The 46,074-nt window shown below is 44.3% G+C and carries 50 protein-coding genes and 1 tRNA gene; 3 read left to right on the top strand and 48 right to left on the bottom strand.

The features are described from left to right. Positions 1–8: 8 nt before the first annotated feature. Genes Q7P41_RS11415 through Q7P41_RS11350 form a run of 14 tightly spaced genes read right to left on the bottom strand, consistent with a single transcriptional unit; the run spans position 9 to position 12,542 of the window. Entirely contained in the window at positions 9–1,133 is a 1,125-nt protein-coding gene (locus Q7P41_RS11415; protein WP_303884364.1) for a PIN/TRAM domain-containing protein, read from the bottom strand. 17 nt (positions 1,134–1,150) lie between these two features. After that, entirely contained in the window at positions 1,151–1,768 is a 618-nt protein-coding gene (gene recR / locus Q7P41_RS11410) for a recombination mediator RecR (RefSeq protein ID WP_303884362.1), read from the bottom strand. A gap of 44 nt (positions 1,769–1,812) precedes the next feature. Then, positions 1,813–2,121 carry a YbaB/EbfC family nucleoid-associated protein gene (locus Q7P41_RS11405; RefSeq protein WP_303884361.1) on the bottom strand — a complete coding sequence of 103 codons (309 nt, stop codon included), beginning with the start codon at positions 2,119–2,121 and terminating at the stop codon, positions 1,813–1,815. A 5-nt stretch (positions 2,122–2,126) separates the two neighbouring features. Further along, positions 2,127–2,753 carry a V-type ATP synthase subunit D gene (locus Q7P41_RS11400; RefSeq protein ID WP_303884359.1) on the bottom strand — a complete coding sequence of 209 codons (627 nt, stop codon included), beginning with the start codon at positions 2,751–2,753 and terminating at the stop codon, positions 2,127–2,129. After that, positions 2,731–4,149 (bottom strand): V-type ATP synthase subunit B, encoded by a 1,419-nt coding sequence (locus Q7P41_RS11395; protein ID WP_303884357.1) that lies wholly within the window; start codon positions 4,147–4,149, stop codon positions 2,731–2,733. Before Q7P41_RS11395 ends, Q7P41_RS11400 begins: the two co-directional genes overlap by 23 nt. 6 nt (positions 4,150–4,155) lie before the next feature. Beyond that, positions 4,156–5,916: a V-type ATP synthase subunit A gene (locus tag Q7P41_RS11390; RefSeq protein WP_303884356.1), complete on the bottom strand. Its 1,761-nt coding sequence runs from the start codon at positions 5,914–5,916 to the stop codon at positions 4,156–4,158. Next, a complete protein-coding gene (locus Q7P41_RS11385) occupies positions 5,906–6,193 on the bottom strand; it encodes a V-type ATP synthase subunit F (protein WP_303884355.1) in 288 nt (95 codons plus the stop codon). The genes Q7P41_RS11390 and Q7P41_RS11385 overlap by 11 nt, the downstream gene beginning before the upstream one ends. A 19-nt stretch (positions 6,194–6,212) precedes the next feature. Next, a complete protein-coding gene (locus Q7P41_RS11380; protein WP_303884354.1) occupies positions 6,213–7,250 on the bottom strand; it encodes a V-type ATPase subunit in 1,038 nt (345 codons plus the stop codon). Then, on the bottom strand, positions 7,237–7,848 hold the full coding sequence (locus tag Q7P41_RS11375) for a hypothetical protein (RefSeq protein WP_303884353.1): 612 nt from the start codon (positions 7,846–7,848) through the stop codon (positions 7,237–7,239). The genes Q7P41_RS11380 and Q7P41_RS11375 overlap by 14 nt, the downstream gene beginning before the upstream one ends. A 20-nt stretch (positions 7,849–7,868) precedes the next feature. After that, complete coding sequence (locus Q7P41_RS11370) at positions 7,869–8,087, bottom strand: ATPase (RefSeq protein WP_303884352.1); 219 nt, start codon at positions 8,085–8,087, stop codon at positions 7,869–7,871. Next, positions 8,072–9,991, bottom strand: a complete 1,920-nt coding sequence (locus Q7P41_RS11365; protein WP_303884351.1) for a V-type ATP synthase subunit I — start codon at positions 9,989–9,991, stop codon at positions 8,072–8,074. The genes Q7P41_RS11370 and Q7P41_RS11365 overlap by 16 nt, the downstream gene beginning before the upstream one ends. Before the next feature lie 28 nt (positions 9,992–10,019). Next, a complete protein-coding gene (locus tag Q7P41_RS11360) occupies positions 10,020–10,373 on the bottom strand; it encodes a hypothetical protein (protein WP_303884350.1) in 354 nt (117 codons plus the stop codon). Next, positions 10,366–10,830: a CBS domain-containing protein gene (locus Q7P41_RS11355; protein ID WP_303884348.1), complete on the bottom strand. Its 465-nt coding sequence runs from the start codon at positions 10,828–10,830 to the stop codon at positions 10,366–10,368. Before Q7P41_RS11355 ends, Q7P41_RS11360 begins: the two co-directional genes overlap by 8 nt. Then, on the bottom strand, positions 10,830–12,542 hold the full coding sequence (locus Q7P41_RS11350; protein ID WP_303884347.1) for a WecB/TagA/CpsF family glycosyltransferase: 1,713 nt from the start codon (positions 12,540–12,542) through the stop codon (positions 10,830–10,832). The genes Q7P41_RS11355 and Q7P41_RS11350 overlap by 1 nt, the downstream gene beginning before the upstream one ends. A gap of 64 nt (positions 12,543–12,606) precedes the next feature. On the opposite strand from Q7P41_RS11350, the gene Q7P41_RS11345 reads away from it, so the two are divergent. Further along, the gene (locus Q7P41_RS11345; protein ID WP_303884346.1) at positions 12,607–13,437 is read left to right on the top strand and encodes a DUF2993 domain-containing protein; all 831 of its coding nucleotides are present in this window, start codon (positions 12,607–12,609) and stop codon (positions 13,435–13,437) included. Here the strand turns inward: Q7P41_RS11345 and serS are convergent. The 6 genes from serS to Q7P41_RS11315 are packed head-to-tail and all read right to left on the bottom strand — an operon-like array spanning position 13,373 to position 19,636. After that, a complete protein-coding gene (gene serS, locus Q7P41_RS11340) occupies positions 13,373–14,653 on the bottom strand; it encodes a serine--tRNA ligase (RefSeq protein ID WP_303884343.1) in 1,281 nt (426 codons plus the stop codon). The two genes, Q7P41_RS11345 and serS, sit on opposite strands and share 65 nt — an antisense overlap. Continuing rightward, a complete protein-coding gene (gene ribE, locus Q7P41_RS11335) occupies positions 14,646–15,137 on the bottom strand; it encodes a 6,7-dimethyl-8-ribityllumazine synthase (RefSeq protein WP_303884341.1) in 492 nt (163 codons plus the stop codon). Before ribE ends, serS begins: the two co-directional genes overlap by 8 nt. 50 nt (positions 15,138–15,187) lie before the next feature. Then, on the bottom strand, positions 15,188–16,405 hold the full coding sequence (locus Q7P41_RS11330; protein ID WP_303884340.1) for a bifunctional 3,4-dihydroxy-2-butanone-4-phosphate synthase/GTP cyclohydrolase II: 1,218 nt from the start codon (positions 16,403–16,405) through the stop codon (positions 15,188–15,190). A gap of 27 nt (positions 16,406–16,432) precedes the next feature. Then, positions 16,433–17,089 carry a riboflavin synthase gene (locus Q7P41_RS11325; RefSeq protein WP_303884366.1) on the bottom strand — a complete coding sequence of 219 codons (657 nt, stop codon included), beginning with the start codon at positions 17,087–17,089 and terminating at the stop codon, positions 16,433–16,435. Continuing rightward, entirely contained in the window at positions 17,089–18,180 is a 1,092-nt protein-coding gene (gene ribD, locus Q7P41_RS11320; protein ID WP_303884339.1) for a bifunctional diaminohydroxyphosphoribosylaminopyrimidine deaminase/5-amino-6-(5-phosphoribosylamino)uracil reductase RibD, read from the bottom strand. The genes Q7P41_RS11325 and ribD overlap by 1 nt, the downstream gene beginning before the upstream one ends. Next, positions 18,152–19,636 carry an excinuclease ABC subunit UvrC gene (locus Q7P41_RS11315; protein ID WP_303884338.1) on the bottom strand — a complete coding sequence of 495 codons (1,485 nt, stop codon included), beginning with the start codon at positions 19,634–19,636 and terminating at the stop codon, positions 18,152–18,154. The genes ribD and Q7P41_RS11315 overlap by 29 nt, the downstream gene beginning before the upstream one ends. Before the next feature lie 127 nt (positions 19,637–19,763). Here Q7P41_RS11315 and cysS point away from each other — a divergent pair, with 127 nt between their 5' ends. Continuing rightward, on the top strand, positions 19,764–21,185 hold the full coding sequence (gene cysS, locus Q7P41_RS11310) for a cysteine--tRNA ligase (RefSeq protein ID WP_303884337.1): 1,422 nt from the start codon (positions 19,764–19,766) through the stop codon (positions 21,183–21,185). Between the two features lie 23 nt (positions 21,186–21,208). On the opposite strand, the gene Q7P41_RS11305 is transcribed toward cysS, so the two are convergent. From Q7P41_RS11305 to Q7P41_RS11295, 3 genes are all read right to left on the bottom strand, one after another. Beyond that, positions 21,209–21,898, bottom strand: a complete 690-nt coding sequence (locus Q7P41_RS11305) for a response regulator transcription factor (RefSeq protein WP_303884335.1) — start codon at positions 21,896–21,898, stop codon at positions 21,209–21,211. Between the two features lie 13 nt (positions 21,899–21,911). After that, a tRNA-Sec gene (locus tag Q7P41_RS11300) sits at positions 21,912–22,009 on the bottom strand. A gap of 21 nt (positions 22,010–22,030) precedes the next feature. Further along, the gene (locus Q7P41_RS11295; protein ID WP_303884334.1) at positions 22,031–22,516 is read right to left on the bottom strand and encodes a sigma-70 family RNA polymerase sigma factor; all 486 of its coding nucleotides are present in this window, start codon (positions 22,514–22,516) and stop codon (positions 22,031–22,033) included. Between the two features lie 43 nt (positions 22,517–22,559). On the opposite strand from Q7P41_RS11295, the gene Q7P41_RS11290 reads away from it, so the two are divergent. Beyond that, on the top strand, positions 22,560–23,396 hold the full coding sequence (locus Q7P41_RS11290; protein WP_303884333.1) for a HesA/MoeB/ThiF family protein: 837 nt from the start codon (positions 22,560–22,562) through the stop codon (positions 23,394–23,396). 25 nt (positions 23,397–23,421) lie between these two features. On the opposite strand, the gene Q7P41_RS11285 is transcribed toward Q7P41_RS11290, so the two are convergent. The 25 genes from Q7P41_RS11285 to efp form a co-directional block, all read right to left on the bottom strand. After that, positions 23,422–24,249 carry a purine-nucleoside phosphorylase gene (locus Q7P41_RS11285; RefSeq protein WP_303884332.1) on the bottom strand — a complete coding sequence of 276 codons (828 nt, stop codon included), beginning with the start codon at positions 24,247–24,249 and terminating at the stop codon, positions 23,422–23,424. Positions 24,250–24,291: 42 nt separating this feature from the next. Next, the gene (locus Q7P41_RS11280; RefSeq protein WP_303884331.1) at positions 24,292–25,458 is read right to left on the bottom strand and encodes a phosphopentomutase; all 1,167 of its coding nucleotides are present in this window, start codon (positions 25,456–25,458) and stop codon (positions 24,292–24,294) included. Between the two features lie 22 nt (positions 25,459–25,480). Then, positions 25,481–26,371: a tyrosine-type recombinase/integrase gene (locus tag Q7P41_RS11275; RefSeq protein ID WP_303884330.1), complete on the bottom strand. Its 891-nt coding sequence runs from the start codon at positions 26,369–26,371 to the stop codon at positions 25,481–25,483. A gap of 152 nt (positions 26,372–26,523) precedes the next feature. Then, entirely contained in the window at positions 26,524–27,066 is a 543-nt protein-coding gene (locus tag Q7P41_RS11270) for an NUDIX hydrolase (protein ID WP_303884329.1), read from the bottom strand. Positions 27,067–27,081: 15 nt separating this feature from the next. Next, positions 27,082–27,642, bottom strand: a complete 561-nt coding sequence (locus Q7P41_RS11265) for a 2-oxoacid:acceptor oxidoreductase family protein (RefSeq protein WP_303884328.1) — start codon at positions 27,640–27,642, stop codon at positions 27,082–27,084. A 14-nt stretch (positions 27,643–27,656) separates the two neighbouring features. Continuing rightward, entirely contained in the window at positions 27,657–28,400 is a 744-nt protein-coding gene (locus Q7P41_RS11260) for a thiamine pyrophosphate-dependent enzyme (RefSeq protein ID WP_303884327.1), read from the bottom strand. Positions 28,401–28,418: 18 nt separating this feature from the next. Further along, positions 28,419–29,480: a 3-methyl-2-oxobutanoate dehydrogenase subunit VorB gene (gene vorB / locus Q7P41_RS11255; RefSeq protein WP_303884326.1), complete on the bottom strand. Its 1,062-nt coding sequence runs from the start codon at positions 29,478–29,480 to the stop codon at positions 28,419–28,421. 19 nt (positions 29,481–29,499) lie between these two features. After that, the gene (locus tag Q7P41_RS11250; RefSeq protein WP_303884325.1) at positions 29,500–29,715 is read right to left on the bottom strand and encodes a ferredoxin family protein; all 216 of its coding nucleotides are present in this window, start codon (positions 29,713–29,715) and stop codon (positions 29,500–29,502) included. Further along, the gene (locus Q7P41_RS11245) at positions 29,716–30,438 is read right to left on the bottom strand and encodes a hypothetical protein (RefSeq protein WP_303884324.1); all 723 of its coding nucleotides are present in this window, start codon (positions 30,436–30,438) and stop codon (positions 29,716–29,718) included. It abuts the gene before it with no gap. Then, positions 30,435–31,370: a methionyl-tRNA formyltransferase gene (gene fmt / locus Q7P41_RS11240; protein ID WP_303884323.1), complete on the bottom strand. Its 936-nt coding sequence runs from the start codon at positions 31,368–31,370 to the stop codon at positions 30,435–30,437. Before fmt ends, Q7P41_RS11245 begins: the two co-directional genes overlap by 4 nt. Further along, entirely contained in the window at positions 31,367–31,897 is a 531-nt protein-coding gene (gene def / locus Q7P41_RS11235) for a peptide deformylase (RefSeq protein ID WP_303884322.1), read from the bottom strand. The genes fmt and def overlap by 4 nt, the downstream gene beginning before the upstream one ends. Positions 31,898–31,979: 82 nt before the next feature. Beyond that, entirely contained in the window at positions 31,980–33,536 is a 1,557-nt protein-coding gene (rpsA, locus tag Q7P41_RS11230; protein ID WP_303884321.1) for a 30S ribosomal protein S1, read from the bottom strand. 20 nt (positions 33,537–33,556) lie between these two features. Next, positions 33,557–34,390: a 4-hydroxy-3-methylbut-2-enyl diphosphate reductase gene (ispH, locus tag Q7P41_RS11225; RefSeq protein ID WP_303884320.1), complete on the bottom strand. Its 834-nt coding sequence runs from the start codon at positions 34,388–34,390 to the stop codon at positions 33,557–33,559. Between the two features lie 6 nt (positions 34,391–34,396). Then, positions 34,397–35,353 carry a tRNA (adenosine(37)-N6)-dimethylallyltransferase MiaA gene (gene miaA / locus Q7P41_RS11220; protein WP_303884319.1) on the bottom strand — a complete coding sequence of 319 codons (957 nt, stop codon included), beginning with the start codon at positions 35,351–35,353 and terminating at the stop codon, positions 34,397–34,399. Between the two features lie 65 nt (positions 35,354–35,418). After that, positions 35,419–35,853 carry a Holliday junction resolvase RuvX gene (ruvX, locus tag Q7P41_RS11215; RefSeq protein ID WP_303884318.1) on the bottom strand — a complete coding sequence of 145 codons (435 nt, stop codon included), beginning with the start codon at positions 35,851–35,853 and terminating at the stop codon, positions 35,419–35,421. Between the two features lie 3 nt (positions 35,854–35,856). Continuing rightward, on the bottom strand, positions 35,857–38,499 hold the full coding sequence (alaS, locus tag Q7P41_RS11210; protein WP_303884317.1) for an alanine--tRNA ligase: 2,643 nt from the start codon (positions 38,497–38,499) through the stop codon (positions 35,857–35,859). A 63-nt stretch (positions 38,500–38,562) separates the two neighbouring features. Further along, positions 38,563–39,897 (bottom strand): amidohydrolase, encoded by a 1,335-nt coding sequence (locus Q7P41_RS11205; protein WP_303884316.1) that lies wholly within the window; start codon positions 39,895–39,897, stop codon positions 38,563–38,565. After that, complete coding sequence (locus Q7P41_RS11200; protein ID WP_303884315.1) at positions 39,894–41,138, bottom strand: adenosylhomocysteinase; 1,245 nt, start codon at positions 41,136–41,138, stop codon at positions 39,894–39,896. The genes Q7P41_RS11205 and Q7P41_RS11200 overlap by 4 nt, the downstream gene beginning before the upstream one ends. Positions 41,139–41,178: 40 nt before the next feature. After that, positions 41,179–42,273 carry an S-methyl-5-thioribose-1-phosphate isomerase gene (gene mtnA, locus Q7P41_RS11195; protein WP_303884314.1) on the bottom strand — a complete coding sequence of 365 codons (1,095 nt, stop codon included), beginning with the start codon at positions 42,271–42,273 and terminating at the stop codon, positions 41,179–41,181. Positions 42,274–42,304: 31 nt separating this feature from the next. Further along, positions 42,305–43,549, bottom strand: coding sequence for an exodeoxyribonuclease VII large subunit (xseA, locus tag Q7P41_RS11190; protein WP_303884313.1), 1,245 nt, complete (start codon positions 43,547–43,549; stop codon positions 42,305–42,307). Further along, positions 43,524–43,979, bottom strand: coding sequence for a transcription antitermination factor NusB (gene nusB, locus Q7P41_RS11185; protein ID WP_303884312.1), 456 nt, complete (start codon positions 43,977–43,979; stop codon positions 43,524–43,526). The genes xseA and nusB overlap by 26 nt, the downstream gene beginning before the upstream one ends. Positions 43,980–43,996: 17 nt before the next feature. Then, positions 43,997–44,473, bottom strand: a complete 477-nt coding sequence (locus tag Q7P41_RS11180) for a hypothetical protein (protein WP_303884310.1) — start codon at positions 44,471–44,473, stop codon at positions 43,997–43,999. A gap of 54 nt (positions 44,474–44,527) precedes the next feature. Continuing rightward, positions 44,528–45,010 (bottom strand): Asp23/Gls24 family envelope stress response protein, encoded by a 483-nt coding sequence (locus tag Q7P41_RS11175; RefSeq protein ID WP_303884309.1) that lies wholly within the window; start codon positions 45,008–45,010, stop codon positions 44,528–44,530. 2 nt (positions 45,011–45,012) lie between these two features. Further along, entirely contained in the window at positions 45,013–45,435 is a 423-nt protein-coding gene (locus tag Q7P41_RS11170; protein ID WP_303884308.1) for a hypothetical protein, read from the bottom strand. 3 nt (positions 45,436–45,438) lie between these two features. Continuing rightward, on the bottom strand, positions 45,439–46,020 hold the full coding sequence (efp, locus tag Q7P41_RS11165) for an elongation factor P (RefSeq protein ID WP_303884306.1): 582 nt from the start codon (positions 46,018–46,020) through the stop codon (positions 45,439–45,441). Positions 46,021–46,074 lie beyond the last annotated feature (54 nt).

The raw sequence follows: 46,074 nt of genomic DNA, 5'->3' as shown, positions 1-46,074 counted from the left end.
AAAGGTCATCAATTTGCCTCACGCTTCACTCTGCCGAATATTAACCTCCCAGCTGAGGTTTGCAGTAGGGAAGTTATCACCACTTCGACCCTTTTCCCAATGTACTTCTCTCCATCTTCGATGACCAACATCGTTCCGTCTGTAAGATATGCCACTCCTTGGTTTGGTTCCTTTCCCTCTTTAATTACATCAACCTCCAAGGTTTCTCCCGGTATCAATACAGGTTTTAAGGCATTGGCAAGATCGTTTACGTTCAAGACGTGTAATCCTTGAATGCTTGCTATTTTATTAAGATTATAATCAGTAGTGATTATTTTTGCCTTTAATCTCTTGGCGAGCTCTATTAAACCTTCATCGACCGTGTCTGCCTTCAACTCTTTTAAAGAGTGTTCCAATATCTCAACCTTTACGTCGGGCAGTTTTTGGAGCTCTTCCACCACTTCCATGCCTCTTCGTCCTTTCGCCCTTCTGAGAGGATCGGTTGAGTCAGCAATCGCTTGTAACTCCAGCAATACGAATCCCGGAATACAAATAGAACCTTCTATAAAGCCAACTTTAGCGATATCTAAAATTCTGGCGTCAATAAGTGCGCTTGTATCGAGCAACTTGAAGCTTTCTTGCGTGTCCTCTTCGCGCACTTTTTTACCCTTCAGATGAAATTTATCTCGCAGGGTTTCAAAAGAGGACCACATACCTACTATTTCGTCCTTTCTTTTTAAAAAAAGGATTAGGCCAATATATCCCAAGACAATGTTTAACAAAATTGCTAAGTAAAAACCTAAGTTCGGTATAGACGACAAAGGCATGGCCAATAAATTTGCCACTATTAAGCCTACAATTAAACCTAAAATAGCGACGAACAAATCTTGCCATGAAAAACTTTGTAGTGATTTTTCAAATATCTGACCGATGCGTGCAATCCCCTTGATGAACAAAGGAGCTATTAGGTAGCCAGCGAGGGCAGGAATCGCAATAATGACCCCCCACATCGCAAGATCCCATATTAAGGCATCCTTTGGCCACCAGGAAGTTCCCGATAAATATTGTGCTAATTGATATCCGGCTATTGCGCCTAATATGCTTAAAAGGGTTCTTATTATTATGTTGACAAGTCGTCCCATGCCATCTTGCATATAAGTATACCTCCTGTTTATTGTCTGCTTTTACCTCTTTTTAAGCATGTCCTAGCTTCAAATGCGGCGTGTAAGGTCGTTCTGTCAGCGAAGCTCACACTGCCACCAACGGGAAGGCCATAAGACAATCTGCTTATTGTTACAGGCAGAGATTCCAGCGCCGAAGAGATCAAATTCATCGTCAACTCTCCTTCTACCTTTGGACTAAACGCCAATATTACCTCCTTTATATCGCTTTGCGACACCCTTTCAATCAGGTGCTCAATAACTTGGGTAGGCACTTCTTTCTCATCTAAGGGAGAATACAATACACCGAGTACGAAATAAAGCCCGTTGTATATGCCTGCCTGCTCCAGTGTGATGAGGTCTTCTACGGATTCTACGACACATATGGTAGACCTGTCCCTAAAGGGATCATTGCAAATAGAGCAAGGATCTTCGTCGGTAATGTTGCCGCAAAGACTGCATGGAAAAAGGGAAAAACTACACTTATGTATAGCTTCGACTAAGGCCTCAGAAAAACTTTTTGGTTGTTGCAACAAAAACAAAACCATTCTACGGGCGCTCTTCTCCCCTATGCCAGGAAATTTCTCAAGCAAACGTATTAAATCATCTAAAGACTTCGCTAAAGCCAACTATTCCACCTGCTTTATTGATTTTTTACAATTGCACCTTGTTGCTATATGAGCCCGGGCAAACCAAAGCCAGCTCCTAATTTGCTCAATCTTTCGTTCGCCAAATCCTTGCTTTTTCTTTGGGCTTCATTTATGGCTGCCAATATTAAGTCTTCTAGCATTTCGACGTCATCTGAGTTTACCACCTCCGGATCTATCGAGATAGAGATAAAATCCCCCTGTCCGTTGCATTTTACTTTGACTACTCCTCCCCCACTTTCGCCTTCTACGGTTTCATTGGCGAGTTCCTCTTGAATTTTTAGCATTTGTTCCTGCATCTTTTGAGCTTGTCTCATTAGCTTGTCCATTTTCATCTTCACTACCTCCCAGTAGGTCTTTTTTTCTTCAACCAACTCTTTGTGATAAATTGCTCTTGTCTTTCCCTTTCGCTTAAATGTAGAGCAATTTGGCGTCTTTCTTCTTCTAGCTTAGGCAAGATAGATTGTTCCATTGTATTAATCCGAAGAAGCGTTTTTCTTAGCTCTCCTTCCAATGCCTTTAATTTTACATGTAAATTTATATACTCCCAAAGTGATTTCCTTGCCTCCGCCAGATCATGTATTAACATGTCTACATGAAGTGAAAAAAGCATGGGATCGTAGAGTTCTGTTGATGAGGGGAAATCCTCGATGGGAAAGAAAGAAGGATATTTACACCCCATCGCTTGATTAAGCCTTCTCGAAACCCTACTGGGAGGTATACTAACCCCCAAAAGCGATATCGACGCTTCTCCATCGTGTAGTCGTGTCAGTGTATATGATGAATATATCTTTGTACAGCTCTGTAAGAATGCACTTTTTACATCTTTAAAACCTTTCCTGTCGTTTTCTATTAATTGCAAGAGGACGTCCCTCTTTTTTTCCAAGATCTCCTTGCCTTGTTCAAAAGAATATATGTTTCGTTTAAGTTCTAGAAGTTGATTTCTAGTCGGTGGTCTGCGAATCATGGTTTAGCTCCTTCTTGGTAATCAATTCATCGATGAGTTGCGATGGCAGACGATGCAATTCTTCCACTGGGAGCGTTGCCAGACAGTCCCAGGCATATTTAAGTGATTCATCGAAGGGACGACGTCTATCTCCCTGGTTTACGAAATGAGTCTCAAATTTTTCGCCAAAGTCTAAAAAGGATAACTCCGTGGTTGTCAATCCCTCTTCGCCAACTATGGCCTTAAGCCTAGTTATATCTTTAAAACGCCCATAAGCGGCGTATAGTTGATCAGATAGGAGGCGATGTTCTGGTACTGTAGATCCCTCGCCGATTCCTTTATTCATTAGCCTGCTTAAACTTGAGAGGATGTCGATAGGAGGATATATTCTCCTACCGTGAAGTTTTCTATCCATCACTATCTGACCCTCGGTTATGTATCCTGTTAGGTCGGGGACGGGGTGGGTCAAATCATCGTCCGGCATCGTTACGATCGGAATTTGGGTAACGCTTCCTTCAATTCCGGAAATGCAACCAGCTCGCTCATAAATGCTGGCTAGATCCGAGTACATGTAAGAAGGAAAACCCCTTCGCCCGGGGATTTCTTCTCGGGCCGAGCTTATTTCTCTCAGCGCTTCGCAGTAATGTAACATGTCAGTGAGTATTACAAGGACATCGTATCCCTTCTCGAAGGCAAAATATTCGGCCACGGTCAAGGCCATCCTGGGAGTCAGGATCCTTTCTATGGTCGGATCTTTGGCCAAATTGAAGAAAAATACCCCTCGGTAAATAGATCCGTCCTGCTCGAAGACTCGTTTAAAGAAAGACGCTTCCCCTTGGGTTATGCCGATAGCGGCGAACACAACCAGGAAAGGTGGCGCATTGTCCGAAGATGTAAAAGTCCTTGCATATTTTGCTATTTGCGCTGCCAACTTGTTGGCTGGGAGTCCACTTCCGGTGAAGATGGGAAGTTTTTGTCCTTTTACCAGAGTATTCATAAAATCAATTGTTGATATGCCTGTTTCAATAAATTCATGGGGGCTTCTACGCCTCCAGGGGTTTATTATATGACCTTGAATTGGTGCCCATTTTTCTACACAGAATATGGGCCCTCCTCCGTCCATTGGAACGGCTCGACCGTTTAGTATACGCCCTTGAAGTGATATGCCCAAGGGGACTTTTATCACGTCTCTTTCTAGCCATACGACAGTGTTGTTCGGTGCAAGTCCCATTGTTTCTCCGAAGACCTGTATTAGACAAAGATCGTCAGTAATCTGAAGTATTTGACCGTAATCTTCCCCAAAACTCGATGTTATCCTAACGATTTCGCCGATGCCCGCGCTTGCTACTTTGTTGATGAAAATCAACGGGCCCGTTATTTTTTCGATCGTCTTGTAGCCTTCTTTTAGTAATCTCATCTTTATCTACACCGCCAAAAAATTAGACAGATTATTCTTTAGCTCTGTTATATAGGAATTTAAAGATTCCTCATAAGCTTCATTTTCCTTTATTCGTAGATCCATGAGATCTCGAGCAAAGGACAACTTGGAGTCTATTTGTTCAAACAATACGCCACTATATAGTGCCCTTTTGACCTCTTCATCCAATATCTTTAAAGTTTTTAGCATCATGAATTGCCTGGTAGGATCGCAATAAGCATCTATGATGTCGAAGGCGTTTTGTTGGAGATAAAATATATCAAATAACTCTGCCAGCTTAAGGGTCCATTTTTCTTCTTCCGTTATACCGTCTCTCCCAACAATTTGGACTGTCTCTTGCAATGTTTTGCCTTCATGCAACACCCCAAGGGCGAATTCTCTCAAGGGTATCCATTCTTCAGAAATGTGTTGCCCAAAATAATCGTCCAGAGTTTCGATGTATAGCGAATAGCTTTGTGCCCAATTAACGGATGGAAAATGTCTTTTTCTGGCAAGAGCTTTATCCAGTGCCCAAAAACACCCAGAAAGGCGCAAACCCGCTTGGGTGACAGGTTCTGAAAAGTCACCACCTGGCGGTGATATAGCATTAATTACCGATATGGATCCGGTACGCTCAGGGCTTCCAAGTGGGATAACGTTTCCCGAACGTTCATAGTAACCTGCGAGCCTAGATGCTAAATAAGCTGGATAACCTTCCTCACCAGGCATTTCCTCGAGTCGTCCAGAGATTTCCCTTAACGCTTCCGCCCATCTGCTGATGGAGTCAGCGATTATCGCAACATTATATCCCATATCGCGATAATACTCAGCTATGGTCATGCCTAGGTATATGCTCGCTTCTCTTGCTGCTACGGGCATATTAGATGTATTAGCGATGAGTATCATTCTATCTATGAGGAGAATTCCCTTACGAATGTCCTTTAGTGTGGGGAATTCCTCTAAAACCTCGGTCATTTCATTCCCACGTTCTCCGCAACCAATGTAAATGACAATGTCGACATCGGCCCATCTCGCTATGGATTGTTGTGTTACGGTTTTGCCCGTGCCGAATCCACCAGGAATTACGGCAGTGCCTCCCAGAGCAAGCGGAAAAAAGACATCCAATACTCGGGTTCCGGTTATCAGAGGCCTGTTTAAATCTAACTTTTTGCCAGCCTTCCTTGGAATCCGTACGTTCCACTTCTGATGCATCTTAACAGCTCGCCCGTTTATTTCACATATTGTATCGCCACTTGAATACTCTCCGGAAGGCGCTATCCATGCAATCTCCTGTTGACTCTTAGCATTGGCACTTAAAGGGACCATGATCATGTGTGTTAGGCCCTTTTCTTTTACTTCTCCTAATATGTCACCGGGCCCAACATGATCTCCTTTATGGCGGCGGGGCTTAAAAGACCATATTTCATCACCAATTGTATCGATATGAATGCCCTTTGATACATAAGGAGAAATCTTTCCGAGCTTCCCAAGAGGCCTTCCAATGCCGTCTAAAACCTGTCCTAACAAGCCAGGTCCAAGCTTAACGGACAAGAGTTCACCCGTAAATGTCACCGGGTCGCCGACCCGAAGGCCAGTCGTGTCTTCGTAAACCTGAATATCTGCCATGTCCTTCCTGAGGCGCACCACTTCTCCAAGCAATCTTTCGTTGCCCACGCGAGCGACTTCGTAAATTGACGTGTTAGGAAAACACCTCGACGTTACAACTGATCCCGATATACCCTTGATTTGTCCTTCATTATTTTGCAACTATGTTCTCTCCTTCTAATGATAGTGTGGGAAATTGCACCCATGTGGGGGTAACGGATCGCTCTGCCAGTAGGCGCAGTCTCAGGGGCATCTCGGAAAACCAGTTATCTTCAACTATTATCACTGCAACGTTTTCTGAAATGAGCTCCTTCCAAATTGCATACACATTATTGGGGTCTTCACATATCACTGCTTTAAAACCAAATAATCTCCAGAGGTCTGTAAATATCTCTCTCCCTAAGACGATTACTTCCAGCTCGACAGCCAAGTTTTTCATAAAGTAGTCCTCCTAATGATCATTTGATTGGGATTAACCTATCTGTGATTTTTTTAGGATGTGACCCAAAAGCGATTCCTACGGCTATGATATTCAAGTTGCTCCACTCCACCAACACCTTTGCTATATATCCGAAGGGCACCTCAAAACCCAATGGGTCTTTGCGAAAAAGAGATACCTGCCACGTCCAAAACTCGCTTTGAAGGTGCCATTGAAATTCTTGAAATGACTTAAATCCACCTTTTCTAACGGCCTTACGCCAAGGGGTGCCGTGGACAGCCTCGGTTATGACTTTGGCTTTGGCCAAAACTTCAGGATTAATCCACGCTCCTCCTGGAAGATATCTTAATCCCTCTTCTTTGCTTACTATATTGGCCCTCTCTCTAAGCCATAAATTTATGTTCCATAGATCGACAAGCCTGCCGAGGAATTCTCGGACTAACGCCCCATTCTTATTTTGGTATTTTGAAACGATGCCTTCATGATAATTTATGTAGCTTAGGATTAAATCCCGCTCAGCTTTGATCAAGTTTCCTGTGTTTTGCAAGACCATCAAGGCCTTATCCAATATCATCCCGTGAGGGTCGTCAAAAAGATAAATCTCCTCCCTTGCCGCAGGTATGTTATTGGAATCCCATATGTTCTTGTAGAACTTCCTGGGAAGATTCCCGTACAAATGCCACAAGTATTCTTCAGTTTGAATGCGATGATTGCTGGCGAACCGTCGAAGAATTACGCGAAAGTTGTGAAGATCTCCCCTGCTTAAAACTACTGACATTAAGTCATAAGGCTCCCCTTCGGCTTTTGAGTGAGCGGTTCTTAAGCGTTTTGTGACCTCAAACATGATCGACAGTTCAATTTTGCGCAAGGGTGAAGACAGAGCTGACAATATCTGCGAACGATAGCTTTCGCGGTATCGTCCCTCAAGAAATTCGGATTCCAACGCCTTAAAATCACCACGAGCCAAAGCGCATAATTCTTCCCACTTATAAAATCTGGCCGCCCTTCCTTTTAGGGCGGCGCATAAGTAGCTGTAGTTTTCTTTATGCCCTATCAATCTCCTCCAAAAGCGGAGATAGGACTTTCCCAATCCTTTGCTGGATGAGGGGAGCGAGTTTTTCAAATCGCCCTTTAATTGTGTTTTCGACAATCCTTTCCCCTTCTTCGTCTGTGACTATGGGTCCTCCCCATGATTCAAGGTTTTCGATGATCGAAAGGCTGAATCCCTTTGGTATGGAAGCAAGCAAGTCCTTATCATCGGGAGGGAGCCAAATGATGCCACTTTCGCTAGATAATGCCTTAACAGCTTCTTTAATAAGCTCGTTTAGCATTCTGCTATAATTTGCTGGATTTACCTTAGCATTGCATGTTATTTGTTTGGCTGTATTTTCGATATCGAGAAAAAGTGTGTTTGCTTCATTGATTATTATGTCTTTACCTGATTTTACTGCCTTCAACTTCAAAAAGTCCAAGCGTTCTTGTAAGGTTTTAGAACGACTCTTTCTGATCTCTTCCATTTTCCTTTCAAGTTCCAGCATCTTAGAGGCTGCGATTTCTGCCAATTCTTCCTCTATTTTTTGCTCATATTCCCTGACGCGCTTTTCGTATTCGCCTTTTAAAATAACTTTGAACTTTTCTAGCTCTTGCGAATCCATCGATGACCACTCGGTTAATTTTAAGCAAACTGTAAAATAAGCATTATAGCCACAACGAAGCCCAATATTACCATAGTTTCCGGTAGGGCCTCAAGTATTATCATCATTGCGGCCGTTTCTGGTTTTTCCGCAATCGTGGCAGCACCAGCACTTCCTATTTTCGCTTGGGCATAAGCGGTAGCTAAAGCTGGAATGCCCACGGCTAAAGCAGCACCTAATCCTATTAAGGCTTTTTCCAAGCGGTTCCCCTCCTTCTTTTAAGCGGTTTGTACTTGTTTCCCACCCCTTCATAGAATTTACCAAAAAACTCCACATAATGTAAACGAGCAGAGTGTAATACAGAACCTGCGATAGCTATAATCAAATTGAGCAAATGGATCGAGAAGGCAAGCAATATCCCGAAAAAAGAAACCCCTAAAACGTCGACGAATTTTGTTGCGACCATAGCCAGGATGGCCGATGATAAACCTATCGCTGCAATACGGATGTAGCTAAGTATGTTTCCGATAGATCCTATTGTTTCAATTAGGCCCGCAAGATTTCTTCCCTTTATCAAAAATGCTAATCCAAAGACAAGAAAAACCAATGCCGCCCACATGAAATTGAGGTTGACCAAGTCCATGTGATTTACGATGAAAAGCAAGATGCCAAGTAATGTGAAAAGAGTTCCTAATCGTTCATAAACATGTCGTTTTTTATTATGCCTGACACCTTCGTATGCTCCTAACGCTAGCCCCAATAATATGTGAGCCATTCCTAAGGCGATGGTGAAAGCCATCACCGGAATGATTCCTTCTGTTCTTTCAACCCACAGTGGTTTGAGGTGAATTAGTCTATGGCCTAAATCACCGAAGAACTCGCCATACAAGAAACCCCATAAAATGCTCAAAATGGCTATGTTCATGAGTATTTGAGAGACATTCATCATAATGGCGCTTCTATTGCGATATTTTTTAAACATCCATAAACCAATAAGTCCAAACACAATACCATATCCTATGTCTCCTATCATGCAGCCAGCGAAAAATGGGAAAAATATGGCTATTAAGGCTGTAGGATCTATGCTTTTGTAGCCTGGCATAGGAAGTAGCTTTAAAAATAGCTCAAAGGGCTTCGCCCATTTAGAGTTTTTAAGCAAAATTGGAACCTTAGGCCATTCTTGGGGTTCGGGAGCTCGCCATGTCGCGAGTATCCTCTCGCCAAATCGGTGCTTTAAAGACGAAACCGTGTCTTCGAGCGCTGAAAGCGGGACCCAACCGTTTAAAGTAAAAAGTTCCCCACCTCCTGAGAACTTTTTTTCTAAGACAAGCAATTCTAGTTCCTCATCTAATATAACGTAAAGAGCAGCCAATCGGGGCCCCCACTCTCTTTTGGCTGCATCCAGTGTTGTTTTTGCTTGCGCTAACTTCTTTGGCAGCCATTTAAGCTCCATTTGAGACGCATTCGGTGACTCAAGAGCCAACTCGTCCATGGCGGTTTTGGGGACCAGATAGGATATACAACCGAATTCTTCCATGAGTTTCGAAACTGCCGAGGAGCTTTCAGGATTGACGCTCAATGCTAAAACAAGGAAATTTTCTCCCTGAGAAATTGCCTTGTGGTTCAGGTAAGGTCTTTCTACCACTGGAGTAAGGGAGCGAATCGTTCTTTCCAACCCCTTTAGCAAGTTATCCAGTTTGCTCGAGTCAACCAACCATAATGAAACGACTTTTTCATTCTTTTTTTCTTCCGAGAAAAAAGAATGAAAGTGAGTAGCAATGTAATGAACTTGCTTAAGGGCAACCGTGGACTCTTCTAGAGCTCGTACTTCATCTGTCATTTCACTCAGACGTTCTTTAAATTCCATCAAGCTTTTTTCGATTTCTTCCAAGACTGCTATATCATTAAGCGGTACAATTTCGCGCAGCGATTCGGCTAGACCCCAATCCGGATTATCTAAGTCCTTCCAACCCAGATCTTCCAGTAAGCCTAAAACGCCAGCTCGTAAAAAACGCATTTTTTCGATCAACGGTTCCTCGGTAACCTGGTAATACTCCTTTTCTTCTTCAATGTGAAGGACACCAAGATCGCGTATGTGTTCTAATAAATCCTTGCCATCGCTTTTTAACCCTATTATTTTTAGATTAACCATATCGGTAATCAAAACTTATCCAAGCCCTCCTTCTGTAATTTTAAGTTTTTTGTTTAGTCGCGCTGCCAAGGTTTGGCCATAAATCTCCCGAAATGTCATGGAGTATCGATTCTATCAGCTTGGATTTATTTATTTCCTTGACAAGATCTTCTGCCATGATCTTGTATCTTTTTTCCAGCTCTTCAGCTTGGAGCAAAGCCCTTTTTTCTTCCTCTTTGAGCTCCTCTTGGAAGGATTCCATTTTCTTGGCGCACATCTCTTGGATTTGCCTCAAAATTTCCTCTCGCTTTTTATCGATCTCGGCAATCCTGCGTTCGTACTCTTGATCCAGCGAATCTTTAAAGGACTCTATTTCTTCCGTGAAATCTCCATTTTCGCTAACTTGCTCATTCACTCAAAACCCCTCTTTCCATGAGAAACTCACAGAAAGCGCATCTGTCTATCATTCCCACGAACCTTCCATTTTCAACCACAGGAAGCCTTTTGACCCGCTTTCGCATCATTAGGTCCACAACGCTTATCAGGCTTGTCGTTGGATCAACGTAAATGACTTCTTTCGTCATGAACTCCTCTACCCTTTTAAGCCCGATGTCATGGATTTTATCGAAAAAAATTAATTCTCCTTCTTTGCTCAAAAAAGCGGATGAGGTTATGGCCTCAAGATAGGTAGGAAGTGTGGCTTTTAAAATATCGCTTTCTGAAATAAAGCCAACCAGGTGCCAATCCCCCTCTATTACAGGCACGCCGGTGACCTTGTGAATGTAAAACATTTTTACTGCATCAATTACCAAATCATCCTTCAATAAAACAGTGAGGTCTTTTTGCATTAGATCTTGTGCAACTATGTCCATTAACTTATCCTCCTGCTATAAAGTCCTAACCTGGTAAGAAGGATCAGCACCACAAATAAAGGCAATCTGACTGTACGTTTTAATCTCCATGGTTCCTGAATGGTTCGATATAACCACTCCAATCCCATGTTTTGCCACACCTTGGGTGCCCTTTTTAGGCGGCCAGAGATGACATCGAAGCTACCCCCGACTCCTATAGCAACAACACCTTTAAGCCTTTCCAAATTGCGTTTTATCCATATTTCCTGCTTGGGCACGCCCAGTCCAACAAAAAGGATTTTTGCACCACTTTCGTTGATCTTTTCGCATATCTCTTCGTCATTTTCTTCTGTGAAATAGCCGTGATGAAAACCGGCTACCTTTAAACCCGGATATTCGTCCATTAGGCGCTCGGAAGCTTTTTCGACTACATCATCAGTGCTGCCCAGCAAGAATATGGGTAATTCCCTATATCTTGCTATTTCACATAAATTTTTCATGAAGTCTATGCCGGTAATTCGCTCCTGGATTTTAATTCCCAACAACCTAAATCCCCATATGAGTCCTGTTCCGTCAGGTAACGAGAGATCGGCGGATTTTATAGCTTCTCTTAGCTCTCTATCGTATCTTGATCTTTCGGCCACCAAGGCATTGGGTGTCACTATCATGTAATTTTGATCGTTTTCCTGATTCGTCCAAAAGATCACCTTGTTTAGCACGTAGTCCAAGGATACGTTATCCACGAAAATGCCCCATAAAGCTGGTCTGCGTTGATCTTCATGAGCCGTATTCCTTGAAATGTAGGCTAAAAAAGCTACTATGCCTCCCGCCAGGACGATAAGGGAAATTCTTAATCCCCATGGAGGAGGAATAAGTTGAAAAAGAGCGACAGAGGTTCCCAAGGTCATGCAAAAGGCGGCAACCAATCTTACAGATTGAGGATGATCTATGCCCATTGACACCAGTTTTTCGTAGAGGGAAATGTTCCATTGCGCATTATCGGTGAAGGCTTTACTTGCGAATCCGAGCGAGGCTTCCATGATCGGAAGGGCAAATAAGGATAAAGGCAATAATATTGTTGCAAAGGTGACGCCTTTGCTGACACCTATGAGTGATGTGCCAGCAATGAGGGTAGACCAAAAATAGACAAGAGGATTGCCCAACCTTCGATAAGTATGACCTATCCTACTCCAAAAGATTAGGCAAAGAAGTATACCGGTAAAGGAAATCCACATTGCATCCTTCAGGTCTTGCCCTAAAAAGAAGCTGACCCCCCATAAAAGAACCCACGTTATGGCCATTAAATGGCCGGACAGGCCTGAAATTTCGTCCACTTCCCGCAAGAAAGCCTGGCACAATAACAACCATGTAGCCGTAGCCATGATGGCTACTTTCGAGGATAGGTAATAAAAGCTATCCCTTCCTAAGCTCAAAAAGTTTATTTGCGGTCCATTAAAAGCGAAAGCTAACGCCAGCGCTATTTTTAAAAAAGGCCAGAATGTTGAAGGATACAGCCTTTCTCCCATGGCAGCGACAGCAAAAACGATTCCATAAGCAACTATAATAGAAGAAACACGACTACCAATGCTTATGGAAAGCAAGGATACACTGGCCACCATGAGCACATCTCTTGTATAATCCCATTGGGCTGTGGAGAGTCGTTTTTTTGTTGCTTTTTCAAAGATCAAACAACCCAATGCCGTTAGAACGATCAAAAGATAAGCCTCTCCCATTTTGGGATCTCTCCCCTCAAGATGGTCTGTTCATAATTTTATCATGAAAGGGCTGATGTATTACATGAAGTTTAAAAGAAATATTTTCACTTCACTGCTTATTAAACATTGGATAGTTTTTTTACTGATCATATTTATGTCCCTTCCTGCCGGAGCCTGCACCATTCCGATAGAGGTACTGGGCAGTCACTTCGTAGAGGAACTTTCTCCGGAACAAGCCTTGGTCATCGTAGACAGCCTTCCAACCTGTGACGGATATGTATCTCATTTATACATGAAACTGCAGGGAGCGGTTGTAGAGGGCTTGCGCATTGACGAAATAGCCATCGAAGCAAGAGACGTTTATTTTAATCCGCCTGTCGAGTGGAAAGAAAAGTTACGCCCAAAAGAAGTCTCAACCGTTCTGTTTGAAGCAAGATTGCTTGAAGAAGATGTAAATAATGCATTAAAAAAATATGAATTAAAAGATAAAAGATGGAGCAATTTCAAGTTCGACTTAAGGAATGGCAAAGTTGTTGCTATTGCCGTTTATGAACAACCACTGCTGCTATTTAAGCTTAACATATTGGCCAAACTTATCGGCGAACTTGAAGTCGTAGGCGGAAATAAAATATATCTAAAAAACTGTAAATTATACGCCGATGGATTTCGCCTTCCAGAACATGCAACTCAGGAATTGATTGAAAAAGTTCAACCGCTCCTCGATTTTGACAAGTTTATATTTCCCGTACAGCTAGATTCCGTCAGCAACGATGACAAGTCTATACTTATTTTTACTAAAGATAAGCCGGAGCCCTTTGAAAGTTCCTTTACATGGACTTATTCTTCTTTTAGCGAAAATGCCGTATCTCAGTCAGCCCATTCATGTAGGGAACCAATACATCCGGAATCTTGATTGATCCGTCTTCTTGTTGGTAGTTTTCCATGATTGCTATGAGACATCTGCCTACGGCTATTCCTGAGCCGTTGAGTGTATGGACGAAGCGCGTCCCCTTTGCTCCGCGGGGCCTGTATCTTGTGTTCATACGTCGAGCTTGGAAGTCTTCGCAATTGCTGCAGGAGCTAATTTCTCTGTAAGTATTTTGCGATGGGAGCCATACTTCTAAATCGTAAGTTTTGCTGGCGGCAAAGCCAAGGTCTCCCGTGCAAAGAGATACGACGCGGTAGGGAAGTTCCAGTCTTTTTAAGACCTCCTCGGCGTTTTGTGTGAGCTTTTCTAATTCTTCGTAGCTGGCTTCGGGAGTGCATATCTTGACAAGCTCTACCTTATCAAACTGGTGTTGCCTTAACATACCTCTCACGTCTCGCCCGTGACTTCCAGCCTCTCTCCTAAAGCAAGGCGTATAAGCGGTATAGTAAAGAGGCAATACATCTTCTTCCAATATTTCCTCCGCATGCATGTTAGTGAGTGGAACCTCTGCAGTTGGTATCAGCCATAGGTCATCGCTTTCGCAGTGATATAGGTCATTTGCAAACTTGGGCAACTGTCCGGTACCTTCCATGGTCTTGGAGTTAACGAGGAAGGGCGGCTCGAACTCAAGATAACTATGTTCTCGTGTATGCAGGTCTAGCATAAAGTTGATGAGAGACCTTGCCAAACGTGACCCATGTCCCCTTAAAACGGTAAACCTGCTGCCTGCCAACTTTATGCCTGCTTCAAAGTCCAATATTCCCAAATTTTCCCCCAACTCCCAGTGCGGCTTGGGCTCAAAGTCGAACTCTGGGATTTCCCCGACGTGGCGAATCGTCAAATTGTACTCCTCGGATTTGCCAACTGGCACTGTCTCGTGGGGTTTATTGGGGATCAGAAGCAGCAGATCTCTTAGCCGCGTTTCAATTTCCTGGACTTCTTGATCCAGTGTCTTGATCGTTTCGTTTATCCCTCGGATTTCTTCCACTAAATCAGAAGGATCTTTTCCCTCCGATTTTAGTCTAGCCACTTCCTTGGAGCCTTCGTTTCTTTTGGCCTTAAGGCTTTCTACTTCGATCAGCTTTTCTCTGCGTAAGGTGTCCAGTTTCAACAATTCGTCTAGAGGGTAGTCATAGCCTCTATTCTCGAGCATTCTCTTTACTTCATCTGTATTTTCCCTGATCCATTTGATATCAAGCAATTTGAGTACCACCTTTCTGATTTCGTATTTGAGCAAGTAAATTAATCATTTCAATGGCGGCCATGGCTGCTTCTGCGCCCTTGTTGCCCGATTTGCTTCCGGCACGCAGTAACGCCTGTTCAAGATTGTCGCAAGTGAGTACGCCAAAGACTACGGGAACACGATGATCTATGGCGATTTTGGCCAACCCCTTTGCAACCTCGGAAGCCACGTAATCGAAATGGGGCGTATCACCCCGAATGATGGCTCCTAAAGGAATAACAGCGTCGTATTTACCGGACAATGTTACCTCTTGAGCTACCAAGGGCAATTCCCAAGCACCGGGCACCCAATACAAATCTATGTCTTGTTGTCTAACCCCATGTCTAAATAATACGTCCTTGGCTCCTTCTATCAACTTACTAGTAATAAGCTCGTTAAAGCGGGATGCCACCAAAGCAATTTTTTGTCCTTCTCCCATGAGGTTGCCCTGAAGAATGCGCATAATATTTGCCCTCCTTTTGAAATTTTTTAATCATGTTGGGAATGCCCGTTTTAATGAAACAGATGACCCATCTTTTCTTTCTTGGTCTTCAAGTAATTAAAATTATAGGGATTTGGTTTTATTTCTATGGGAACCCTCTCGACGACCTTCAAACCATATCCCTCGAGGCCTATAACTTTTTTGGGATTGTTGGTCATTAAGCGCAGCTTTCTCACACCGAGGTCAAAGAGTATTTGAGCTCCTATCCCATAATCCCTCAAATCGGGACTGACCCCAAGTTTTAGGTTGGCTTCCACAGTGTCCATTCCCCTTTCCTGAAGCTCGTAGGCCTTAAGTTTTTTGTACAATCCAATGCCTCTGCCCTCTTGGCGCATGTAAAGCACGATGCCCCTCCCCTCGTGTTCTATCATTTGCATAGCTTTGCGAAGTTGAGCACCACAATCGCACCTGAGAGATCCAAAAACGTCACCTGTAAGGCACTCTGAGTGCACTCTTACCAGCACTTCGTCACCTTCATTAATTTCCCCTTTGACTAATGCAATGTGCAAACGATCGAGAACATCATCCAATATCCAACGATAAGCGTGGGCAACGAAATTGCCATACTCGGTTGGAAGGGCAACCATTGAAACCCTTTCAACGAGCTTTTCTCTCCTGTGCCTATAGCGTATTAAATCCTTTATAGTCGTTATCTTGAGGTCAAACTTTTTTGCGAACTCGATCAGTTGAGGGAGCCTGGCCATGGTGCCGTCATCGTTCATTATCTCACATATCACACCAACCGGTTCCAGGCCTGCAAGTCTTGCTAAATCGACGGCAGCTTCCGTATGACCGGCTCGTTTTAATACGCCCCCCTTTTTTGCTATCAGCGGAAAGATGTGACCTGGGCGTCTAAAGTCTGAAGCCTTGGCGTTGCAATCCGCAAGCAAACGAGCCGTAATGGCTCTATCTTCAGCCGATATACCTGTGGTGGTGCCTTCCTTGGCGTCAACTGAAATGGTAAAGGCGGTGCCATGGGGATCTGTGCTGTGAAGTACCATTGGTTTCAGTTCTAACTGCCTCGCCTTTTCCTCTGTAAGCGGAACACATACCAATCCCCTGCCATACTTAGTCATGAAATTTATCGCCTCGGGCGTCACCTTCGACGCGGCCATCAGTAAATCTCCTTCGTTTTCTCTGTCTTCGTCATCGACGACGATGATCATCTTGCCCTCTTTTATTAGGTTTACGGTTTCCTCGGGCGATGCGAAAACCTCGTCTAAGGCCATTTTCTACTCATTCCTCCCTCTTGCCTATCACTGCCATCCGTATTTAGCTAGCTTTTCCCAAGTTAGATTGCTTGATCTATCTTTCTCGTTACTGGATGAGCATTTTAAAAATCGCTCTATGTACTTACCTATTATATCCGTTTCTAGATTTACCAGTTCTCCAGCCTTCAAGCCGCCAAGTGTCGTTAATTTTAAGGTGCTGGGGATTATGCCGACGGTAAAATCAGTTTCTGTGACGTCGATGACCGTTAAACTCACTCCATCCACCGCTATAGAGCCCTTTGGCACGATGTAGTGCATGATAGAAGCATCCGCATTTATCCTTACGGTACTCGTTTGTGTCTTTTTTGATATTTCGCTTACGACGCCAATGCCTTCAACATGCCCCAAGACTATATGGCCGCCCAGTCGATCGCCAACTTTTAAAGCGCGCTCCAAATTTACCTTATCGGGAGGTTTCAGCATTCCAAGTTTCGTTACGGCGACAGTCTCCCCCATCATCTCCGCGATGAAGCTGGTATGCCCCGCTTTAACGACGCTCAGGCAAGCTCCTGATACGGAGATGGATTCGTTTTCGGAAAGTTCGGGAGATATTTCAGGAGCTTCTATTATTAGGTTCGTAACGTCGCCACGCCTGTCTATGGACAACACAGTCCCTATGGTCTCTATCAAACCAGTAAACATCACAGATCGACCTCCATCAAGAGATCGTCGTCCAGCCTTTTTGTGCTTCTTATTTTCCCCTTAGGAATTTCAATCATATCCTTTAATAGAATTTGCGGAAATATTCTTTTTCCCTGACCTATAATCTTGGGCGCATAAAACAATGCCATTTCGTCACAAAGGTCTGCCTCAAAAAAAGAAGACAGAACCCTTGGCCCACCTTCTACCAACAGGTAGTGGATGCCCATCGATGGCAGCTTAAAGACCATTTCTTTGATGTTTAATTTTCCGCTGAAATCCGTCGGGACTTGAAGTACATCTATTCCTTTGGAGATCAACTCTTCCATCTTTTGCGGGGACGAATTTTTCGACGTTACTATTAGCGTTTTCCCCTCATTGAACAACTTGGCATCGAGCGGGATTCTTAAATATGTGTCTAAAGCTATTTTAAGGGGATTTTTGCCGTCGATCAATCTAACCGTTAACTCAGGATTGTCCTTCAGGACAGTACCTATTCCAACAAGTATGGCGTCTGTTTCGGCTCGAAGCAAGTGCGATCGCTTAAGGGAGCTTTGTCCCGTAATCCATCGACTGCTTCCATCTATAAGGGCTACATTGCCATCCAAGCTTGTGGCCACTTTCAGTGTAATCCATGGCCTTCCCTCTTTGAAGGCCATAAAAAAGCCCCGATTTAACCATCTTGCCTCCTCTTCCAATATGCCGACGATTACTTCTATTCCACTTGAGCGAAGATATTCTATCCCCTTGCCTTGAACTTTGTCGAAGGGGTCCTCGACAGCTATGCAAACAGTTTTTACTCCACTTTGAGCGATTAAAGGACAACACGGAGGTGTGCGTCCATAGTGGGTACATGGTTCCAAGTTGACATAAAGAGTAGAGTCTTTCGCCAGTTCTTTTGCCATCGAAAGCGCTCCTACTTCGGCATGAGGGGCTCCGGGGTGCCGATGGAAGTCCATGCCTACTATTACACCATCTTTGACTATCACACATCCGACCTTAGGATTTGGACTTGTAGCGCCCGTTCCCCTTCTGGCTAGACTCATTGCCATTCGCATGTAATGTTCATGAACTCTTTTTTCTGAAATCTTCATCTTCAGATTCACCTTTTAAAAATTTAAGAATTTGCCTTGCCATTTTAGGTCCAATGTTATTGACCTTTTCTAACTCCTCCGGAGTTTTTGTCGCAATGTGAGCTACGCTACCGAAATGGGCCAAAAGGGCTGCCGCCCTTCTTTTTCCTACTCCAGGGATGTCCTCTAGAGCGGAACGTTTGTACCGTTTGTTAAACTTGCTATTATGGGACGAGAGGGCAAACCTGTGAGCCTCGTCCCTTACCCTCCTCAGCAAATTGAGCCCGGGATCGTCCAAAGGAAGTTTAATCGGTAGGCTAGAGTTTGGAATGTAGAGATCTTCTTCTTTTTCAGCAAGTGCTACAACGGCAATGTCATTGATGTTAAGCTCCGCTAAGGCGTGCATAGCAAAGGAAAGTTGTTGAGCGCCACCATCTATGAGGAGAAGCTGAGGAAGGGGTTGATTTCTTTTCAACGAGGAAGAATAATGTCTTTTAACGATCTCCTCGATGGAGCGAAAATCGTCTATCCCTTTTACCGTTTTAATATTATATCTTCTGTATAATGAGGGATTCGGCAAGCCTTGCTCGAAAACCACGATCACTCCATATGCCTCTTTTCCACTTAAATGGGAAATATCGCAGCCTTCAATGCGCCAAAGGGGCGAGGACAGGCCTAAGAGGTCCTGCAAACTCTCTATTGCCTCCCAAATTTCTTTATCAATTGGATCTTTGAGAGTAAACGAGACTTGCTGTCTGCTTAAACGCCATATAGCCTTTATGGCGTCTCGGTAAAGGGCTGCTTTCTCAAAGGCCAGTGACGATGCCGCTTCGTCCATTTTTTTTCTGAGACTTTCGACCAATGCGCTGGCTTGTCCTCTCAAAAGCAAGATGACGTCGTCCACCAGTTCTTGGTATTCTTTGGGTGTGCAAAGGCCTGCGCAGGGAGCTAGGCATTTTCCTAGATTGTAACGAAGACAAGGACGACTTTGCACGGCCTTTTCCTTCAAGTTTAAACTACAGGTCCTTAAAGGAAAATAACGTTCCATTAACCTTAAAATTTGTCTCAGTTCTTTGACCCGCGTATAAGGGCCCATGTAAATCGAACCATCGTTTTCCTTATGTCTCGTTATGACTACCCTTGGAAATAACTCGTTTGTGATTTTAATGCAAGGATAACGTTCGCCCATCTTCAGCTCGATGTTAAAGAAGGGCTGGTAGTGTTTTATCAAGCGTGCCTCGACGATAAAGGCCTCAGCTTCCGTTTCCGTCCTTATAAAAGAGATATCTTTTGTTAGCTGGACAAGTTTTCGCAGCCTAGGAGAGGCAAATCCTTTATGGCGAAAGTAAGAAGAAACTCGTTTTTTGAGAGATTTTGCTTTTCCTACATATAAAACTTTATCGTCCTCGTCGTGAAAGACATATACACCTGGCTTATCAGGTAGGCATCTTACCTTTTCCTCAAGGTTTATTGGCATTTTTCGGCCATCCTTATTTTTATCCTGCATTTTTGCTTTTAAAATTTCCTCCCGCACTTTCTAATTTCACGTTCTTATTATAGGATTATAAATGTAATTTTGACACACTGGGAGGGAGAGAGCAAGGATGGGTTTAACTTTATATAATGATTTGACGCGTTGCAAGGAAGAGTTTATGCCTTTGATTCAAGGTAAAGTTGGTTTTTACGTATGCGGACCTACCGTGTATGACTTCATTCATATCGGCAATGCAAGGCCCTTTGTCGTCTTCGATGTCTTGAGACGATATATGGAGCATAAAGGCTTGGAAGTCATCTATGTCCAGAACTTCACTGATATAGATGATAAGATGATCAATAAGGCTAACGAGCTTGGCATATCGGTCGAAGAATTAGCTGAGCGCTTTATAAATGCCTACTTCGAGGACATCGCGCCTTTGGGCGTCAAGCGGGCGACAGTCCATCCCCTTGCCACGAAGCATATCGATGAGATCATTGATCTCATATCGCGGATAATGGAGAATGGTCACGCTTATGTAACCGAAGGTAATGTTTATTTTGACGTCAAAAGTTTTCCGGAATACGGAAAACTTTCCGGTCAGAGCATCGAAGAACTCCAGGCCGGGGCCAGGATTGAGGTGGATGTTAGAAAAAGACACCCCCTTGACTTCGTATTGTGGAAAGCTCAGAAGGCTGGCGAACCTTGGTGGGATAGTCCGTGGGGACCAGGAAGGCCTGGATGGCATATAGAATGCAGTGCAATGGCGATGAAGTATCTGGGCGAAACAGTGGATATACACGGCGGTGGAAGCGACCTGATATTTCCTCATCACGAAAACGAAATAGCCCAAGCTGAAGCTGCCACCGGCAAGCAGTTTGTAAGATACTGGGTTCATAACGGTTACTTGCTGATAAACAAGGAAAAGATGTCCAAGTCGCTGGGTAACATCTTGACCGTTAGAGAGATAATTAAGAAATATCAACCTCTTGCCGTAAGGCTCTTTATATTGGGAGCTCATTACAGGAGCCCACTCGATTTTTCCGATGAGTCATTGACTCAAGCGACAAGAAGCTTGCAACGACTTCGCAATTGTTACTCCGACTTGATGTTTCACCTGGAACGGAGCCAAGAAAAGGATGTGCCAGACACATGGCTTAATGACATCGTTGATGAAGGATACGGAAGGTTCTGCGAAGCCTTAGATGACGATTGCAATACGGCAGCGGCTTTAGGGGTGGTTTTTGAAGTGGTAAGGGAGTTAAATAATTACTTGAAGGAAAATGTAACCCCAGATAAAAAGGCTTTAATTAATGCAAGGAAATTCTTTGCAACGGTCGAAGACATCATGGGCATCATAGGGACGGAAACGATATTGGCAAAGACCGAGGAAATACCGTCCAGTGAGATAGAAAGGCTCATAAAAGAAAGGGACGAAGCAAGAAAAATGCGCGATTTTGCCAGGGCCGATTCAATACGAAACGAGCTTGCTGACAGGGGTATTATATTGGAGGATACTCCTTTTGGAACGCGTTGGAAAAGGAAGGAGTAAGGAGACATAGAAGTTATTTTGCATCAGGTTGTTTTTTCTTTTTCCAGGTCGTCGTAAAATTGTTCGGGCGTACTTTGCGCGAATCCTACCTTCCAGGCAAAGACCGCTGCTTGTGTTCTGTCAGAGAATTCGAGCTTTTTTAGGATGCGGCTGACGTGGTTTTTAACCGTTTTCTCGGATAGATACATTACTTTAGCTATATTTTGATTGGAAAAACCTTGAGATAGCCAATAAAGGACTTCTTTCTCACGGGGGGTTAGATGATTTAACTGACCTACATTGTCCCCTATTGAAGCGATATGATCCCTGTATGCTTCTAATCGCGGATCTATGTAAGTCTCAGCTTTTGCTGCATGCCTAATGGCTAAGAAGAGATCCTTGAGCTTTGACGATTTCAAAACACATCCATATATGCCAAACTTCTTTAGATTATGTGCCGGAGGCAAGTTATTCTCTGTCGTTACCAAAACACATCGGAGAGAGTTAAACCTCTTGGATAATTCTTGAATAAGATCTACTGTATCATCTCTCGATAGATCTTCATCGTACACAACAACATCGGGATGAGTCGTACCTACGATCTCGTATATATCATCGGCATGGCTCGTCTCCCCCACTACGGAGATATCCATCTCCATCTCTAGTATATGTTTAAAGCATTCTCGATATAATCGATGTTCATTGATCACGACGACCTTTATCGTTTGCGACACCCGAAATCCTCCTTGGCGGAGGCGCATGGGAATCGAACCCACCCGGGCCAGCCCTCACTAACCCACACCAGATTTGAAGTCTGGGGGCCGCACCAGCGACCAAGCGCCTCCTCAGTCTACTAAATCTTATAGTTAATTCCCTCCTTTGTCTAGTTGTACAAGAATGCCCGCCTTTTTTCTCGCCCGTGCAATGGCATTTTCCATTCTTTTATATGGCCACGATAGAAACCGCGCTGCTTCAGCGATGCTTCCTGTGTAAAGGAAAGCTTTAAGCGCCGTCGATTCCATTGGAGTCAATATAGCATATAAATTCTTAGCAAACTCTCTTTGTTTTAACGTTTCATCGATATCTATTTCGCTTGGTTGATCTGGTATCGTTTCCAACGAGATAAAATCTTTTATCTTGTTTTTTCTAAGATAAGATATCATTGCGTTGCGAATGCATGTCTTCGCAAAGGCAGGAAAACTTCCCCTTTCTTTGCGATAATGTTGTATAGCTTGATATAGCCCTATATACCCCTCCTGTATGAGGTCTTCTCTCAGATTAGGATCTCCATTTGACAAGAGCGAAGCCATCTTTAAAATTAGAGGGGTATAGTTAACCAAGATTTCGTCCAATCTGATATTGCTCCTTTCATGTCTTATAGGAGGTTTGGATACCTTGAATAGGCATATCTTAGAAAAATTAAAATCAGAAGGCAGTGTTAAAGATGATAGCATAGTTGTGCCTTTTAAATCCATAAAAACCGCATCTATGGAATACAATATCCCTGAAAAAAGCTTGGAAATAATGTTGCTCGAAGAAGGGTTGATCCCTGAAAGGTACGCAAGAAACATCGGCACCTACGGCATTTTTGGACAGCTTTTATTGTTAAAAAGCAAAGTTATGGTGGTCGGATGCGGTGGTCTTGGGGGATGGAATGTCGAAATACTTGCAAGAGCCGGCGTAGGATACCTTCGTTTGGTGGATAATGATCATTTTGTGGCCCATAACTTGAATAGGCAGCTCTTGGCGATGGAAAGCTCGTTGCAAGAGCAAAAAGTACAGGCTGCTGCAAAAAGGATAAAGGAAGTCAACTCAAGCGTCGAAGTTGATGTTTGCCCCTGCCTGTTCGATGAAAAAACGGCTGGAAGGTTGGTCGAGAGGATGGATGTTGCAATTGATGCTTTGGACAATAATCATTCCAGACGTATCCTTTTTGAGGTTTGCAGGAGCAAAGAAATTCCCGTCGTCCATGGAGCCATTGGTGGATTTATTGGACAGGCAAAGGTTATAATGCCTGGAGACCCACATCCCTTTGAGATCTTGGGGGAAGACGTTCCGGATAAAGGCATAGAGGTAAAGTTAGGAACTCCTCCTCAAACTCCAGCTCTAATAGCTACTATTCAAGCCAATGAAGCCATTAAGTTGCTTTTAAAAAAAGGAGAAATACTAAAAGACCACCTGCTTTGGATAGACTTAGAGCATAATGAATGGATGCGACTAAAGTTAAGCTAAAAGCTGAAATTGTACTTTTAAAGATCTAGCTTTCCTTTACGGTATCACATAAGCTCCGCAATATAATTGCTAGTTTACTTGAAGCCTTTTTAGTTTCTTCCAGGACTTCTTCGTGGGTTAGCGGCTTGTCTTCCATGCCCGCTGCGTAGTTTGCTACGCAGGAAATGGCGCAAACGCGGATGCCCATTTGTTTTGCTGCCATGGCTTCCGGAACTGTGGACATTCCCACTATGTCCGCTCCTAAAATCCTTGCCATGCGAATTTCAGCCGGAGTTTCGAAGGAAGGCCCGCTGAAGGCTATGTAAACCCCGCGCTTGAGCGTGATGTCATTTTCTTCCGCTACTTGTTCGCATAGCACCATCAACTTATGATCGTAGGCAAAGGTCATATCAGGGAAACGCGGTTCAAAGAGATTGCCCTCCTCGCTTCTTAAGGGGTTAACCCCCATGAAATTTATATGATCGTATATTAGCACGAGATCTCCGGGGGTTAGTCCATAATTAATGCCTCCAGAGGCGTTGGTTAATATTAGCGTCTTGACGCCAAGCAAACCGCAGACGCGAATGGGGAAGGTAACTTCGTCCATAGAGTAGCCCTCGTAGTAATGCACCCTGCCATTTAGAGTCATTACGTAATTATTTCCCATTTGTCCGCACACCAGCTGTCCGGCGTGTCCGGGGACGGTTGATTTTGGCCAAAACGGTATATCTTCATAGGGGATATCGATCGCGCTAGGAATTTCTTTCGCGAAGCCACCTAGGCCAGAGCCTAAAACCATGGCAATTTGGGGTTTTTTCGGTAATTTAGTCTTTAAGAATTCGACAGCCTCGGATATTTTGTCCTTGTACATCATTTTGTATCAACTCCCATTAAGTTTAAGTCAAGCGCTCTTTTGCTATTTTAAAATTAAGGCATCAAAGGAGGAGCCTTCTATTTCCTCATCGTCTACCCCGTAAAGATCTGCCAAGGTCTTGCCTAAACAACAAAACCCCATAAAGGTTCCTATATTTCCGGGACGTATCATGTCTCCATAGACGAGCAAGGGCACGTATTCCCTGCTATGATCAGTACTTGGAGTAAGCGGGTCGTTGCCGTGGTCTGCGGTTATTATCAAAAGGTCGTCAGATCGCATGTCCTCGATGAAAGGTCCCAGCCAACAATCAAATTCCAGCAACGCCTTAGCGAAGCCGGGCGGGTTGTTTCGGTGGCCATACTTCATGTCGAAGTCTATGAGATTACTAAATAACAATCCATTAAAGTTTTCATCCTTAAATTCTTGAAGAAGCTTCATGCATTCATCATTATCCGAACAGTGCAAAGACTTAGTCATGCCGCGATTTGCGAATATATCTTCGAGTTTGCCCAGAGTTATGACGTCATAGCCCTTTCCGGATAGCTTATCCAAGAGCGTATCCCTAGGTGGAGGAAGTGAAAAATCCTTGCGCCTGGGGGTTCTGAAGAAATTGCCAGGTTTTCCGGCAAAGGGTCTTGCTATCACTCTTGCTACTCCTGCTTCGCCTTGGAGTAGCTCGCGCGCTATTTTGCACCAGTCATATAAGGTCTCCACCGGTACAATGTCTTCATGTGCCGCTATTTGAAAAACGCTATCTGCCGATGTATAGACTATCGGATAGCCTGTTTCTAAGTGTTTTGGTCCAAGTTCTTCTATTATAACTGTTCCGGAGGCAGGATAATTTCCCAATGTTTTCCTGCCGATTGCCCTTTCAAAATTTTCAATGATTTCTGCGGGAAAGCCATTTGGGAAGGTGGGAAATGGGTCACGCAAAATTATCCCGGCAAGCTCCCAATGCCCTGTGGTCGTATCCTTACCTATCGAAAGCTCGCGCAGCCTCCCAACAGCTCCCAACGGTGGCCATTGGGCGGGAGTTCCTGGCAGGTTGACTATTAGGGGCAAACCGAGTTTTCCCAAATTGGTCAAGTTCATACCCCCAACTGCCAAGGCAATATGATAGGCTGTATTGCTCCCCTCATCACCGTAAAGACTCGCATCTGGTGCCTCACCTACACCGTACCCGTCCAAAATTATGAGAAATGTCCTCAAATGAGCCTACCTCCGTTCAAGCCTAAGCCCTTGGATGACACCGATCATATATATCGCGGAGCTCTAAATCCAAATGTGTATATCGTTCCGTAGTAGATATAGAGGCATGACCGAGCAACTCTTGCAACGTCCTTAAATCCAACCCGCGTCTTAACATATGCGTGGCCAAAGAGTGTCGCAATACGTGCGGATGAAGCCTCGAAGTTGGAATGCCTGCTGCCCTTCCTCTACGACGCATGATTCTCCATAGATCTTCTCGATGAAGTCTCCGTCCCGTTCGCGTTAAAAATAACCAATGTTCCCCTCTTCGGTCAAGTTGCGGTCGTACGATTTCGACGTATCTTTTTAATTTTTCTTTGATGGATCCCAATAATGGAACAACTCTTTCCCTATCGCCTTTACCCACTACCCTCATGGCATTGCCATGCCAGTCAATGTTGCCAAGAGTCAGAGAACAAACTTCGGAGGCCCTAAGCCCACAACCATATGTAACCTCAAAGATGGCCTCGTCTCTTTGTCCCAAAATTGATCCATCTCTGCAGGAAGAGATAAGGCGTTCCACCTCGCCCTCGCTCAAAATTTGAGGTAATTTTTGCTCTTTAGAAGGCAGTGAGGGTAGCCATTGCTCTTCTTCTATCCATCCCTCAATTGACAGGTAGCGGTTCCACGATCGTATTGCTGCAGCATAACGTTGTAACGACGCTTTGGATTTACCTTGTTCCGACATTTCTTTTAAGAAACGTGACATGAATTCATGCCTTGGGGGGAAAGGATTAATATGGTGGCGTTCGCAAAAATCGAACCACTTCACCAGATCTGTCATATAAGCCTGAATGGTGTTTTCGCTGTACCCTCTTTCAAGGCGAAGGTAGCCTACAAATCCATCGATTAAAGCGTGTTCCAGATCAGCCACATATTTCACCTCTCTTTACATTCGGGTACGGTCTGCGTTTGTTTATTTTTAAGGCGATATACAGCTACTCTTCTTCTGGATGTGGACGCAGCTGCATATCGCCTTAAATTTAGCCGAAAGCACGATCAAATGGCTTTTTGTTCGCACCTAATCTAGCGATTGATTATTGGCCGACTTAAATACCACATTAATGCAACAAGGGTTTTGGCGTCTGTAATTTCTTTTTCCTCGATGAGTCGCTTGCATTCATCTGGGGTCAATGTGACTCCTTCGATTATTTCGTCTTCGTCACTATCCAGTCGCGATGGGAATAATTCGGTGGCGTAGAAAAGATGTATTATCTCGTCGCTAAAGCCAGGCGATGAGTAAAAGCTAGCTACGTGTTCCAAGCGTCTCGCGTCATAGCCGATTTCTTCCCTTAGTTCGCGCTTCGCTGTTTCCTCAGGCGTCTCACCTTTTTCCATTATGCCTGCAGGGATCTCAAGCAGTTCTTTCCCCACGGCATATCTGAATTGACGAACGACAAAAATGTTTCCCTCATCATCAACGGCTATTACGGCTACAGCTGGGGCGTGCTCAACGACTTCCCTTTTTGTCACATGGCCATTGGCAAGCTCAACCTCATCAATTCGTAATTTTACTATCTTTCCACTATAAATCTCTCTCGAACTTTTGGTACATTCGCTTTTATCCATGATCAATTACTTTTGTTATGCTTGGGCAACGTATTGTTTTCCTACCTCTTGTCCCTTTTCGAATGCCTTCATGTTAATCTCCAAGAGGTGAGCTTTTTTTGCGCCCAATATTTCTTGAACTGTTTCTTTGAGGGCATCGGCGGAAGCCATATCGGTAACTTCGGCTAACACCCCTAAAACTGCTATATTGGCTACTCTTTCATTGCCCAATTCTAAGGCAATGCTGTTGGCGTTTACTTTGACTATGTTTATGTCGTCGCGTGGGTTATCGTAAGTTACGAGATCTGCGTTGTATATCAAAGTTCCACCCTCTTTTAACCTGTTTACAAACTTCGTGAGCGATGGCTGATTCATGATGACTAGCACGTCAGGAAAAGAAACAAGAGGAGAGGCGATTTCGCCATCGCTTACTATAACGCTGCAATTTGCTGTGCCACCGCGCATCTCAGGACCATAGGAAGGTATCCACATGACATTTTTGCCTTCGTTCATTGCGGCATGGGCTACTATCTGCCCAAGCAGCATTATGCCTTGCCCACCGAAACCAGCAGCTATCATTTCTCTGTAAAAGCTCATTTATGTCACCTACCTTAATCAGGGAGTTTGAACTCGCCCAAAGGATAGTAAGGAATCATGTTTTCCTCCAACCATTTCAAGGCCTCTGCGGGACGCATGCCCCAGTTCGTCGGACAGGTGGAAAGTACCTCTACGAGAGAAAAACCTTTTTCCTCTATTTGCGTCTGGAAGGCCTTTTTTATAGCTTCTTTAGCCTTGATGACATATTTTGGCCTTGCCACGGTAACTCGTGCAATGTAACCTGGGGCCTCCAAGGTTGCCAACATTTCTGCTATTCTTATAGGATAACCATTGACCTTAGGATCCCTTCCATAGGGACATGTGGTGGTTTTCTGTTTTAAAAGGGTCGTTGGAGCCATCTGCCCGCCCGTCATGCCATAAATGGCATTATTGATGAATATTACGGTGATGTTTTCTCCCCTGTTAGCGGCATGTACTATTTCTGCGACACCTATTGAAGCCAAATCTCCGTCGCCTTGGTAAGTGAAGACAGTAAGGTCTGGTCTCACTCGCTTACAGCCTGTTGCAACTGCCGGGGCACGTCCGTGAGCTGCCTCGTACATATCGGTATTGATGTAATTGTACATTAGCACGGCACACCCGACGGGTGCTACGCCAACGGTTTTCTCTTGAATTCCAAACTCGTCTATTGCTTCAGCTACCAGGCGATGCACGATGCCATGTGTGCATCCTGGGCAATAGTGCGTGGAAACGTCCGTCATACATTTAGGGCGCTCAAAAATTTTTACCTCAGGCATTATTATCCCCCCTATAGTTTAACCTAAAGCTTTCTTTGCGGCTTGCTCTATCTCTTCTACAGAAGGTGCCATTCCGCCGCATCTGCCATAAAAGCTCACGGGAACTTTCCTGCTGACCCCTAGTTCCACGTCCTCTACCATCTGGCCACAGCTCATCTCGACGACCAACACGTGCTTCACGCTTTCAGGAAGTTCGCTAAAAGGTTTATAAGGGAATGGATATAAGCTTTGAGGTCTTATTATTCCCGCCTTGATTCCTTGATCCCTAAGTTTCTTGACAGCGGATTTGGCGATTCTTGCAGTGGTGCCGTAAGCCGCTATTACTATTTCGGCATCATCGACATTGGCGGATTCAAATCTTACTTCCTTTTCTTCCATGAGACGATATTTCTTCTGAAGCTTTTGGTTGTGTTGCTCAAGTACTTCCGGATCCAAGGACAAGCTCTTTAATAAAGTTCGTTTGCCCCTTTGGGCCATGTATCCTACGGCCCACTCTTTAACGTCTGGAATATCGTAGCCCAATTTTACCTTCTTGAACTCAACAGCTTCCATCATTTGGCCCATAAATCCATCAGTCAGAATCATGACGGGATTTCTGTAAAATTCTGTAAGGTCGAAGGCCATCATGATAAACTCCGTGGCTTCCTGCAAAGAACCGGGAGCAAGCACTAAAAGACGATAGTCGCCATGTCCTCCACCTTTTGTGGCTTGAAAATAATCTGACTGAGCGGGCAAAATTCCCCCCAAGCCGGGGCCCCCTCTCATTACGTTGATTATTACGCATGGCAATTCCGCCGCTGCAATATAGCTAATTCCTTCACTCATGAGGGAAATACCTGGGCTTGACGAGGAGATCAACGTCCTAAAACCTGTTCCAGCCGCTCCAAAGATCATGTTAATTCCGGCCACTTCGCTCTCGGCTTGAAGGTATACCCCACCCACTTCGGGCAATCGCTTCGACATGTATTCAGGTATCTCGTTTTGTGGTGTTATTGGATATCCGAAGAAATATTTACAGCCCGCTTGTACCGCGGCTTCGGCAAAAGCTTCATTGCCTTTCATTAAAACTCGATTCGACACTTATCACACCTCCACCTAGTTAAGATTCTATGCGGTATACCTCAATTGCTACGTCAGGGCACATCATAGCGCACATCTTACAAGCTACACACCCTTCTTTGTACTGTTCCGCAGGCCTGTAGCCTTTGCTGTTAATGCGATCGGAAATCTTAAGTACCTTGTTGGGACAGGCCTCAACGCATAGTCCACAGCTTTTACACATTTCCTCCAAAACCTCAATTCGCCCTTTGGGCATTCAAACCTCACTCCTTTCCCAAGGCATTAAAATTTTTCGGGTTAAAGGCCAAACTGTGACATCTTTAACCCTATTTACAACATCATGATAGTTCGAGGTTAAGGTACTCAGATAGTATAGAGGGACATTATTTTGTATAGAGTAACTTTTTACTACCTCATACCCCGAAACTACATCTTCGCTGCTGGTTTCGCTCCCCAGATGGGGATTGCATATTATGCCATCGATAGATAACCCTGAAGTTCTTTCTATGCCGTTTTTCAACCTGGTGATATCTTCTTCTGTAGAACTCATCGGCCTAAAGGGGTTAACTACGTACAAGATAGAGTGATCCTGTTGTTCAATTTCGGGAAGAAGTTGTGTCAGCGCCAAGGCCCCCTTTTCGTCACCACCGATGTCTAGCAATACCCTGTTATCTTGCATGATTGCGTAATGCACTTCCGAACTCACTAGAGGCAGATCGCTCCATTTGGTCTCTCCAGGAGGGGTGACAACCCTGTATCCTTCTTTTTGCAGTTTTGCTGCAATTTCTCTAACGCAGAAATATGGGTTCGTAATGTCAACGTCTACTACAGTTACATCTTCATCGATTGTCTTAAATGCACTTGCGAGGTTGAGCAAAAATTCAGTTTTCCCTGAACCCAATCTTCCTGTAACAGCTATCACTTTCCCCCATTGATATTTCATCAAAGCTTTCTGTCTTATATCATCCCAAATTGTCAAGGCAACACATCTCCCTCATGTAGTCGCAACCCGTTTATGAATGATCGTCCGTCAATAGTAGCCTTTCCTTCCCATTGGACTTCCCGTAGCGATACCGCCCCCTTTCCGCAGGCGATTACCGGAAACCCCTCGTCAATTCCTAGGATTGTCCTTGGCGTGCTTAAGGTTTCTTCTTCATTGATCAATTTCGTTCTCCAAACCTTCAATCTCCTGTTGTTTACGATAGTATATGCACCTGGCTTGGGATTTAACGCCCTCACTTTGTTGTGAATCTCAGTTGCCTTTTTGTCGAAGTCAAAAAAAGCTTCCTCATTTGTAATTTTGGGTGCATATGTAGCCGTTGACTCATCTTGTTCTTTGAATTTGGCCGTTCCCGCAACGAGTAAATTCAAAGCAGTGACAAGCAAATCCACACCCGCAGAAAGGAGTTTCTTGCTCAATGTGCCAGCTGTATCGTCAATGTCAATAGGAACTTCTTCTTGTGCCAAGATAGGCCCTGCGTCCATCAGCTCTGTTAGTTTGAACACCGTTACACCCGTCACTTTTTGACCATCCATCAATGCCCTTTGTATGGGGGCGGCTCCCCTATACTTGGGCAGAAGGGAGGGATGTAAATTAATGCAGCCAAACTTGGGGATGGATAAAAAAGGTTCTTTCACCTTTTGTCCAAAGTCTATCACTATTATCACATCGAGCTTTTGGGCTACTAATTCTCCCTTGAGAGCTTCATCTAAATTGATATTTTCGCTCCTCCATAGATTTAACTTTAGCGAATTTGCTACTTCTTCGACCTTGTTAAGCCTTAACTTTAAGCCTCTTCCAGAAGGCTTTGGATTCGATGTGACCACCAAATCAGGAAAAACATCCTTTTTGGTCAATTCAAGCAAGCACTGTGCACCCCAGGAACCTGACGCCATATACCAAAACTTCAATGAGCTTCATCCTTTTTAATTCGTTTTAACCTTTTTTTGATTAAATTCCTCTTAAAGGGCGATACTAAATCAATGATGAGCTTGCCATGAAGATGATCTATTTCATGACAAAAGGCCCTTGCCAGCATGCCTGATGCTTCCACTGTGTACTTTTCTCCCTCTTCATTATAAGCCTCTATTATTACCGTCTCAGGCCTTTTGATTTCCTCGAAGACGCCGGGAAAACTCAGACATCCTTCCTCTCCCGCTTGTTCTCCCTTTTTTTCTATTATGACGGGGTTAATTAGCGTGAATTTTTTTCCTTCGTGGTCTACAACGGCTATCATAAGGTTGATTCCAACTTGTGGGGCAGCCAACCCCAATCCATCGTTTGCATACATTGTTTCAAACATATCATCTATTATTTTCTTTAGACTGTCATCAAAGACGATTACCTTTTTGTTTTTGGCACGAAGGAGTGGATCGGGATATTCCCTGATCTCCAAAATTGCCACTTTGATACCCCTTTCCCGAACAAAGAGGCGCATTTCTTAAAGCGCCTCTTTGTTACCTTTTGTACTAACTTCCTTGTTTTGATTATAGCATACACATTTTGGCGTAGAAAGGGGCTTAGGCTTTGAGCTGATCCCTTAAGACATCACCTATTGTTACCATGGCTTCCTCGGTTTCTTTGACCGAAGGATTATCTTTATTCTCCTTATTGGCTTGGTTTTGCCTTTCTTCTCTTTCTTGTTGGCGCTGTTTTTCTTCTTCCTCTTCTTCCAGTGCTCTGATGCTTAATCTTATGCGTTTTTCCTCAGGATCAACTTCCAATATTCTCGCCCTTATTTCGTCGCCCTTCTTTAAAACCTTTGATACATCATTAATATGTCGTCTGGAAATTTGGGATATGTGAACAAGCCCTTCCACACCTTTTTCAATTTCTACAAAAGCGCCGAAATCGACCACCTTTACGACTTTGACGTCAACATCCTGGCCAGGCTGGTAACGCTCCGCCACAGTGTTCCAAGGATCGTGTAATTGCTTATATCCCAAGCTCATTCTTTTTTGCTCTGTATCGATATCTAAAACTTGAACCTCGATTTCCTGACCTTTCTTTAAGATCTCGCGCGGGTGATCTATATGCCCCCAGGAAATGTCGCTTATATGAATCAAACCCTCTACACCTGGTCTGACCTCGACGAAGGCGCCGAAGTCCACGGTATTAGTGATGCGACCCACGATTTTGTCTCCCGGTTTGACTTCTTCTCCTATTACTTCCCACGGGTCTGGTTCGGTTTGTTTCATGCTTAAGGAAATCCTTTCCTGCTCAGGATCGATGCTTAAAACCTTGACTTTTACCTTGCTGCCTCTTTTAACTATATCGCGTGGCTTTATGTTTTTTCTCCAGGAAAGCTCACTAATGTGAACCAACCCCTCTACGGGACCTAAATCTACGAACGCTCCGAAGGAAGTTATGCTGGTTACTACCCCATCGAGCACATCGCCAACTTTTATGTTTTCGAAGAATTCCTTCTTCTTGCGAGCGATTTCCTCTTCCAATAGCAATCTCCTCGAAAAGATTAGTCTCCTTTTTCTGCGGTCCTTTTCCAGCAACTTTACTTCTATTTCTTGATTGATGAACTTAGAGGGGTTCACCATCCTGCCTTCTTCCGCTAAATGGGAAATTGGAATGAAACCTTCTAGTCCATGAACGTTGACGATCAAACCGCCCTTTACCTTCCGAAGGCCCAGGACCTTTATTGTCTCTTCCTGTTTCAAGGTCTTTTCCAATTCATCCCATCTCTCGTCGAAGAGCAAGCGCCATCGGCTTAGGAATACCTGGGATTCCTCACCATAGACTACCCGGGTTACTTCGGCGCGAACTTTATCGCCAACGTTTGGTTCCCTGCCATCGTCAACTAATATTCTATGTGTCCACTCGCGCTTTGGCAGAAATCCTTCGCATTTAAATCCAATGTCAACTAGCCATCCATCGTCATTACTGTCGATTATTAGGCCCTCCACTACCTTGCCTCTGTGTATGCTCTCTGGCCCGTGCTTCGTTATAAGTTCCTCCATTGTTTCTTGTGTTTCTGGGGTTTCTTGATTTTCCTGCGCGGGAGGGATCTCCCTCGTCTCAGCTTCAGCTTGCTGTTGTCCCTCTCGCTTTTCTCCCTCAACCATTACCAACCATCCTCCCTTAACTACCTACTTGATAATGAATTAATTACATCGTTTATTAGCCAATCCGGAGTCGATGCTCCGGCAGCTATGCCTATTATATGTTTATTTTCCAACCAAGATTTGTCTATTTCATCGGGTTTTGTGATCCAAAGGACATCGCTTCCCTCCCTTTTGCCTACCTCTACGAGCTTAGCCGTGTTGGTGCTGTTGCGTCCTCCGATCACAATTATTCCTTCCGTTTCAGCTGCTAATTTTCTCACTGTTTCCTGTCTGTGTAAAGTTGCCTTGCAAATTGTATTATAGGCTCTTAATTCCCGGGCCTTTCGCAAAAGAACGCTAACGACAGAAAGTAGGGTCCCTTCTTCTTGAGTTGTTTGAGAGACCACACCTATTTTATCTCTGCTGGGAAAACCTGCGATATCCCTTGAGGAGCTGACCACGCTAGCTCGACCCGATGTACACCCTTTAATACTTTGAACTTCGGGGTGTTTGGGATCTCCCACTACGATCACTTCGTAGCCTTCTTGGGATAAAAGGCGGGCTTTTTCTTGAGCGTTCTTCACGGAGGGACATGTTCCATCGATTATAGTGCATCCCTTTTCCCGGGCTTTTTCGAGAATCTCGGGGGTGGTACCATGAGCTCTTATGAAAACGACGGAAGACTCGGGTAATTCTTCTACCTCTTCAACTAACTCCAATCCCAAGGAGATTAATCTCTTTACTTCTTCCTCATTGTGGATTGGGCTACCTAGGGCGTAGACCTTGCCGTAATCTTTCAAAGCCGCTTCAAGTTTGTCTATGGCTCGCTTTACTCCAAAACAGAAACCCAATGGTTTGCCAATGACCAATCTCATATTCCCTTACTCGGCTCCCATATGCTTTAAAATTTTCTCAACGATATCATTAATTGCTATCTCTTTATTCGTTTCATCTAGATCATACCACATGACGGGCTTAAATTTTTTAAACCACGTCATTTGTCTTCTATAAAAGGCCTTTGTAGCCCTTATATAGTATGCCAAAGCTTCATCTATGCTGTAAAGTCCTCGCAGATACCTAATGACTTCTTTATATCCAAACCCCTGCATGGGGGCAAATCTTTCGTCAAAGCCATTTTTTAGGAGCCAATTTACCTCATCGATCAAACCCCTTTGAAATTGGCCTTTTGCCCTAAGTTCTATATTTTTATACGCAATTTGTCTTGACCTGATTATACCAATATAAAGGACATCGTAAGGGTTTTTGATTTTTTTGCCATGTTTATACCACCATGAAGCAGGTTTGCCGGTCGTGTAAAGTATTTCCAGGCCTCGGACTATCCTGACCAGGTCGTTAGGGTGAATCCGCGATGCTAATTCAGGATCGGACTCTTCTAATTTATGGTATAGATGCTTTTTCCCCTTGATTTCAGCCTCTTGGAGCAAACTCTTTCTTATCTCGGGATCGCTTTCGAGCGAAGCTGTAAGCATTTCGGCAAACAGCGCATTGTAGTAAAAAGGTGTTCCACCAACAAGTAACGGTCTTTTTTCTCGAACGATGATCCTTTTTATGGCGCTGTTGGCTTCTTCTACAAACCTGGCTGCCGTAAAGGTATCGTCGGGATCCGCTACATCTATGAGATGATGAATTGTGTGCAACCTTTCTTCTCTTGACACCTTATCAGTACCTATGTCCATGTATCTGTAGACCTGTCTTGAGTCGATAGAGATTACCTCTCCCTCGATTAAAGGTGCTACCTCAAGAGAGATCGCTGTCTTGCCCACGGCAGTAGGGCCTATAATGGCGGCTACGGGGATTTTACCCCTGCTTTTGATCACGTCATTTCCCCCTAAAAGGCTTTATAAGTTTTGAAATCCCACATCAAGCGATGCTTGCTCAAGTTTTAGCAGTTCTTCGGATTATCCGATAAATTTTTAAAATCAAGGTAGCTTTGAAGCAAGAGCGAAGCAGCAACCATATCTACCTTACTTCTTCTTTTTTCCCCTGACATGTTAGACTCACGCAGAAACTTTTGAGCCATTGCTGTAGTGTATCGTTCGTCCCAAAGTATGAAGGTGATATCTGGAAATATCTTCTTTAATTTTTCCACTAAAGCCACAATTTTATTTGCTTCCCTGTCTTGTTTTCCCGTAGTGCGGACTGGAAGGCCCACTACTATGGTTGAAACGTCATGCTCGTTTATAATTCGAGCCAGCTCTTCAAGCCAGTTCCCCTTGGCATCCAAAAAGCCAACCCCTTGGGCAAATATGCCTAAGGGGTCGCTTATCGCCACGCCAATACGAACGCTTCCTATGTCTAAGGCTAAAATATTTCCCAACCTTTATGCCTCCATCATCTCTTGCAGGACCCTGGGAACGGAGTTTAAAGCCTCTTCGAGCTTGCTTGCGTCTTTTCCCCCAGCCTGGGCAATGTTTGGCCTTCCTCCTCCGCCTCCGTCAACTATGGCTGCAACTTTATTTATTAATTTCCCGGCATGAATGCCTTCTTTGACAGCCTCATCGTCCGCCATAGCCACAAGCAGCACTTTTTCGTCAGAAACGCTACCTAGTACTATTAGAACTTTTTTAAAACCCTTCTTTAAATGGTCCCCGACCTCTCGCAAGGTTTCTGCATCCAAATCATCAAATTTTCCCACGAGAAGGGTTACGTCCTTCACTATCTGACGCTGGGATGTAATTTTTTCGCATTGAGATAAAGCCAACTTTAATTTTGTTCTATGTAATTCCGCCTTGATATCCTTTAGTTCTTTCAGTGTCGAGGAAAACTTTTCTTTCAAGTACTTTGTTTCGATACCAGCCGTCGCGGCTAAGTCTTCTGTCAAAAAGTGCAATTCTTGATAATGAAGGACTGCGGGCATGCCTGCCAGAGCTGTGATACGCCTAAGACCGGATCCGATGTTTTCGTCTCTCACGATTTTTATCACTCCTATATCGCCCGTGGCGTTTACGTGCAAACCTCCGCAAAGCTCAGCACAATACCCTGGAATTTGTATTACTCGAACTATTTCCTCGTATTTTTCCTCAAAAAAAGCCTTCGCACCGATCTTTTTGGCTTTATCCATCGTGGTCTCGAATACGTTTACCTTTATATTCATCTGGATAATCTCATTGGCAATGCGCTCGATTTCGACCAATTCCTCCCGAGATATGAAATCAAAGTGAGTAAAGTCGAAGCGCAAGTAATCGGGAGAAACATACGAACCGGCCTGACGCACGTGCGAACCAAGCACCCTTACAAGAGCTTCGTGTATTATGTGCGTAGAGGTATGATGACGTCTGATTGCATTTCTCCTTGAGGTGTCCACCTTTGCTTCCACTTCATCGTTGACAGCTATGTACCCAGATTTGACTATCGTCTTATGTGCTATGAGAGTATCAAGGACATAATAAGTATCAAGTACCTCCAGCTTGGCAGTAGCCGATTCTATCCATCCTTTGTCTCCCACTTGTCCGCCCTTTTCAGCGTAAAAGGGAGTTTTATCCAAGAAAAGTTCTATCTCTTCTCCTTCATGGGCTTCTGGTGTTTCTTGGGATTCCTTGAGTATCGCTACCACTTTGGCGCTTGCTTCGCTTGTCTGGTAGCCCACAAATTCTGTATAACCTAACTTAGCTGCGATCGAAGAATAGGTCTCCGTTTCTGTCGCGGAGCTAAGCTGCTTGCTTGCCGCCCTAGCTGTTTTCCTTTGGTGTTCCATGCATTTGATAAACCCTTCCCTATCAACCTTAAGTCCATGTTCCTGGCATATTTCCTCGGTAAGTTCTAAGGGAAACCCGTAAGTATCGTATAAGACGAAAGCCGTTTCTCCGGGTAGAATGACACCGCCTTCCCTTGTAATCCTAGATATCTCCTCTTCAAGCAGGGCACTTCCTTGGTCTAATGTCCGGCTAAATCTTTTCTCCTCCACGCTGATGACCGATTCTATGGTTGACCTGTATTCCACTAACTCTTTGTATGGATCCGCCATAATTTCTATCAGTTCAGGCAGTAAATCTATCAAAAAGGGCCTATCTAAGCCGAGCAATCGCCCATAGCGCGATGCTCTTCGAAGCAGTCGTCTCAATACGTAGCCCCTTCCTTCGTTAGAGGGAAGGACGCCGTCGGCAATCATAAAGGCCAGGGCCCTAATGTGGTCTACAATAACTCTCATGGCCGTATCATATTGCTTGTTTACGAGATATCTCGCGCCGGACAAGCTCGATATCTTGTTTATGAGGGGCATGAATAAATCCGTTTCGAAATCAGACCTCACACCCTGAACGATAGAGGCAAGTCGTTCCAAGCCTAACCCGGTATCAATGTTTTTCTTCGGCAACGGCGTGAGGTTGCCCTCCTCATCCCTGTTGTACTGCATAAACACCAAGTTCCATACCTCCAGGTATCTATCGCAGTCACAACCCACAAAACAATCGGGCTTTCCGCAGGAAAACGCGGGCCCTTGATCGTAAATGAGCTCGGAACAGGGACCACATGGGCCTACCGGTCCAGCAGCCCAAAAGTTGTCCTTTTCTCCCATTCGCACTATTTTATCTTCAGGAAGCCCCACAGCAGTGCGCCATATTTCAAAGGCCTCGTCGTCATCCAGATATATGGTAGCGTATAACCTTTCCGGAGAAAGACCAATTACCTCTGTCAAAAACTCCCATGCCCAGGGAATGGCCTTTTCCTTAAAGTAATCGCCAAAGCTGAAGTTCCCCAACATTTCAAAGAAGGTATGATGTCTTGAGGTTCTCCCTACGTTTTCTATGTCACTGGTGCGCAGGCACTTTTGAGAGGTCGTGGCCCTTAAAACTTCGGGTTTTTTGAGCCCCAGGAAATAGGGTTTAAAGGGAACCATGCCTGCTATGGTAAAAAGCAAGGATGGGTCGTCGGGGATTAAGCTGAAGCTGGGATACCTTTTATGTCCCTTTTGTTCGAAATAAGATAGAAAAAGTTCTCTTAATTCTTTTCCGCTTCTTTTTTTCACGGGAAATTGAGTCCTCCTTTCGAGGTGTGCAAGGCTTGAAATACAATTATAATTCATTGCAAACTAAAGGGCCATTAATTCGTCTCTCGCGTTTCTTGCCTCGTGTTGAATTTTTTCATAGTCCATAGTAGTAAATTCGCCATCTTTATATATCCATTTTCCCTTTATCATGGTCCCGCAAATGTCTCTTGAACTTCCAGAAAAAACTATGAAGCTTGCCAAGTTATCGCAGTTCCATCCAACATAACGCGGGTTGTCCAAATCTACCACGACAAAGTCCGCCTTCCAGCCTTTTTTTACGAGGCCAACTTCGGAAAAACCCAGCGCCTTATGTCCGGAGTAAGTTGCCATTTTAATCGCATCTTTTGATTTTATCAAGGTGGGATCCCTGTAATAACCCTTTTGAATCAATGAAGCCGTTCGCATTTCAAGCCAAAGGTCTAATCTGTTGTTGCTCGCTGCTCCATCGCTGCCCAAGGCTACGTTGACTCCTCTTTCAATCATCTGCGATACAGGAGCAAAACCGCTTCCAAGCTTTAAATTACTGCTTGGATTGTGAACGACCGTGACGTTGTCCCTTGCAATTTCCTGCAGTCTATTCTGGGGAAACCAAACCCCGTGAGCCAAGATGAGGTGAGAGGCGTCCGTAAGGCCCGTTTCATAAAGCAGGTCAATCGGATCTTTTTTTAATTCTTCCTTTATATATCCCACCTCCCACTCCGTCTCGAGCCAATGAGTGTGTATTCCTATGCCGAGCCCTCTGGCAGCCTCAGCAGCGCGGGAAAGCGATTTCACAGAAACGGTATAAGGGGCGTGAGGTCCAAGTTGAACCGTTATTAAGTCATCTTTACCATGCCAGCGATCGTAAAGTTTTATTCCCTCCTTTAATTTTAACGAGAAAATAGGAGGCTTGCCGATCAAGCCTTGACAAAGACCGCATCTCATCCCGGCTTCCATGGCAACATTTGCAACTTCATCCATGTGAAAATACATATCTCCAAAACATGTAATGCCTGACCTCGCCATTTCAATTACTCCAAGTTGAGTCCCAATCCTTATGTGGCGAGGTTTAAGACGCTCTTCTACTGGCCAGATGTGTTTTTCAAGCCAATCCTTCAAGGGTGTTTCTTCTCCTAACCCTCGAAGCAATGTCATAGCCGCATGTGTATGAGCGTTTGCAAAACCCGGCAGCAGAGCTTTCTTGCCTTGACATAGGTATTCTTCTTTGGCTTTTATACTTGATCTTTGTTCTCCCGAGAGTATATGAGATATGTGGCCTTGCGTTACCGCGATATCACATACTTCTGCCCTCTCACGCGATCCGTCCAACACGACGGCATCTCTGAAGATCAGATCTGTTTCTCTATCGGTCTCACGTTCAAAGTGACAACTGGTCATTCTTCCCACCTTCCCATGTACTCTTCTTGTTCCGGCGTCAACTTTTCAAGTTTAATTCCCAAGGCCTCAAGCTTCAAATGTGCAACCTTCTTGTCGATGTCCACTGGAACAGGATAAAGACCTGGTTCCAGGTCGTTTTCGTTAATGTAAAGCACCGATAACAACTGAAGCGCAAAGGACAGGTCCATTATTTCGATCGGATGTCCATCTCCGCCGGCCAAATTTACGAGTCTACCCTCGACTAAAAGGTGAAAAGACCTTCCGTCATCTGTTATGTAAGTGGTTACGCCTTGACGGGTTGGCATTTTTTTGGCAGATATTTCGCTCAAGTCTATACAGGATATTTCCACGTCGAAGTGGCCTGCGTTTGCCAAAATCACTCCATCTTTCATGACGGCGAAGTGCTCTTTTCTTATCACATGAATGTTTCCGGTGGTGGTTATAAATATGTCTCCGGTACATGCTGCCGTTGCCATGTCAGTGACGTAAAAGCCGTCCATATAGGCTTCCAAAGCTCTATGAGGATCGGATTCAACTATTGTTACGCGTGCTCCTAACCCAGAAGCTCTCGAGGCAACCCCCCTGCCACACCATCCATATCCGCATACGACGACTTCTTTTCCTGCCACGAGCATGTTTGTCAGCCTGCATACGGCGTCCCACACGGATTGGCCGGTGCCGTATCTATTGTCAAAGAGGTGTTTACTTAATGCATCGTTGACGGCGAGCATGGGAAAGGCGAGAATTCCTTCCCTTGACATGGCTTTTAATCTCTTTATGCCTGTTGTGGTTTCCTCGCATCCGCCTTTAATGTATGGTAGGAGATCGGGTCTTTGTTTATGTATGAGCGTTACGAGATCGCCACCATCATCTATCAGTATTTGCGGCGACCACGCAAGCAACGCATGTAGATTTCCATAATATTCCTCCATCGTCATGCCGTGCCAGCTGTAGACTTTTATGCCGTTTGCCACTAAGGCGGCGCACACGTCATCTTGAGTGGATAAGGGGTTGCTTCCAGCAGCCACTACGTCTGCGCCTAAAGCCCTCAGGGCCCTTAGTAGACATGCGGTCTTAGCCTCGAGATGTAGGCAGGCAGCAACTCTTATGCCGTTTAACGGGCGTTCTTTTTTATATTTTTCCTGAAGGAGCTTTAATACAGGCATGAAATTCCACGCCCAGGCAATTTTTATTTTGCCCTGATCCGCCAAAGCAGGATTAGCTATACGATATTCTTCCATGTCTTAACCCTCCCTGTTTTAGTTCATTATAACTTGGCTTTTATTCAAAGCCAGCTCGTTGGATATCTTTAAAATTTACTGACGCTACCATTGCTTTGGCAATTGACTCCTCGTAAGGTTTTTTTAAAATGCCTACTTCGGTGATTATTCCGGAAATCAAGCCGTTAGGTGTTACATCGAAAGCAGGATTCCAAACCGAAATGTCATCGGGAAAAATCTTGATGCCACCAAAGGTGCGTACCTCATCCGGATTTCTTTCTTCTATGGGGATGGCCTCTCCATCTGTTAAATCAATATCGATTGTACTTCTTGGAGCTGCCACGTAAAGGGGAATGTCGTGATATTTGCATAGCACGGCTAGATTATAAGTCCCAATTTTGTTTGCCGTATCGCCGTTTAAGGCTATTCTATCCGCTCCTACGATCACCAAGTCAACTGCGCCTTTTTTCATCAAAAAGGCGGCCATATCATCACATATGACGATAACTTCCAGCCCTTCTATCCACAGCTCCCAGGAAGATAACCTGGCTCCCTGAAGAAGGGGCCGAGTTTCATCGCAGTAAACTTGAATCTCCTTTCCCATTTTTTGGGCTATTTTTAATATTCCCAAGGCGGTGCCTATGCCACCGGTTGCCAATCCCCCTGCGTTGCAGTGAGTCAATACGCGACAATTTTGAGACAATATCGATTGACCATAAAAGGCAATTAATTTTTCTATCTGTCTTTCTTCTTCGTGGATGCCTTGGGCTGTTATTAAAAGTTTATCCTTGAGCAGTTTCTTGGGAACGTGAGCATCCCAGTCATCTTCCGTCGTTTCGTCTAGAAAGCTTGACACCGCGTTTTCCATTTTTTTTAGGGCCCAAAAGAGGTTTACCGCCGTGGGGCGTGTTCTTGAAAGACGTTCGATTCCTCTTTGAATCTCTTGTGGTCCACCCTCGCTTGCTAAAACTACGCCATAAGCGGCGGCAATGCCTATTGCTGGAGCTCCCCTTACAATCATCTTTTCAATGGCCTTGGCGACGTCGGTGCAGTTTGCGCATTTTACATATGTAATTTCAAAAGGTATTTTTCTTTGGTCCAATAAATATAAAAAACCATCATCCCATTTTATCGGATCAGGCATGGACGCGGACATGGGCAACTGTGGTCACTCCTTAGTTTTCTATTTATTTCCCTTTGGGATGCAAGGATTTTACCTCGGTTTTAACTCTTCCATCTATCATGCATAGGAAAACTTTATCGCCAACCTCGACTTGATGTATAGAAGTTATGGGCTTTTCCTCTTCGGATAGGCAGGTTATCCATCCTCTGGATAGTGACTTAAGGGGAGACAAAGCGTCTAGGGAAGCGGCTGCGTGGGTCAGCCTTTCTTTCATGTTGGCTATTATTTTGCTTGTGCTTTGGGAAAGGGACTGTGCTTTTTGGGCTACTTCCAAGCTTGCCGGATAAAGGTAAAGGTTTTTTATCGTATTTTGCAATCTAGTTAATTGCCTTTCGCACAAATTAAATTCCCTTTGACATCGATGCGCTGCAAGAGAGACAAGTCTTGCCTTCATGTGGTAAGTTTGTTTGTAAATTTCATTGCGATCAGGGAAAACTATTTCTGCAGCTGCCGAGGGAGTAGGAGCACGAAGGTCAGCGGCAAGATCGGACAAAGTCCAGTCTATCTCATGTCCTACTCCAGTTACAACTGGAAAGGGACAGGCCCTGATGCTCCGCACGACCCTCTCATCGTCGAAGGGAGCCAAATCGTCACGGCTTCCCCCTCCTCGCACTAAAAGTACGGCATCGAGTTCTTTGGTGGCGCTTAATTGCATGGCCCTTACTATATCTTGGGGAGCTTCTATTCCCTGAACCAAAGCGGGAAAAATGTATATTACACATTGCGGAAATCGCTTTTTAGCGACTCTAATGACGTCTTTCACGGCAGCGCCAGTTTGTGATGTTACAACTCCCACTTTGTTTGGGTAGGGAGGAAGTTTTCTTTTGATCCTGGGGTCAAAGAGCCCCTCTTTCTCGAGCCTCTTTTTGAGCTCTTCCTTTGCCCTCATCTGGGCACCCTTGCCCAGTGGCAATATATTTCGTGCATACAATTGATAGGTTCCCTGAGGCGGGTAAATGCCAATGTATCCTTGAACTATCACTTCGTCTCCGGTTTGGGGCCAAAGAGGAACGTAGTTGGCATTGCTTTTAAACATGACACAAGACAATCGGGCCTGTTTGCTGCCAATCGAGAAATAAACGTGGCCACTGTTATGGCGCTTAATTTCTATGATCTCTCCCTTTACGGCGATGTTCCTGAGTAAGGGATTGTTTTCGATTAAATCTTTAAGGTAAAATGTAAGCTCGTCAACGGAAATAACTTGAGAGTTCTTTGCCAGATCGTTAAGCAGAGGCATTTCCCTTGGCACCTTTATCCTCTCCTTCGGCAAGAGATCTTACGATCTTCCCTAATACTCCGTTGACAAATCTACCGGAATTTTCTGTTCCGAAACGTTTGGCCAATTCTATTGCCTCGGAAATTGCTACCGGTATGGGCACTACTTTGCTGAAAAGGCCCTCATAAAGGGCGAGTCTAATTGCTTCAAGGTCAACGGTTACCATGCGTTCTGGCCGCCAACCCGTGATGTGCATCCTTATGAGGTTGTCAATTTCCACTCTTTTCCCCCAAATTCCTTTGACGAGCCAAGTTGCATATCTTAAGACTTCGTCTGATTCCCCCTCGCACGGGAAAAGGGCGATAGCCTCATCGGGGGTTTGATCGCTTCTCATATCAAGGGCATATAATAACTGTAAGGCTATTTCTCTTGCCCTCCGTCGCTGTTGTTGAAGCAAAGACAAATCACCCTGCCTCCTGTCTAATGCCTTCTATCCATAAAGTGTGATATAAGATTGCTTAACTTACCACTTATGATTGCCTCGGCAACTACCCATCCTATCAGGCCAAATAATACGCAAAGGCCCAAGCCCTTTATGCCAAGTTGCGATATTCCTACTACTATTGAGACGATTATTGCCCAAAATATAGGACGTTTTCTAAGTTTATCAATCAAACTCAAAAGATCAATGTCCTCTCCCTTGGCAGCCCAAGATACTTGTACTTTTAGGCCCAAAGGAGCGAAAAGGTGATCCAGCTTTACTTTTAATTGCTCTTCAGCTTTCAAATCTTTATCGGGCGGAGCAGCAATGACAAGACTTGCCACGCCCTCTTCTCCGAGCAATGTTGCATCTATCGCCCGATATCCGTCGGGCATGTTCATGTTTGCCAAGGATGTGATGGCATCTTTGCAAAGCCAAAGATCGCCCAGATTGCTCTTGTGCCAATGATATTCCATAGCTTATGTAACTCCTTTAAAGTGCCTTGGTGTGTGCATGATTTTTTATGATTATTAAGGCATAACCGTATCTTGATCTTGGGGTTTGTTTTCAGTGAAATGGATGCCTTGAACATGGACGTTCACGGCTTTGACAATGTAACCTGTATAATTTTCGATTTGATTTTTGATGGCTTCTTGCACATCCCAAGCAACATCCGGAATTCTGAGACCGTACTTCACGGAAATATAGGTATCTACAATTACCTCGTTGGGGAATCCCTCTTCTATCGTGATTTTAACGCCGCTGACTGGTCTCCGCCCCAAGCGCAAATTGGCGACCAGGCCTGAGCTTGCTGGCAACACGCCCGGCACGCTTTTTAAAGCTTCGATAGCCATTTGTGATATGACTTCCTCGGCTATTTTTACTTCGCCCTCAGGTTGGCCTTCTTTTAAATCAATCTTTTCTTCGCTCGCCTTTGCTTCAACTTCTTGTTGGCTGCTTTGTTCGTCAGCTGTTTGCGAATCATTCAAATATTTTTCTCTTTCTTCGTCCATATCTATCCCTCCATATTTGACTTCTTTTGGTCCACTAGTCGGCCACAATTGGGACATATCAAAAACTCTTCTTTTTCAAGGAGGTCCGGATTAAACATAAATTCATGTTCACATTCGGAGCAAATTGCCGACTCGTAATGGTCGATCAATGCCTCTTTGATATTAAAATCGTCTTCATAATATTCGCATAGATCCTCGAAGGCCTCTTTAAGGTTGTCAAAATCTGAACAAATTTTAACGCAAAGGGAAGTAAGTTTCTCAAGCTTCTTACTTTCCCCTTCAATTTTAGCACGTAAGGTTTTGATTTCACACAACAGTGCATCTAGCACCTTTATCCAGGTCTCTCTTGCTTTAGAGCAAGCATCGGAGGAAGATGTCTCAAGCAGTAGTTCTCGAAGTTCTTCCACGCTTTCTTCCAAGCTCAAGGTTTATTCCTCCTTAGATTTATCCCTTTCAAGATATTCTCCCGTCCGAGTATCTACTAGCACAGAGTCTCCTACTTCTATGAACATGGGAACGGTTATGGTCAATCCTGTCTCGAGTGTAGCTGGTTTGTCACCTCCAGATACTGTATCCCCTTTATAGCCTGGAGGAGTATCAACTACCTTTAGCGAAACCGTATTGGGTAAATCTACTCCTACGACCCTTCCTTCGTATAGCTTCAAGACCACTTCTAAGTTATCGCTCAAGTATGCAGCTTTTTCACCAAGAACTGAATCATGAATATATATCTGGTCGTAATTTTCCAGGTCCATAAAGACGTAATTGTCCCCTTCTCTGTAGATATACTGTGCCTTCCTCTCGTCAAAGATCACCCTCTCAAATCTTTCCCCTGACCTAAAAGACGTCTCAATGATAGCCCCTGAGGAAATATTGCGGAGCTTTGTCCTCACGATCGCTCCGCCACGACCCATTTTATGATGTTGGCAATCGATGATCTCCCATATACCGTCCTCCCACTTTATCATCATGCCTTGTCTGAAACTGCTCGTGTCCACTATTTGAGCCATATAATATCCTCCTAATTCATGATTTTATTAAATTTATCTTATACTTGCTTGGCC

Source organism: Acetomicrobium mobile, from assembly GCF_937920065.1.
The sequence above is the reverse complement of the archived record's forward strand: the minus strand, read 5'-3'. Positions and strand labels throughout refer to the sequence as shown.

Excerpts from the sequence above, each read along its gene's own strand:
- Q7P41_RS11350 (WP_303884347.1), bottom strand. The coding sequence starts at position 12,542 with ATGGGAGAGGCTTATCTTTTGATCGTTCTAACGGCATTGGGTTGTTTG.
- ribE (WP_303884341.1), bottom strand. The coding sequence starts at position 15,137 with ATGCGCATTCTTCAGGGCAACCTCATGGGAGAAGGACAAAAAATTGCT.
- cysS (WP_303884337.1), top strand. The coding sequence starts at position 19,764 with ATGGGTTTAACTTTATATAATGATTTGACGCGTTGCAAGGAAGAGTTT.
- Q7P41_RS11270 (WP_303884329.1), bottom strand. The coding sequence starts at position 27,066 with ATGGATAAAAGCGAATGTACCAAAAGTTCGAGAGAGATTTATAGTGGA.
- Q7P41_RS11200 (WP_303884315.1), bottom strand. The coding sequence starts at position 41,138 with ATGGAAGAATATCGTATAGCTAATCCTGCTTTGGCGGATCAGGGCAAA.
- rpsA (WP_303884321.1), bottom strand. The coding sequence starts at position 33,536 with ATGGTTGAGGGAGAAAAGCGAGAGGGACAACAGCAAGCTGAAGCTGAG.
- Q7P41_RS11265 (WP_303884328.1), bottom strand. The coding sequence starts at position 27,642 with ATGAGCTTTTACAGAGAAATGATAGCTGCTGGTTTCGGTGGGCAAGGC.
- Q7P41_RS11385 (WP_303884355.1), bottom strand. The coding sequence starts at position 6,193 with ATGAAAAACTTGGCTGTCGAGCTGGAAGTAATCGTCTTAGGGAGAGAG.
- Q7P41_RS11395 (WP_303884357.1), bottom strand. The coding sequence starts at position 4,149 with ATGAGATTACTAAAAGAAGGCTACAAGACGATCGAAAAAATAACGGGC.
- Q7P41_RS11375 (WP_303884353.1), bottom strand. The coding sequence starts at position 7,848 with ATGGATTCGCAAGAGCTAGAAAAGTTCAAAGTTATTTTAAAAGGCGAA.
- Q7P41_RS11205 (WP_303884316.1), bottom strand. The coding sequence starts at position 39,897 with ATGACCAGTTGTCACTTTGAACGTGAGACCGATAGAGAAACAGATCTG.
- Q7P41_RS11175 (WP_303884309.1), bottom strand. The coding sequence starts at position 45,010 with ATGGACGAAGAAAGAGAAAAATATTTGAATGATTCGCAAACAGCTGAC.
- Q7P41_RS11315 (WP_303884338.1), bottom strand. The coding sequence starts at position 19,636 with ATGCCAATAAACCTTGAGGAAAAGGTAAGATGCCTACCTGATAAGCCA.
- Q7P41_RS11285 (WP_303884332.1), bottom strand. The coding sequence starts at position 24,249 with ATGATGTACAAGGACAAAATATCCGAGGCTGTCGAATTCTTAAAGACT.
- Q7P41_RS11180 (WP_303884310.1), bottom strand. The coding sequence starts at position 44,473 with ATGGAATATCATTGGCACAAGAGCAATCTGGGCGATCTTTGGCTTTGC.
- Q7P41_RS11250 (WP_303884325.1), bottom strand. The coding sequence starts at position 29,715 with ATGCCCAAAGGGCGAATTGAGGTTTTGGAGGAAATGTGTAAAAGCTGT.
- ribD (WP_303884339.1), bottom strand. The coding sequence starts at position 18,180 with ATGAAGATTTCAGAAAAAAGAGTTCATGAACATTACATGCGAATGGCA.
- Q7P41_RS11260 (WP_303884327.1), bottom strand. The coding sequence starts at position 28,400 with ATGCCTGAGGTAAAAATTTTTGAGCGCCCTAAATGTATGACGGACGTT.
- Q7P41_RS11355 (WP_303884348.1), bottom strand. The coding sequence starts at position 10,830 with ATGGACATAGTTGCACAAGATCTAATGCAAAAAGACCTCACTGTTTTA.
- efp (WP_303884306.1), bottom strand. The coding sequence starts at position 46,020 with ATGGCTCAAATAGTGGACACGAGCAGTTTCAGACAAGGCATGATGATA.
- ispH (WP_303884320.1), bottom strand. The coding sequence starts at position 34,390 with ATGAGATTGGTCATTGGCAAACCATTGGGTTTCTGTTTTGGAGTAAAG.
- def (WP_303884322.1), bottom strand. The coding sequence starts at position 31,897 with ATGCGCCTCTTTGTTCGGGAAAGGGGTATCAAAGTGGCAATTTTGGAG.
- Q7P41_RS11405 (WP_303884361.1), bottom strand. The coding sequence starts at position 2,121 with ATGAAAATGGACAAGCTAATGAGACAAGCTCAAAAGATGCAGGAACAA.
- Q7P41_RS11345 (WP_303884346.1), top strand. The coding sequence starts at position 12,607 with ATGAAGTTTAAAAGAAATATTTTCACTTCACTGCTTATTAAACATTGG.
- Q7P41_RS11400 (WP_303884359.1), bottom strand. The coding sequence starts at position 2,753 with ATGATTCGCAGACCACCGACTAGAAATCAACTTCTAGAACTTAAACGA.
- mtnA (WP_303884314.1), bottom strand. The coding sequence starts at position 42,273 with ATGTCCGCGTCCATGCCTGATCCGATAAAATGGGATGATGGTTTTTTA.
- Q7P41_RS11330 (WP_303884340.1), bottom strand. The coding sequence starts at position 16,405 with ATGGCCTTAGACGAGGTTTTCGCATCGCCCGAGGAAACCGTAAACCTA.
- Q7P41_RS11415 (WP_303884364.1), bottom strand. The coding sequence starts at position 1,133 with ATGCAAGATGGCATGGGACGACTTGTCAACATAATAATAAGAACCCTT.
- Q7P41_RS11325 (WP_303884366.1), bottom strand. The coding sequence starts at position 17,089 with ATGTTTACTGGTTTGATAGAGACCATAGGGACTGTGTTGTCCATAGAC.